The organism is Chryseobacterium sp. IT-36CA2, assembly GCF_949767875.1.
GTDB lineage: Bacteria > Bacteroidota > Bacteroidia > Flavobacteriales > Weeksellaceae > Chryseobacterium.
Map to the genome: position 1 here is coordinate 922,440 of NZ_CATKPG010000011.1, position 57,671 is coordinate 980,110.

General features: G+C 35.6%; 40 protein-coding genes (2 of these 40 cut by a window edge). 29 read left to right on the forward strand and 11 right to left on the reverse strand.

The annotated features are described in order from the left end of the window. On the reverse strand, positions 1-56 hold the 5' portion of the coding sequence (locus ACM6F9_RS05050; protein ID WP_414844690.1) for a hypothetical protein. Its footprint begins 1,354 nt before the window's first position; the window shows 56 of its 1,410 coding nt (coding positions 1-56); it begins with the start codon at positions 54-56; the stop codon falls past the left edge of the window. 42 nt (positions 57-98) lie between these two features. Then, positions 99-2,888, reverse strand: coding sequence for a TonB-dependent receptor domain-containing protein (locus ACM6F9_RS05055; protein WP_414844691.1), 2,790 nt, complete (start codon positions 2,886-2,888; stop codon positions 99-101). A 324-nt stretch (positions 2,889-3,212) separates the two neighbouring features. On the opposite strand from ACM6F9_RS05055, the gene ACM6F9_RS05060 reads away from it, so the two are divergent. The 13 genes from ACM6F9_RS05060 (at position 3,213) to ACM6F9_RS05120 (ending at position 22,689) form a co-directional block, all read left to right on the forward strand. Next, positions 3,213-3,887, forward strand: a complete 675-nt coding sequence (locus tag ACM6F9_RS05060; protein ID WP_076596113.1) for a response regulator — start codon at positions 3,213-3,215, stop codon at positions 3,885-3,887. A gap of 48 nt (positions 3,888-3,935) precedes the next feature. Continuing rightward, complete coding sequence (locus ACM6F9_RS05065; protein WP_105701743.1) at positions 3,936-4,967, forward strand: sensor histidine kinase; 1,032 nt, start codon at positions 3,936-3,938, stop codon at positions 4,965-4,967. Positions 4,968-5,101: 134 nt separating this feature from the next. Beyond that, positions 5,102-5,701 (forward strand): IS1096 element passenger TnpR family protein, encoded by a 600-nt coding sequence (locus ACM6F9_RS05070; protein ID WP_414844692.1) that lies wholly within the window; start codon positions 5,102-5,104, stop codon positions 5,699-5,701. A gap of 149 nt (positions 5,702-5,850) precedes the next feature. Next, on the forward strand, positions 5,851-7,200 hold the full coding sequence (locus tag ACM6F9_RS05075; RefSeq protein ID WP_414844693.1) for an alpha-amylase family glycosyl hydrolase: 1,350 nt from the start codon (positions 5,851-5,853) through the stop codon (positions 7,198-7,200). A 151-nt stretch (positions 7,201-7,351) separates the two neighbouring features. Further along, entirely contained in the window at positions 7,352-7,792 is a 441-nt protein-coding gene (locus tag ACM6F9_RS05080; protein WP_414844694.1) for a hypothetical protein, read from the forward strand. 356 nt (positions 7,793-8,148) lie between these two features. Further along, a complete protein-coding gene (locus ACM6F9_RS05085) occupies positions 8,149-10,929 on the forward strand; it encodes a M4 family metallopeptidase (RefSeq protein WP_414844695.1) in 2,781 nt (926 codons plus the stop codon). Positions 10,930-11,073: 144 nt separating this feature from the next. Next, positions 11,074-11,868: a thymidylate synthase gene (locus ACM6F9_RS05090; protein WP_414844696.1), complete on the forward strand. Its 795-nt coding sequence runs from the start codon at positions 11,074-11,076 to the stop codon at positions 11,866-11,868. Positions 11,869-11,958: 90 nt separating this feature from the next. After that, entirely contained in the window at positions 11,959-13,395 is a 1,437-nt protein-coding gene (locus ACM6F9_RS05095) for a hypothetical protein (RefSeq protein ID WP_414844697.1), read from the forward strand. Positions 13,396-13,545: 150 nt separating this feature from the next. Further along, positions 13,546-13,764: a hypothetical protein gene (locus tag ACM6F9_RS05100; protein ID WP_414844698.1), complete on the forward strand. Its 219-nt coding sequence runs from the start codon at positions 13,546-13,548 to the stop codon at positions 13,762-13,764. Positions 13,765-13,790: 26 nt separating this feature from the next. After that, a complete protein-coding gene (locus ACM6F9_RS05105) occupies positions 13,791-16,301 on the forward strand; it encodes a M1 family metallopeptidase (RefSeq protein WP_414844699.1) in 2,511 nt (836 codons plus the stop codon). 159 nt (positions 16,302-16,460) lie between these two features. Next, positions 16,461-17,786 (forward strand): hydroxymethylglutaryl-CoA synthase family protein, encoded by a 1,326-nt coding sequence (locus ACM6F9_RS05110; RefSeq protein WP_414844700.1) that lies wholly within the window; start codon positions 16,461-16,463, stop codon positions 17,784-17,786. A 626-nt stretch (positions 17,787-18,412) separates the two neighbouring features. After that, positions 18,413-21,211, forward strand: coding sequence for a SusC/RagA family TonB-linked outer membrane protein (locus ACM6F9_RS05115; RefSeq protein WP_414844701.1), 2,799 nt, complete (start codon positions 18,413-18,415; stop codon positions 21,209-21,211). Positions 21,212-21,225: 14 nt separating this feature from the next. Further along, positions 21,226-22,689, forward strand: coding sequence for a RagB/SusD family nutrient uptake outer membrane protein (locus tag ACM6F9_RS05120; protein ID WP_414844702.1), 1,464 nt, complete (start codon positions 21,226-21,228; stop codon positions 22,687-22,689). Positions 22,690-22,749: 60 nt separating this feature from the next. Here the strand turns inward: ACM6F9_RS05120 and ACM6F9_RS05125 are convergent, their stop codons facing one another. Beyond that, on the reverse strand, positions 22,750-23,673 hold the full coding sequence (locus ACM6F9_RS05125; protein ID WP_129039218.1) for a helix-turn-helix domain-containing protein: 924 nt from the start codon (positions 23,671-23,673) through the stop codon (positions 22,750-22,752). A 182-nt stretch (positions 23,674-23,855) separates the two neighbouring features. Between ACM6F9_RS05125 and ACM6F9_RS05130 the strand changes: the two genes are divergently transcribed. The 3 genes from ACM6F9_RS05130 (at position 23,856) to ACM6F9_RS05140 (ending at position 26,151) form a co-directional block, all read left to right on the forward strand. Further along, the gene (locus ACM6F9_RS05130; protein WP_414844703.1) at positions 23,856-25,385 is read left to right on the forward strand and encodes an aldehyde dehydrogenase family protein; all 1,530 of its coding nucleotides are present in this window, start codon (positions 23,856-23,858) and stop codon (positions 25,383-25,385) included. 143 nt (positions 25,386-25,528) lie between these two features. Continuing rightward, positions 25,529-25,678: a hypothetical protein gene (locus ACM6F9_RS05135; protein ID WP_414844704.1), complete on the forward strand. Its 150-nt coding sequence runs from the start codon at positions 25,529-25,531 to the stop codon at positions 25,676-25,678. Positions 25,679-25,767: 89 nt separating this feature from the next. Next, complete coding sequence (locus ACM6F9_RS05140; RefSeq protein ID WP_414844705.1) at positions 25,768-26,151, forward strand: DUF779 domain-containing protein; 384 nt, start codon at positions 25,768-25,770, stop codon at positions 26,149-26,151. An 18-nt stretch (positions 26,152-26,169) separates the two neighbouring features. Here the strand turns inward: ACM6F9_RS05140 and ACM6F9_RS05145 are convergent, their stop codons facing one another. Both ACM6F9_RS05145 and ACM6F9_RS05150 read right to left on the reverse strand, forming a co-directional pair. Beyond that, positions 26,170-26,682, reverse strand: a complete 513-nt coding sequence (locus ACM6F9_RS05145) for a hypothetical protein (protein ID WP_414844706.1) — start codon at positions 26,680-26,682, stop codon at positions 26,170-26,172. A gap of 29 nt (positions 26,683-26,711) precedes the next feature. Then, positions 26,712-27,911, reverse strand: coding sequence for a dicarboxylate/amino acid:cation symporter (locus tag ACM6F9_RS05150; protein ID WP_414844707.1), 1,200 nt, complete (start codon positions 27,909-27,911; stop codon positions 26,712-26,714). A 93-nt stretch (positions 27,912-28,004) separates the two neighbouring features. On the opposite strand from ACM6F9_RS05150, the gene ACM6F9_RS05155 reads away from it, so the two are divergent. The 3 genes from ACM6F9_RS05155 to ACM6F9_RS05165 are packed head-to-tail and all read left to right on the forward strand — an operon-like array spanning position 28,005 to position 29,793. Continuing rightward, positions 28,005-28,916, forward strand: a complete 912-nt coding sequence (locus tag ACM6F9_RS05155; RefSeq protein WP_414844708.1) for a DnaJ C-terminal domain-containing protein — start codon at positions 28,005-28,007, stop codon at positions 28,914-28,916. Between the two features lie 3 nt (positions 28,917-28,919). Continuing rightward, positions 28,920-29,222 (forward strand): chaperone modulator CbpM, encoded by a 303-nt coding sequence (locus tag ACM6F9_RS05160; protein ID WP_414844709.1) that lies wholly within the window; start codon positions 28,920-28,922, stop codon positions 29,220-29,222. 37 nt (positions 29,223-29,259) lie between these two features. After that, positions 29,260-29,793, forward strand: a complete 534-nt coding sequence (locus tag ACM6F9_RS05165) for a hypothetical protein (protein ID WP_414844710.1) — start codon at positions 29,260-29,262, stop codon at positions 29,791-29,793. A 57-nt stretch (positions 29,794-29,850) separates the two neighbouring features. Here ACM6F9_RS05165 and ACM6F9_RS05170 read toward each other — a convergent pair whose 3' ends face one another. Beyond that, positions 29,851-30,843 (reverse strand): PLP-dependent cysteine synthase family protein, encoded by a 993-nt coding sequence (locus ACM6F9_RS05170; RefSeq protein WP_414844711.1) that lies wholly within the window; start codon positions 30,841-30,843, stop codon positions 29,851-29,853. Between the two features lie 160 nt (positions 30,844-31,003). Continuing rightward, positions 31,004-32,233, reverse strand: coding sequence for an ABC transporter permease (locus ACM6F9_RS05175; RefSeq protein ID WP_414844712.1), 1,230 nt, complete (start codon positions 32,231-32,233; stop codon positions 31,004-31,006). Positions 32,234-32,237: 4 nt separating this feature from the next. Between ACM6F9_RS05175 and ACM6F9_RS05180 the strand changes: the two genes are divergently transcribed. Next, positions 32,238-33,434, forward strand: coding sequence for an exo-beta-N-acetylmuramidase NamZ domain-containing protein (locus tag ACM6F9_RS05180; RefSeq protein ID WP_414844713.1), 1,197 nt, complete (start codon positions 32,238-32,240; stop codon positions 33,432-33,434). On the opposite strand, the gene ACM6F9_RS05185 is transcribed toward ACM6F9_RS05180, so the two are convergent. Genes ACM6F9_RS05185 through ACM6F9_RS05195 form a run of 3 tightly spaced genes read right to left on the reverse strand, consistent with a single transcriptional unit; the run spans position 33,435 to position 35,468 of the window. Next, complete coding sequence (locus ACM6F9_RS05185) at positions 33,435-33,641, reverse strand: hypothetical protein (protein WP_414844714.1); 207 nt, start codon at positions 33,639-33,641, stop codon at positions 33,435-33,437. A gap of 4 nt (positions 33,642-33,645) precedes the next feature. After that, positions 33,646-34,278: a DUF3575 domain-containing protein gene (locus ACM6F9_RS05190; protein ID WP_414844715.1), complete on the reverse strand. Its 633-nt coding sequence runs from the start codon at positions 34,276-34,278 to the stop codon at positions 33,646-33,648. Between the two features lie 14 nt (positions 34,279-34,292). Next, positions 34,293-35,468, reverse strand: a complete 1,176-nt coding sequence (locus ACM6F9_RS05195; protein ID WP_414844716.1) for a thioredoxin family protein — start codon at positions 35,466-35,468, stop codon at positions 34,293-34,295. Positions 35,469-35,772: 304 nt separating this feature from the next. Here ACM6F9_RS05195 and ACM6F9_RS05200 point away from each other — a divergent pair, with 304 nt between their 5' ends. The 5 genes from ACM6F9_RS05200 to ACM6F9_RS05220 all read left to right on the forward strand — a co-directional run bounded on the left by ACM6F9_RS05200 (position 35,773) and on the right by ACM6F9_RS05220 (position 45,573). After that, positions 35,773-37,356 carry a histidine kinase gene (locus tag ACM6F9_RS05200; protein ID WP_414844717.1) on the forward strand — a complete coding sequence of 528 codons (1,584 nt, stop codon included), beginning with the start codon at positions 35,773-35,775 and terminating at the stop codon, positions 37,354-37,356. Positions 37,357-37,487: 131 nt separating this feature from the next. Then, positions 37,488-40,061 carry a zinc-dependent metalloprotease gene (locus ACM6F9_RS05205; protein ID WP_414844718.1) on the forward strand — a complete coding sequence of 858 codons (2,574 nt, stop codon included), beginning with the start codon at positions 37,488-37,490 and terminating at the stop codon, positions 40,059-40,061. Between the two features lie 6 nt (positions 40,062-40,067). Further along, positions 40,068-43,400 (forward strand): SusC/RagA family TonB-linked outer membrane protein, encoded by a 3,333-nt coding sequence (locus tag ACM6F9_RS05210; RefSeq protein ID WP_414844719.1) that lies wholly within the window; start codon positions 40,068-40,070, stop codon positions 43,398-43,400. A gap of 12 nt (positions 43,401-43,412) precedes the next feature. Continuing rightward, a complete protein-coding gene (locus tag ACM6F9_RS05215) occupies positions 43,413-44,732 on the forward strand; it encodes a RagB/SusD family nutrient uptake outer membrane protein (protein ID WP_414844720.1) in 1,320 nt (439 codons plus the stop codon). Between the two features lie 79 nt (positions 44,733-44,811). Continuing rightward, positions 44,812-45,573, forward strand: coding sequence for a LytR/AlgR family response regulator transcription factor (locus ACM6F9_RS05220; protein ID WP_414844721.1), 762 nt, complete (start codon positions 44,812-44,814; stop codon positions 45,571-45,573). Positions 45,574-45,771: 198 nt separating this feature from the next. On the opposite strand, the gene ACM6F9_RS05225 is transcribed toward ACM6F9_RS05220, so the two are convergent. Next, positions 45,772-48,891, reverse strand: a complete 3,120-nt coding sequence (locus ACM6F9_RS05225) for a M60 family metallopeptidase (RefSeq protein WP_414844722.1) — start codon at positions 48,889-48,891, stop codon at positions 45,772-45,774. A gap of 871 nt (positions 48,892-49,762) precedes the next feature. Here ACM6F9_RS05225 and ACM6F9_RS05230 point away from each other — a divergent pair. The 4 genes from ACM6F9_RS05230 to ACM6F9_RS05245 form a co-directional block, all read left to right on the forward strand. Beyond that, on the forward strand, positions 49,763-50,677 hold the full coding sequence (locus ACM6F9_RS05230; protein ID WP_414844723.1) for a nucleotidyltransferase family protein: 915 nt from the start codon (positions 49,763-49,765) through the stop codon (positions 50,675-50,677). Positions 50,678-50,787: 110 nt separating this feature from the next. Then, complete coding sequence (gene nagB, locus ACM6F9_RS05235; RefSeq protein ID WP_414845102.1) at positions 50,788-52,722, forward strand: glucosamine-6-phosphate deaminase; 1,935 nt, start codon at positions 50,788-50,790, stop codon at positions 52,720-52,722. A 1,220-nt stretch (positions 52,723-53,942) separates the two neighbouring features. Beyond that, positions 53,943-56,837 (forward strand): SusC/RagA family TonB-linked outer membrane protein, encoded by a 2,895-nt coding sequence (locus ACM6F9_RS05240; protein ID WP_414844724.1) that lies wholly within the window; start codon positions 53,943-53,945, stop codon positions 56,835-56,837. Positions 56,838-56,855: 18 nt separating this feature from the next. Next, on the forward strand, positions 56,856-57,671 hold the start of the coding sequence (locus tag ACM6F9_RS05245) for a RagB/SusD family nutrient uptake outer membrane protein (protein WP_414844725.1). It continues 837 nt past the right edge of the window; only the first 816 of its 1,653 coding nucleotides appear in the window; the start codon lies at positions 56,856-56,858; the stop codon falls past the right edge of the window.

Here is a 57,671-nt window from a genome sequence, read left to right on the forward strand (position 1 = left end):
GCGGTAGTTGATACTATAGCGCCAAGCATTAAAGAATATAAAACGAACTTTTTCATGTTATAAAGAATTAAATTATTTATTAGATTATTTTGAGTAAATTAAAAATTGTATCCCAGTGTTAAACTGATATTGGTTCCTGAAAGTCTTTCAATAGCAAGAGCATCTTTGCTGTCATACTTACCGTTGTCGTTCAGGTCATGGTAGAATTTGGCACGACGGTTCAGAATATCTGAAACATTCAGCTTGATCTCTCCTTTATTGCTCCAGATCTTTTTAGCAACCTGGAAGTCTAAAAGAGGTCTTGGTGCTTCCCAGATTGGTGGTACCTGATCATTTCCTACATAAAGGATTCTTCTTCCGATCATGTTGAATAATACTGTAGAAGACCATCCTGATTTTTCAGTATCATACTGAAGGCTTACGTTAACAGTATATGGAGATTGCCCCTGCATTGGTCTGTCAATCTTAGTAGCCTCGTCTGTTACTTTATTTTTAATTAAAGCTACGTTTCCACCCAGCGTAAAGTTTTTAAGAGCACTTACAAAATCCAGTTTTTTTCTTACTTCCAATTCTACCCCGTAAGCATCCGCTTTATCTACGTTAAGGTAGTTGAAGGTATTACTGGTTCCTACCCCAGACTGGTTGAAGTATAATTCGATAGGTTTTTTAAAGTTTTTATAGAAACCTGCTACGGATATGATTTCTCCGTTTCTTGGGTAATATTCCCAACGAACGTCGGCACTCGTGATTTTAGTTCTTTCAATAGATTTATTACCAATTACAGTGGCTCCAAGGTCAAAATCATAATATGCTAAAGGAGAAACCTCTCTGAATTCCGGTCTTACCACAGTTTGTGAACCTGCAACACGGATATTCATTTTAGGATTTACCTTGAATGTCAAGTTAACGGCTGGTAAAAAGTCTGTAACACGTGTGTTCACAAAACGGTCGTCACTTTTCTTTGTGCTTCCCACCAATTGGTCAAAGTTTTCAACTCTTAATCCCCAAACTGCTCTTAACCATGGTGTAAAGTTATTGTCAAACTGTAAATATCCTGCGTTAAGGATTGTATTGGCAATATATCTGTACTGGTTTCCTGCAATTTCATCAAATGTAAATCCACCATTACCTCCGAAATTCTCAGGATTGAAAATAGTTTCAAAAGGTTGGGAAAGTAATCCCTGGTTGAATTTTTCAAGTCTTACAGAGAATGGTCTTGAGTTGTATATTCTGTCTTTTACCTGGAATAAATAACCTCCTTTGATTGTTTGTTTCTGGCCAAACATTGTAAATGTTTTTGACACGTCACCTCCTGCATTGTATAGATAGTCACTTAAAGTAGAGTAGAATACACTTCCTGATTTTTGAGAAAGACCATTGGAAATCAATGCTAGATAAGGGCTTCCTGTCATGTTTGTGTATTGGTTATACTGCAAACGCTGAAGCAATGGAATATACTGATCCAGAATCCCGAAACTTCCGTACCAGTTTACGGTAAGTCCGCCAAGAACATCAATTTTGTGGTTACCGGTAAGGGTAGAGTTATAGAAAGTAGTTTCTTTAAATCCAATCTCCCTTGCCATAATGTTTGTTCCGTTGATCGGATCAAATTCAAAGTCCTTTCCTGTTCTGAAGGACATGTGGTTCACTGTATTATTCGTGATGATATTCTTTAGGGAAATTTTGTTGTTGCTGTTCAGCTTTAAAGCTAAGTTCAACATTCCTCCTAAAATAATATCATTGCTGTATTTTTCTGTAAAATAATCGAAGTTGGTATCAGCAAGCTGGTCGTTGATGGTAAAGAAACGGTTGGTAGATTCAGTTCTTCTTTTGTTGTTACTGTAGTTTAAAACTGCAATTACCCCTAAATCTTTTCCGAATACTTTGGTATTAAACCCTCCGTCTAACTGTAAACTGATATTTTCAGGATAACCGATACTGTTGTATCCCAAATTCTTTGTATATCCTTTGCCAATCTCTGTTTTTTGAGCTTCAGTCAAAATACTGAAAGCATTTTTTGCAGGCATATTGGTAGGAAGCTTTCTGTAACCGTCATCAATTCCTAAAAAGTCCCATTTTCCACCTTTCTGCATATGGAATTCCTGTCCCATAGTAGCCGTATTTCCTCCTACACCCACTTGTACATTGAAGAAATTCTTATTAGGAATATCTTTAGTATTTACCTGAATCAAAGCTCCTCCCCATTCTCCGGTATACTCAGGAATGAAGGTTTTATTGATAACAAGCGTTTCGATAACGTTAGCAGGGAAAAGATCAAAAGAGAAAGTCTTTCTGTCAGGCTCCGTACTGGATAACTGAATACCATTTAACATCGCTTGGTTGTAACGGTCTGACAAACCTCTTACTACGATATATTTTCCTTCAGATAAACTCACCCCGGAAACTCTTTTCAGAACTTCACCTGTGTTTCTGTCCGGACTTCTTTTAATAGCTTCAACACCGATAACCTGAGAAACTACACCAGCGTTTTTTTGTAAACCGATGGTAGAGGCTATGGTTTCTTTTCTTGCGTTAGATTTTATGACAACTCCCTCAATTTCTTTTTCTTTAGTAGAGGGCTTATCCAGAACGATATCAAGATGAGTATTACCTTCGTTTTTGATGATAACCTCGCTGATCTCTTTTCTGTTATACCCATTGGAGCTTACTGTTACAATGTAATTGGTACCAGGGGAAAGGTTGATAGAGTAGTATCCGGAAATGTCAGTCGTTACCTCCTGTCCATTTACTTTTACTTTTACCCCTTCTATAGGAGTGTTATCTTTCTCGTCCAATACCCTACCTTCCAAAATTTGGCTTTGTGCAAAAGCATAGCCAGCAGAAAACAAGGCAAGTAGCATAATGCTCTTGTGGAGTTGTTTTTTCATTTTACTTCTTTTACTTCTTTTTCAAGGGCAAAATAAAGGCTAAGTTTTTAGGAAAACTTTAGGATAATCTTAATTAATTGTGAAATTTGTATTAACGGATGAGCTGATTTTATAGTTATCAATGTTTTATTTATATAATTATAATTTTTGTTTTAATTTTAAATATTATTCCTTATATTTGATTTGTGTGTATTTATTTGTTAATTTTTTTATTGATTTTATAATTTTAAGTCAAAATGTGGTTTTTTAATAATTAGTTAACATTTGACGGATAGATGAAATCAATTGAAATAATTAATTTTGTGGGAATTCTTAAACTAGAAGATGAGCAAAAAAATTCTTTTAATAGACGATGAACTGGACATTTTAGAGATTCTGTCTTACAATTTGGAAAAGGAGGGGTATGATATCTATACAGCTACCAATGGTAATGAAGGTATAGAAAAAGCAAAGGAGATTGTTCCGGATCTTATCTTATTAGATGTCATGATGCCTGAGAAAGATGGTATAGAAACCTGTCAGGAACTTCGTAAAGTGAAAGAACTTCAAAAAACACTTATTGTGTTCCTTTCTGCAAGAAGCGAAGAGTTTTCTCAGTTAGCAGGTTTTCAGGCAGGCGCTAATGATTACGTCGTAAAACTGATTAAACCGAAAATCCTTATTTCTAAAGTAAATGCATTATTACAGCTAACCTCTCAGGTGTCTGATAATGCTAAACTAATCGAAATCGGAGACCTTGTTATCGATAAAGATAATTTCAGAGTTTCCAAAAGCGGACAGCAATTTCTTCTTCCCAAAAAAGAATTTGATTTGCTTTACCTTTTGGCTTCCAATACTGAAAAGGTTTTCAAGAGAGAAGAAATTCTGGAAAAAGTTTGGGGTAATGATGTGATTGTAGGAGAGAGAACTATTGATGTTCACATTAGAAGGCTTAGAGAAAAATTAGGAATCAATACGATTCAGACATTAAAAGGGATTGGATACAAACTGATCGTTTAATTCGCTAAAAATCTTAACTTTACGTTCAATCATTAAAACGTTGTAAAATTGAAATTTTACAGACTTACCCTCGTTGCCTCCTGTCTGTTGACACTGGTAATGTTCCTTTTAGTAGTCGTTTTCGATTCACTGAAAGATATCTATTATGAGACCCCTTTGTTTAAAACGGGTCTTTTCATCTGTATTGTCCTGATCTTTATGATCAACTGTGTCGTATTGGAACTCCTTTTCAATTACTACAGCAGAAAACAGGTAAAGGGACTTTCCGGTTTTCTTCCACAGGAAATAGTACAGAATCATGACGAAAATATCACCATTAAAGAATTAGGAGAAAGATTTTCAGATCTCAATCAGCAGCAGGTATCAGAAATTGATATGATGAAAGAGATGGAAAGCTACCGTAAAGAATATATCGGAAACGTTTCCCATGAGCTGAAAACTCCTCTGTTTTCTATCCAGGGATATGTAGAAACCTTAAGAGACGGTGGAGTAGATAATCTCACCATCAGAGATAAATATTTGGAAAGAATAGACATATCTGTAGAAAGACTGATTGCTATTGTGAAAGATCTGGATATGATCAACAGGCTGGAAGCCGGCGAAATTAATCTTACCGTTTCAAAATTTGATGTCAACCTTCTGATCAAAGAGATTTTTGATCTTCTTGATCTTGAAGCTGAAAAAAGAAATACAACATTACAGATTCAGACCCTGCATCCACAGATCTTTGTGGAAGCTGACAAACAGAAGATTTCCCAGGTTTTTATTAATCTTATTTCCAATGCTATTCATTATGCTAACAGACAGGAAGCAAAAGTAATCGTAAAAACCAGCGTCCTGAAAAATAAGGTGCTGATAGAAGTCATAGACAACGGAATGGGAATCAAATCTGAGATTCTTCCAAGAATCTTTGAAAGATTTTATCGTGTAGAAACAAGCAGAAGCAGAAGAGAAGGAGGCTCCGGGCTTGGATTGGCGATCGTAAAACACATCCTTGAAGCACATAACGAAAATATTACCGTAGAAAGTGTCTACCTTGAAGGGACCAAATTCAGTTTTATGCTTGAAAAAAGTAAATAATTCTGGCAAAATGTAAGAAAAAAAAATATTTTAAAAAATCCTGAAATATTTTTTTGTCACATGTCATTTATTATATATTTGCAACAGAGATTTATCATAATTATAAAGGCAAAAAAGTAATTTAAGAAACTGATATGGTTTACAAAATCCGCGTAATATTAGATGCGAAAGAGGATATTTTCCGTGATATCGAAGTTAAGGGAAAACAAACGTTATGGAACTTACATTTAGGAATTAAAAGTGCATTCAGTCTGCAGGGAGATGAGCTTTCTACTTTTAATCTGTTAGAAGATGACGGAACAATCGTAAAAAGTGTCCCATTAGAAGATATGAGTGATGATGGTGATGGTGAGATTATGTCAGATGTTTACATTGATGAAGCTTTTGCAAATGTAGGCGACAAAGCACAGTTCCAGTACGGACTTCTTGATCTTTGGGAATTCTTCTGTGAGCTTGTAGAAGTAATTGAAGAAACAAAAGGCGTTAATTATCCTATCACTGTATACAGGTTTGGAAACGTTCCATTGAAAGCTCCTAGCAAAAACGGAAGTGCAGGAGGATCTAAAAAGAAATCAGCAATGCCTTTGGCAGATGACGAGTTTGGTTTTGAAGATGATTTCGGAGCAGGAGGTAATTTTTCAGATGAAGATGATGACAGCTTTGATGATGAGGAAGAAGAAGACTATAATGACGATGTCTTTGATGATGAAGATGACAACGACGACGAAAGATAATCAACACAATATATGGCCCTGGATTCTGATCCGGGGCTTTTTTATGGCAAAAAGTAAAATAGTAAAAAAGGTAATTTACAAATAAGCTGATTTTATCATTTCTCCTTTCCACCCAAAAAACATTCCTTACTTTTGTTAAAAATATATTGATGAAAAAATTAATTTTATTAGCTGTAATTGGTCTGGGAATTGTTTCCTGTACCACTCAAAAAAATACAAAGAAGATGACAGAACTGCCAAAAGATTGGAAACACACTACAAATATTTATGAAGTAAACGTAAGACAATATACTCAGGAAGGAACTTTCAAAGCATTTGCAAAAGAAATGCCCCGCCTGAAATCTATGGGAGTAAAAACACTTTGGTTTATGCCCATTACCCCAATTGCCCAGCAGAATAAAAAAGGAAGCATGGGCAGTCCTTATGCAGCAGCAGATTATACTTCCATTAATCCCGAATTCGGAACGCTGCAGGATTTTAAAGATATGGTGAATGAGGCACACAGATTAGGATTCAAAGTAATCATAGACTGGGTGGCTAATCATACAGGATGGGATCATGTATGGACGAAAACACATCCCGAATTTTATCTGAAAGATCCCGATGGGAAATTTCATATTGCTTCCGGAATGGACGATATTATTGAGTTGGATTATAAAAATCCGGAAATGCGTCTGGCTATGATAGATGCTATGAAATTCTGGGTGAAAGAAACCAATATTGATGGTTTCCGATGTGACCTTGCTTCATGGGTAGAAGTAGATTTCTGGCAGCAGGCACGCCCCGAAGTAGAAAAAGTGAAACCTCTTTTCTGGCTGGGAGAATTCGATGAATTAGAAAGCCCGGAGTACGGAAAAGTTTTCGATGCCAGCTATTCCTGGAAATGGATGCATAAGACTGCTGACTATTACAAAAAAAATGAACCTCTTCAGGAATTAAAAGATCTTCTGAGACAGTATTCCAATATCGGAGATACTTCTATGAGAGCTTGGTTTACCGCAAACCATGACGAAAACTCATGGAACGGAACCGAATATGAAAAATATGGAGTCATCACAAAACCTATGGCTGTATTTTCTGCTACATGGAATGGTGTTCCGTTATTATACTCAGGGCAGGAGCTTCCGAATATGAAAAGACTGGAGTTTTTCGAGAAAGATGTCATCAAGTGGACCAATACTTATCAGCTGGCCGGTTTTTATAAAACATTATTAGATTTAAAAACTTCTAACCCTGCTTTAAAAGGAGGAGACCCTAATGTGACTACATACCTGCTGAATACAACGGCAAACGATAAGATTCTGGCTTATATAAGAAAAAACGGAAAAGACGAAGTATTAGTAGTGCTGAATATGTCAAAAGAACCTGTTAACTTTTCTATTGAAGACGAACATGTATCAGGAACATTCAGAAATGTTTTTGATAAAACAAAAAGAGATTTCAGTAATGGAAAGGACTTCAGCTTCAAGGTTTCTGATTATGCCGTATTTGAAAAATAAGCAGTAAAGCCCTTGAAATTCTGACTGAAATAATGGAATCTTAACGATTAATCTTTAAAAGTACTCAATTCCCCTCCGCTGGAGGGGTTTTCAAAATCTATGATTTTGACAAGATAGCTTTTACCGTTCACCATAAAACAATGATCACTCAATGAATAAACAGGAAATAATCAATATCATAAAAGCAAAAACTACCGACAAAATCAAGTATTTTGAAAACCTTATCGCAGAAACACGAGCTTCCAACAACGATACGAAAAGCTCAATGGGCGATAAATATGAAACAGGAAGAGAAATGCTTCAGCAGGAAATAAATAATCTGCAAAGACAGTTGAATGAAGTATTGAACCAGCAGGCTGTTTTGCAGAAAATAACGTCTGAGCCTTCAGGAAAAGTTCAGAACGGCGCATTGGTAAAGACTGATAAAGGATTGTTTTATGTTGCGGTTTCCATGGGAGAAGTTTTTCTCGGAGACAAGAAGATTATAACTGTCTCTGTAGATTCTCCTCTTGTAAAAAAAATGTTGGGTAAAAAAAATGAAGAGAAGTTTATAATTAATAATATTCATCACATTATTAAATGTATCTGGTAATAGTACGGTGTAATTAATACCATGTAATATATTTTTTCTGTTATTTTTTTTCTAAAAATATGATCATATATTCAATTAAAAAGGTAAATAGAATGAAAGTTTAGATAATTTTTTTATTGATTAATATTTGATTCTTAATAAAAAATATAAACGTGTTTTTATTTTTTATTGTATTGTATTTTTTATTTTAATTGTATTTTATTATATTTTTTATTGTTTAATGTTATTTTGGTTGATTTTTTGTGTGTTTATTTGGTGTTTTATTGATTATTTGATAAAGATATTTTATCATTTATGATTGTTAGATTGGTTTGTTTATTATATTTGGATTGTTAATCACCTAAATATAATTTATTATGAAAAACAAATTAATTTTTGCAATTTTTGTTCCGCTTTTGCTAAGTGGTGTTTCTTTACAGGCTCAAAGATATGTTGAGCAAAAAATTAATAGTGATGACGGCAGGTCATCATTAATTGTGTTCAGCCCAGGAACAGCTGCTAAAGATTTAGCTTTGTCTGACAATGAAAAGTTTTTCTCAGAAATTTTAGCCCTTCCAGCTGGATCCAGGATGATCAAGATCAAATCTGCAAAATTGTTCAGTGATTTTTCTGATGAGAAATACCAACTTTACCATAACGGGATTAAAGTTGAATCTGCTAATTATATGTTACATTATATAAAAGGCAGTCTGGTAAGCATGAATGGCGAGATGTATGATACTAGTGATGTAAATACAAAAGCAGATGTTTCGGAATCCACAGCACTTAACACCGCTATTAAATATATGGGTGCAAAAGTCTTAATGTCTGCCACGGAACATGGGAAAGATATAGGTTATCAGCCGAAAGGTGAACTTGTTTTACTTCCTGTTAGAGCTTCCGATGGTAAATACAGGCTTTTATTATCATATAAGTTTGATATTTTTTCTGCAGAACCTTTCTTAAGGTCTAATATTTATGTAGATGCAAAATCAGGCGCCATATTGCTTAATGATCCTATTATGAAGCATGCGGGAGAGAATACCCATGGAAAAGAATTAAAAAGCCTTGCTATTATCGGGCCGGAAAATAATCCACAACAGAGTTCCACATCATTTCTTGTTGCAGGGAATGCCCAGACAAGATATAGTGGAGCAAAATCTATTGAAACCACTCTGGTGAATGGTAAATATGTATTGAGAGATAATACAAGAGGTAGTGGTGTAAGTACATATAACAATAATAATAACACTTATGGTAATCTTGTAAACACAGATTTCACGGATACGGATAATAACTGGACAACCGCGGAACATTCTTCAACTGGAAACGATGTGGCATTGGATGTACATTGGGGAGTAGAGAAAACATATGATTATTTCAAAAGTACATTTAATAGAAATAGTTATAATGACCAGGGTGCTGCGCTTAAAAGTTATGTACATGTGCGAGATATTCAGGCTCCTAGTTCTTCTTGGGGAAATGCAGCCTGGACCGGAAGTGCAATGGTATATGGTGATGGGAATGCTACGTTTAAACCACTTGCTGCGTTTGATGTCACCGCCCATGAATTAGGGCATGCAGTATGTGATGCAGAAGCTGGTTTGGTGTATCAAAGGGAATCGGGGGCTATCAATGAGGGACTTTCCGATATTTGGGGAGCGGTGGTTGAAAATACCTATGCGCCTGAAAAACAAAATTTTATAATCGGAGAAGATATTGTTAAGGTTGCTCCTAATTACCTAAGATCAATGAGCAATCCAAACTCAGGCTTAAATCAGCAACCGGATACTTATAAAGGTACTTATTGGAAAGATGCAAGTAATTCGTGTACTCCTAATGGAAACACTAATGATTATTGTGGAGTTCATACAAATAGTGGTGTACTGAACCATTGGTTTTATCGTTTGGTAATGGGAGGCTCCGGAACAAATGATATCGGAAATAGTTTCAATGTTACTGGAATAGGATTTGAAAAAGCAGCAAAGATTGTATATAGGTTAGAAACCTCTTACCTTACAGCTAATTCTACTTATAATAATGCAATGACGTACGGAATCCAGTCGGCAATAGATCTTTATGGTACAGGTTCACCAGAACATATAGCTACGCAAAATGCATTTTATGCGGTAGGTTTAGGCCAGGCATATAATGGAGGTAGCACAGGAACAGATACCCAGGCACCTACTGCACCTCAGCTAGCAGCATCTTCTACAACCCAAAACTCTACGGTATTATCATGGAGTGGAGCCACGGATAATGTAGGAGTAGCGGGATATGATGTATATCAAGGATCAAGCCTTTTAGGTTCTACTTCTGTTGCAACTTATTCTGTAACAGGATTATCACCAGCTACTTCATATAGTTTTACAGTAAAAGCAAAAGATGCTGCCGGAAATATTTCACCAGCTAGTAATGCCGTGAATGTGACTACTCAATCTGGCGGGAGTACAACAACTTATTGCTCCTCTTCAGCTAATTCCACAGCAGACGAACGCATAAGCAATGTGACATTTGCAAATATCAATAATGCTTCAACAGGTACAGCTGGATATGAGAACTTTACTTCTGTTATTGGTGATGTAGTAAAAGGAAATACTTATTCTATTGCAATAACTCCATATTGGTCATCAATAAAATATAGTGAAGCATATGCTGTTTATGTTGACTTTAATGGAGATGGAGACTTTACAGATGCCGGAGAACTGGCTTGGTCAAAAGCTGCAAGTACTACCACTCCTGTTTCGGGGAATATAACAATCCCTACTACAGCAGTTACAGGAAATACAAGAATGAGAGTTGTGTTGAAATACAGTTCGTTACCTACTTCACCATGCGGAACGTTTAGCTATGGACAGGTTGAAGATTATACATTGAGAGTTGCTGCTCCAGGTTCTATTGCTTCATTGGTTGGTGAATCTTTAGGGGATAATAACACGATCAGTATTTATCCGAATCCGGTAAACGATATTATTAAGATCAAATCTTCTTCCCGTTCAGAGTTTAAGTACCAGCTTGCTGACGCCCTTGGAAAAGTGGTGCTTTCGGGAGAGACAAAATCTCAGACCATTAATGTAGAATCATTACTTAAAGGAGTATATATCTTGTCATTGGATAATGGTAAAGAGAAAAATACCCAGAAGATTATTAAAAATTAATTATTGATTTTTAACAGATCCTTTGGGATTAACAGATGAAAAAATAATATTAAACAGTTGTGGAAATAATTTCACAGCTGTTTTTTTATTAACTTTGACACTTATTATAATTTATCAAATAGCACATTAATTAAATTTTCAGAAATGCAGAATTACCTAGACCTTTTACAGCATATTTTAGACAACGGAACTGATAAAACCGACAGAACAGGCACTGGAACAAGAAGTGTATTCGGATATCAGCTGAGATATGATCTGTCTAAAGGATTTCCTTTGGTAACCACAAAAAAAGTGCACTTAAAATCCATTATCTATGAATTGCTTTGGTTTCTGAAAGGAGAAACCAATATCAAATATCTTAAAGATAACGGAGTAAGCATCTGGGATGAGTGGGCAGATGAAAATGGAGATCTGGGACCGGTATATGGAGCACAGTGGAGAAGCTGGAGTGGAGCGGGCGGAAAAGTAGTAGATCAGATCACAGAAGTAATTGACCAGATTAAAAAGAACCCCGATTCCAGAAGACTCATCGTATCAGCCTGGAATGTTGCGGAAATTCCTAACATGGCCTTGGCGCCTTGCCACGCTTTGTTTCAGTTTTATGTAGCAGATGGTAAACTTTCTTTGCAGCTTTATCAGAGAAGTGCAGACGTATTCCTTGGAGTACCGTTTAATATTGCAAGCTATGCTTTGCTGTTAATGATGGTAGCACAGGTTTGTGATCTGGAAGTAGGAGATTATGTTCACAGTTTTGGTGATGTTCATATTTATAATAATCACTTTGAGCAGGTGAACAGACAACTTGGAAGAGAGCCTAAGTCACTTCCTGTCATGAAGCTGAATCCAGACGTTAAAGATATCTTTGATTTCGATTTTGAAGACTTTACATTGGAAAACTATGATCCGTATCCAGGGATTAAAGCTCCTGTAGCGATCTAATATTCCGCTTTGGATATTTTGATATTTTTTTTATTCTGATATTTCCATTACTTTTGGTGTGGTTAAACAACTAAATTAACTGAAACACACATGAAAGAAAAAAGAAATAATTATCAGATATTACTGAATATTCTGATAGCTGTTTACTATTTGTATATTTTTATATCCATTTTTAAAGAAAAAGCAGCGCTTACAGATGACTTGGCCAATCTTTACAGGCTAGGGCATATTTCAGGCTCATATTTATCTTTTGTCCATTCCTCGCTGGATACTACAACCATGGCGGCACGGCCTGTGTCAGGTTTTGTAACAGCCACTTTATGCTTTTTAGCACAGAATAGCGAGTCTTTCTATTTTTTCGGACTGCTTTTTTTTCCGCTTGCATTAATAGCAATATACTGGGTTGCAAGAAAAATTCTTTCAAAAGAAGTAGCATCTCTTATTACTCTGTTATATTCATGTTCAATAATAGGAACAAGTATTCAGTTTTCTTCAATAATGCTTAACTCAAATCTGGCAACAATTTTCTTTGTCATAAGCATTTATTTTGCATACGCCAGGAAAAACATTGTATTGAGCGCAGTGTTCTTCATTGCTTCGGTATTGAGCTATGAAATATTTCTTCCTTTAATACTTCTGCCTATTTTTATTATTAAAGAAAATAAAAAAAGAATTCTGTTTGCCGTTCTTACATTAGGGGCAATTTTTATTTTCAGAAAAGTGATTCAGCCTAATATATTTGAACATTCCTATCAAAGAGATGAAGTCAATAGAGTATTTGAGATCAAAAGAGTCATGTTTGTAATAACTCTCTCTTTTAAAATGTTTTTGTATGACTTTTTCGTTGGAATTTATAAAGGCATATTGCATCTAATAAAAATGAATGTCTTAGAGTTGATTATATCAGTAATTATACCTTTGACGGTTTATAAACTATTCAATAATTATGATTTTAAAGATAAAGTCCGGGACTTCAAAAAACTGAGTATTATTTCTTTGATTTCTGTAGTACTGGGACTGAGTATTTATTTCTTTTCTTCCTACATTCCGTCACTTTTCGGGTTTGAAAACCGGAATTTGGGAGCGATAAGACTTTTTTATACCCTGTTTATTATTTCATGCGTCATTTGGCTGTCTATACAACTGAAATTACAACAGAAAACAATCCGTATTTTTCTGTCAGTAATAGCATTTTTGTTTATTATTACCAATATCAGCGTAAAAGATTCATGGATCTATGCCAGTAAGTTTAATAATGAGTTGTTTGGTAAATTGAATGCTGCACTCAAAGAAAATAAGATTGAAAACGGAGTTATCTGCCTGGAATACGGGATGTTTGAAGAACTTAAATCCAATCCTAATTTTACCCTCAGAGAACCTATTTTCTATAAAGCATGGGAAAGTCCCCAATTATGTAAAATGAATGGGATTGATCCCCTGAAAATTCGTGTTGATAATATCAATGATCAAAAAGACTGCAGGATAAAATTTTTTTACAAAAACGGGAAAATGACTCTTACAAAATAATCTTCTCCACAAATTATCACGAGATAAAAGCCTAATTAAGCTTCCTTTTAGTAATTGTTTCTTAAATTTGAAAAGCAACTATAGTATTCAATTTTTGAAAGAGATAGATGGCATAGTTGCAGACTAATTTCAAACGCTTAAAAATAAATCATGAAGTATTTAAAAATCAATATCGAAGAAAATGCAGACATTGAAGCCCTGAAAAATGCAGTACTTCAGTTAAAAGGTGTAGCCTCAGCCGAAATAATAGATGATGAAAATCCTGAAAGCGAACTGAAAAAAGCTTTTGCAAAAACCAAAGAACAGCTTAAAACGGGTGATTATGAAAACTTAGTCAATGATATATTTGATATCATCATTAAAAAATAATTCTAAAAAAATAATAAAGCAGACCAATGAGAAAGGCCATTTTGTCAATTGCTATACTCGGGATTTTATTTTCCGCAAATGTATCAGCACAGACTGAAACTTCAGGAAGGGATAAAGTATACAGAGCTACCCCAACCAAAGTAACAGAACTTAAACACACCAAACTGAAAGTAAATTTTGATTATCAGAAAGAACAGATGAATGGGGAAGAATGGCTTACTGCCTCACCTTATTTTTATGCTGCCAACGAACTTGTACTTGATGCAAAAGGAATGCTGATTCATGAAGTGGCTCTAGATAATAACGGTAAAAAATCTCCTTTAAAATACGATTACAATAATGATATCCTGAAAATTAGTCTGGATAAAACATATCAGAAAAATCAGGATTATACAGTTTATATCAAATATACCTCCCGCCCGAATGAAGTGAAACAGCAGGGAAGTATGGCAATCAACGATGCGAAAGGACTGTATTTCATCAACCCTCAGGGAACAGAATCGGATAAGCCGACACAAATCTGGACACAGGGAGAAACAGAATCTTCCTCCGCATGGTTTCCTACTATTGATAAGCCTAACCAAAAGACAACACAGGAAATCTATATGACGGTTCCTGATAAATATGTAACCCTTTCCAACGGTATTCTAAAAGAGTCCCAAAAAGAATCCAATGGCCTTAGAACCGATCACTGGGTGATGGATAAGAGACATTCTACCTACCTTTTCTTTATGGGAGTAGGAGAGTATGCCATTGTAAAGGACAAATGGAAAAATATTCCAGTTGATTATTATATTGAAAAAGAATACGAACCTTACGCTAAGCAGATTTACGGAAATACTCCGGAAATGATCGACTTTTTTTCCAAAAAACTGAACTACGACTATCCATGGGCAAAATATGCTCAGATTTCAGGAAGAGACTACGTAAGCGGAGCAATGGAAAATACCACTGCAACTCTTCACGGAAGTGATATTCTTCAGAAACCAGGACAGCTTATTGATGAAAATACATGGGAAGATACCATCGCTCACGAATTGTTTCATCATTGGTTTGGAGATCTGGTAACGGCAGAAAGCTGGAGTAATCTTACCGTTAACGAATCTTTTGCTAACTATTCCGAATACCTTTGGAATGAATATAAATATGGAAAAGATCAGGCAGATTATCACCTGATGACAGACGTGAATCAATATATTCACAATTCATCCGATTTTAATAAAAATCTGGTAAGGTTCAATTATGAATCCCGCGAAGATGTTTTTGACCTGGTAACCTATCAGAAAGGTGGCGGAATTTTAAATATGCTGAGAAACTACCTTGGAGACGATGCCTTCTTTGCCGGAATGAATGATTATCTGAAAACCAACGAATATCAGAATGCAGAAGCACACCAGCTAAGACTGTCTTTTGAAAAAGTATCTGGTAAAGACTTAAACTGGTTCTTTAATCAATGGTATTTCGGAAGTGGAAACCCGAAAATAAATTCCTCGTTTACATTTGAACCTGTAAAAAAGCAGGTGACAGTAACCATTAATCAAACTGAGGAAAAGCCATTTGAATTTCCTCTGGCTATAGACGTATATGACAATGGAAAACCTAAAAGATACAATGTCTGGGTAAATGCGGAAGCAAAAAATACCTTCAGTTTTGATGTTTCTAAAGCCCCGGATTTGGTCAATATCAATGCGGATGGAGTTTTATTGGCAGAAATTACTGATACAAAAACTCCGGAACAAAATCTGATGCAATTCACCAACTCAAAGGAGTTCAAAAGCAGATATCTGGCCTTAAACGGAATCAAAGATGAGGCTGGAAAAAGCCCCGCTGTAGTAAAATTGCTGGCCGCAGCATTAAAAGATCCTTTCTTCAGAGTAAGAATAAAAGCTTTAAATTTAATAGATCTTACCAACCCTGAACAAATGAAGACATTAGGTGCTGAGGTTGAAAAGTTAGCTTCCAATGATCCTAAAACATTGACTCAGGCAGCCGCTATTGCCGCTTTAGGAAAAACAAAAGACAAAAAATACCTTCCTTTATTTGAAAAAGGTGTAAGTGCAGTTTCTAATGCAGTGAAAGGTAGTTCAATGGGAGCACTTCTTTCTATTGATCCGTCAAGAGCCAATAACCTGGCAGATAAAATTGATATGAAAGGAGCTTCAGATGCGCTGCAGGCACAGCTACTCCCGATTATTGTAAAGAATAAGATCACATCCCAGATAGAAAACATTGCTCCTCTTGCCGCTTTTTATCCATTTATTAAATTCCAGAATCCGGAATTAGGAAAAGCAGCAGAAGATGGTTTCAACTGGATCATGACTTCTGATAACCTGAAAGCAACTGAAAGCATCACAAAAATAACAGGATATGCCAAAAATCAGATGGCAGACAACCCACAGGCTAAAATGATGATGGTTCAAATGCTGAAAGACGGTTTGAGTAAAAAAATGGAACTGCTCAAGCAGAATCCACAAAATGCTACAAGCATCAATAAGCAGATTGATGTTATCAATAAAGCAATTGAAAACTATAAATAAACAGACACAGCCGGCAGATTTGCCGGCTTTCTTTTTATCACCACATTGCAGGATTGTATTCTAAAATATATTGATTTTTAATGATGCTGTAAAAATCAGCACTTTTAACCATCGTTTTTTGCATTATCTTTCATAAATTCGTTTAAAATTTAGACAATTATGAGTTTTGGAATTGAAGCAGCGGGCTATTATGTGCCTGGTTTATATTTGGAGATTAAGGATTTAGCAGAAAAAAGAGGAATAGAACTGGCAAAATTGGAAAAAGGCTTAGGTCTTCATAAAATGGGACTTTCTGATGTTCACGAAGACGCTGCAACCTTTGCAGCAGAAGCATTACTGAAGCTTATAAAAGATTATGATATCAATCCTAAGGAAATAGCAAGAGTATATCTGGGAACAGAAAGTGCTGTAGATGCGGCAAAACCTACGGCTTCCTATGCTGTACAGATGGTGGAAAAGGTATTGGAAGAAGAATTTGGAACAAGATGTTTCAAAAACTGTGATGTACTTGATATGACTTTTGCCTGTGTAGGAGCAGTTGATGCACTCCATAACGCTTTAGATTTTGTAAGAGTGAATCCTGATAAAAAAGCAGTAGTGATTGCCAGTGACTATGCGAAATATGAATTAGCTTCTTCAGGAGAATATACACAGGGAGGAGGAGCTGTAGCTCTTTTGGTTTCATCAAAACCAGATCTTCTTGAAATCGAGAATAACTGGGGCGTTGCTTCAGAAAGTGTTTTTGATTTTTTTAAACCCAGAAGATCATATCTTAAAGAAGATCTGAAGGATGCTCCGGAAAACTATCCTGAGAAAATTGAAATTTTTACAGATGAACCTGTTTTTGACGGACAATATTCTAACCAGTGTTATCAGGATAGAATAAAAGAAGCTTATTATCATTATAAAGAAATAACCGGACAGGAAAAACCTTATAAAAACTGGAAGTATATTATTTTCCATCTTCCATATGCTTTCCATGGAAAAAGAGTGTTTACGGAAATTTATAGTCTTGAAAATAATCTTTCCTATGAAACAGCAGATGAACAAAAGGCGGTTGCAAAATCTGAAAACTATCTGAAATTAATCAATGATAAGATAGAAAAGACACAGAGAGCTTCTTCTGAGATAGGGAATATGTATACAGCTTCTGTTTTTATGGCATTTCTTTCTGCATTACAAACATCTTTTAACGAAAATGAAGAACTTTCAGGAGAAGAAATAGGATTTGTTGGGTATGGAAGTGGTTCGAAATCAAAGGTGTTTGCCGGAAAAATTTCTGGAAACTGGAAAAAAGTAGTAGAGAAATGGAATTTATTTGAAATTTTAAACCATAGAACTGCTGTTGACTTCAACACCTATGAGAAACTTCACAGAAAACAGTTGAAGGAATCTGTGAACAATAACTATAAAGGCTTTGGCCTTGTTTCTATTGAAGCTGAAAATCCGGTTTTGATTGGAGCCCGATATTACAGTTATCAATAGGAGAACTATTTTGCATATAAAATATAAAGCATCTCATATTTGTGGGGTGCTTTACTTTTTTACAGATGTTAAAAAAACGGTATCAGATTCTATCGTTTTTACAGTTGAGTTATTTTTAAATTAAATGACATAATAGTTAAAAAAATACAGTAAATATGAAGAGTGAATTTATTAGCTTTAACCTAATTATGGATATGGTGTATTAACTGTTTTTTAATTTTAATTTTAGCAGACTATCTTAAAATAAGGGGTTTCCGTCTTTTAAGGTGTGTTTTTTATATAAAATTTAAGAAAATATATCGTTTTTTTCTTCATTTTTCTCAAAATTCTAAAATGATTTACTGTAAATTTTATTAATTAAATTCATTTATGGTTAATTTTATTAATTAAATTTTTCAATTTGATGTAAATTGATTTTAATTTTAAAATTTATTAAAATTCCGTTAATGTTTAAATTGGCTTATTTTTCGTTAATTTTTTAAATACAATTAAAATGATTTTACATCATTTTTTAAGTATGAATGTGAATCTCTCCTTTCTGGAAGCCTGTTTTCAGCGTTTAATGAATTGATGGTATAGATATTTATCGACATATTTGTCCCTTGAATATATTAAAATCTGTTAATATGAATGTGAAGTTACATGTATTAAGTGCAGGAGCTTTGTTTTTTTTAGGACAAGCTGCTTTTGCGCAAAAATCTAAGAATGATTCTGTTCTGAAGGAGAATAAGATCGATGAAGTAATCGTTACTGGATACCAGAAGAAAAAAGCAGATGAAATTACCCAGGCTCAGGCTGTTGTTGGTGGTGATGAAATCAGAAGAAACTCTCCTACCACATCTATTGGTAACTCTTTACAGGGTAGAGCTTCAGGGGTATTTGTACAAAGTACTACGGGGCAGCCAGGTGCTGCTGCTACAATTCAGGTAAGAGGGGTTGCCGGTGTTGGTGGCTCTTCAGAACCTACTTATGTAGTAAATGGGATGTATATGACTGCAAGACAGTTTAGTGCCATTAACCCTGCAGACGTAGAGTCTATTTCAATTCTTAAAGATGCGGCTGCTACAGCACAATATGGTGCGAGAGGAGCAAATGGGGTAGTGGTAGTAACTACTAAAGCCGGAAAAGCCGGAAAAACTCATTACTCATTTGAGACCAAATTCGGTTTCAGTGAGAGATTGAAGGACAACAACTACACCATGATGAACTCTAGGGAGTTAATGAACTTTCAGAATCAGTTGGGATATCTAGGATTTAAGCCAAGATCTCAGCAGGAAATGGACAAACTTGCTGCCTATGATCACAATTGGCAAAAAGAACTGTTGAAGCCTTCAAGCATCCAATCTTACCTATTCAGTGCACAGGGAGGTTCCAGAGAAAGTACTTTCTATTACTCTTTAGGGTATGATTCTGATAACGGGATTATCCGAGATATCGACGGACTTAAGAGATACACAGGGAATTTTGGATTTACGAATAAGCTGAGTGAAAAACTGAACGTTGGGATCAATCTTGGAGTTCAGTATCAGGAAACTCAGAATTTTATGGACAGAAACAATACGCAGAACCCATTTGGAGCAATGTATAAATATGCTCCATATGAGCCGGTTTATAATGCTGATGGTAGCTATAATCAAACAATGAGGGCTGGTTCTAACGTTGTTGAGCAGATCCGTAATTACAGACTGGATGATCAGAGGTTAAGAATCCCGGTAACTTTATTCGCAGAATATAAAATTATTGATGGTCTGAAGTTTAAAACAAACTTTAACGGACTTTTTGATTGGTACATGGGAACTCAGTGGTTGAAGAAAGGTTCAAACCTTGATTTAACGTTAAACAACAAAATTCCTACAGGGTCATTGAACAAGAATTCGTTCTATACGTTTAACTATACTTGGAATAACTCCATTAACTATAAAAAATCATACGGAAGTCACAACTTTGATTTCTTAGGATTTATCGAATATAACGATAACTATAACGAAACAATGAATGGGGGGGCTTACGGATTGAAATCTCCGGTAATAAATGTTCCATCTATTACAACACCTTCTGACAGAAATACTTTTACCGGAGTTAAGGTAAGAAATACCTTATTCAGTTTAGCAGGTATACTCAACTATGACTATGAAGGTAAATATCTGGTAACAGGATCCCTGAGAAGAGATGCTTCATCAAGATTCGGTGCCAACAACCAAAGTGGTATTTTCTGGTCTGCAAGTGCTGCATGGAATATCGCGAAGGAAGACTTTATGAAAGGAGGTTTTATTAATGATTTAAAGCTTAGAGGATCGTACGGTACTACAGGTAATGATGGTACTTTACCTGATTATTATAATGTCAATAATATCAGCTACGGTTTATATGGTACTAATGGTACTTCTTACCCAGGAACAGTTTCAAAAGGTAATTATATTATTGGTAACAACAATCTTAAATGGGAGTCTAATGCGATTACCAACTTAGGTGTTGATTTTACGATGTGGAACAGAAGAGTTCGTGGATCCGTGGAAGTATATCAAAATAAGAGAAAAGACTTCGTACAGCTTGTACCTTTGGATAAACAGGAAGGAGGATACTACCAATATATCAATGCAGGAGATATGTCTCAGAAAGGCCTTGAAGTTGAACTTAGTGTAGATGTGATCAAGCAAAAAGATTTCCAATGGAATCTACATGCTAACATCTCTTTCCAGAAGTCTGTTCTTGACAGGCTAGCAGATGGCCAGACTGAAAGAAACTTAGGGGATACTTATCTAAAAGTAGGAGAAACTCCTTATGTATTCTATAATGTTAGATTTGCTGGAGTAGATTCAAGTAACGGAAAGGCTTTATACTATGATAAAGCAGGAAATATTACTGATGTTTACAGCGCATCTAATGCAGTCCCGCTTACTGATAAATCTCCATTCCCAAAAAGCTTCGGTGGATTTGGTACTACAGTTCAGTATAAAGGACTTGATTTCAGTGCAGATTTCGCATTCAAGCTAGGGGGATATACTTATAATAATATGTACTTAGCAGCTGTTGATCCAACGTTGGCTGTTGCAGGTAGAAACATGGCGCAGGCTGCTGCTCAAATTTGGCAGAACCCTGGTGATACAGGTGTATTCCAAAAAGTAGATTCAAATGGTATGCGTGATTCTGATCAGTGGATTGAAAAATCAGATTATTTGAGACTAAGATCACTTACATTAGGATATACATTTGATAAAGCGTTCCTTGGAGAAGGATCACCTATCAATAAACTTAGAGCATATGTACAGGGGCAGAATTTATTTACAGTGACTAAATTCCACGGAGAGCCTGAAGTTTCTTTAGGATCTGCTGACTCAACAGCATTATTTGTTCCTGGAGCATACAATCTTTATACTTACCCTGCTGTAAGAACAATCCTGGTAGGGCTGCAATTAGAATTTTAATATCGAATAGCTTTATGAAAAAGAATATAATAAAAATAAGTTTAGCTGCGTTAACTGCCTTTGTTTCGTTAACGTCTTGCGACAGAAATTTAGATCAAATCTCATCAATCAATGAAGATCAGGAGCAGGCAATGACCAGACCTGAGACCTTCAGACAGGCTATGGATGGTGCCTATACAGCTCTTAAAGGAGCTGGGTATTATACAAGTGATACAGGAAGTCAACTTATCATGGGTGATCTTACCACGGATAACCTGGTTCGTACAACTACAGGAAGAAATTCCAATTTTGCTGCATCAAACTTCGAATTCTCATCAGATAACTCACAGACAACAGGTTTGTTTAGTGCAGCTTATCTTGTAATCAGCAGAGCTAACTTTGTTTTGAAATATATCAATAACGGAGTATTATCTGGAACACAGAAAACAAACTTGGAAGCTGAGGCAAGAGCATTAAGAGCAATAGCTCATTTTGATATTGTAAGAGCATATTCTCAAATCCCAACTCAATCTGCCGGAGCTAAAAATATGATCGGAATTTATTATTCAGAAACATATTCTCCTTTAAATAATACTTCATCCAGAAATCTGACTGTTGATCAGGTATATGATAAAATTATAGCAGATCTGTTATTTGCTGCGGATAATATCACTCAGAATGATGCTGATAAAGGAAGATTAAGCAAAGCTGCTATATATGGATTATTATCAAGAATAGACCTTTACAGAGGAGACTATGCTAATACCATCAAATATGGTGAATTGGCATTAGGACTTTCTCCAAGTATCACAACATTGGATAACTTTACCAGAATCTGGAAAGAAAATGAAGGTATATCCAGAATTACTGACGGAGTTTTATTCCAGATATCGAATTCGCCAGCTGAACAGAATACAGTAGGAGTTGCTTACAATCAATCAGTTCCGGCTTTAAGATCAGAATTTGTTGTAGATTACGATTTATATACAGCTTATACATCAAATGATGTTAGAAAAGGAGCTTACTTTACTGTGGGTACATATAGCGGACAAAAATACAACCACGTTACAAAATATTCTGGTAATGGTGGTCCTTCTAATATTGTACCGGTTAAATATCTTAGATCTGCTGAAGTATTATTGAATGTAGCTGAAGCATATTACAGAACAGGTAATAGTGCACAGGCTTTAGTTCTATTAAATAAATTGAGAGCTGAAAGATATTCATCATTTACTCCTGGTACAGAAACAGGACAGGCTCTTTTTGATGCGATCCTGAAAGAAAGAAGGCTGGAGCTTGCATTTGAAAATGACAGATGGTATACATTGAAGAGATTAAACCTTCCAGTTCAGAGATCTGGTAAAGGAGACCTTTTTGACGGTACAGGTACACCAGCTGTAGCACAAAGCCTTCCTGTAGGAAGTGATAAGTGGCAGTGGCCAATTCCTATCACCGCTATTCAGGCTAACCCGAATATTGAACAAAACAAAGGTTACTAATTTTGTAATTATTGTTTTTTACGGAAGAGTCCCAGTAATGGGGCTCTTTTTTTGTAACTATTATCGGATAAACGTTCTGTCCTGATAACTTTTAGGGGTTACTCCCTCCAATTGTTTGAATACCCTTGTGAAATAGTTCGTATCTGAAAACCCAGTCTGAAAAGCTGTTTCCTTGATGCTGATCTGGCTGGAAAGTAATTCTTTTGCTCTATTGATTCTTTCTTGCAGAATAAAGTCATTCGGGGAAGTTCCCAGCTCGTCTTTGAACATTTTAAAGAAATTCGACTTGCTTACATAAGCCAGCTTTGCAATGCTGTCAATAGACAATTTCTGGTGTAGATTTCTTTTAATATAATCCACTACAAAGCCTATCCTGGATTTATTTTTAACAATATTCTTTTCCACCATACTCCTTGCCTGGGTCTGCATTAATCTGATCAGAAGTTCTTTCAATGCAAAATCTGCCATAATATCCTTCTGCGAATTATCATCCATAGCAATTCTCATGATATTGTTGGTCGCAGAAGCAAGGGCTTTATTATTAAACAGGAAATACTCATCCAGCTGAATATTCCATTGTGAAGTCTCATCCACTTTAGGAAGATTATAATTGAGGTAATTAAGAGAATCCTCAATGAAATCAGGATTAAGACTTAAAGAAATACACTGTGTAGGGGTTTCATCCGCTTCAGGAAAATCAATTACCATCGTTTCTCCCGGAGCAACCAGAATACTTTCTCCCGGATAATAATCAAAATAATTAGTTTTCTTATCCAGTTTCATATGTTTTTTTCCTCTGAGCATGGCCGTAAATGCAATATTTTCAAAATGAAGTTTTACGTCAAAAGCAGCCTTATGGGTCTCATAAATACTAAATTCACAATTGTTTAGATTGAACTTTGTCTGGTTTTCAACAAGACTCAATAGTTGGTTTTCCTTACGTAATTCAGGAGTATTTAATAATATCTTACTATTGTTATTCATTTCTAAAATTTTTTGAATCGGAAGTAACTCAAATATAGAAAATTTGAGAGTACGTTGCTGTTAATAAAATACTAAAATTGAACCCTCTGCACTATTTTACACTTTTTTTATACGATTGTGCTATACTCTTTTTGGCTTCTCAGTGTAATTTGGCAATATCGAAAAATAAAAGCAATATTAATATGAGCACTATTACAGAACCAAGATCAACAACGCTTTTACAGCGTCCAGAGTTTAAAAGTAGATATGATAACTATATTGATGGAAAATTCACTCCACCCATTAAAGGACAATATTTTGACGTAGTTTCTCCGGTAGACGGAAAAAACTTTACCCAGGTAGCACATTCCTCTAAAGAAGATTTAGAACTCGCTGTAGATGCCGCTGAAAAAGCTTTTCAAACATGGAAAAATACATCCTCCACAGAAAGAAGTATCATCCTGAATAAAATTGCAGACAGAATAGAACAGAATTTAGAGTATCTGGCAACGGTAGAAACAATAGATAACGGAAAAGCTGTAAGAGAAACCTTGGCTGCAGATTTACCTTTAGCAATAGATCATTTCAGATACTTTGCTTCCGTAATCCGTGCCGATGAAGGATCTCATAACGAACTGGACAAAGACACCGTATCTCTGATTGTTCACGAACCTCTTGGTGTTATCGCACAGATCATTCCTTGGAATTTCCCGATATTAATGGCAGTATGGAAACTGGCTCCGGCATTAGCTGCAGGAAACTGTGTCGTTTTGAAACCTGCAGAAAGTACTCCTGTTTCCATTATGGTTTTAATGGAGCTTATCGGTGACCTTTTACCGGCAGGAGTTATTAATATTGTCAACGGATTCGGAGCAGAACTTGGAAGAGCTCTCGTTACCAATCCGAAAGTTGCAAAGGCCGCATTTACAGGATCTACCGCTACAGGACGTCTTGTGATGCAGTATGCCACAGAAAACATCATTCCTGTAACCCTGGAACTGGGAGGGAAATCACCTAATGTGTTCTTCAATTCTGTAATGGATGCAGATGATGAGTTTTTAGATAAAGCAATAGAAGGAGCAGTGCTTTTTGCCCTTAATCAGGGAGAGATTTGTACATGCCCGTCAAGACTTCTTGTTCAGGAAGGTATTGCAGATGCCTTTATCGAAAGAGTCATTGAAAGAGTAAAAGCCATCAAAGTAGGAAATCCACTGGATAAAACCGTGATGATGGGAGCACAGGCTTCAAAGATTCAGAAAGACAAAATCCTCTCTTACATTCAACTTGGAAAAGAAGAAGGTGCAGAAGTACTTGTAGGAGGAGAAGTCAACCATTTAGGAGAAGACCTGGAAGAAGGATACTACATCCAGCCTACCATTTTCAAAGGAAACAACAGAATGAGAATTTTCCAGGAAGAAATTTTCGGTCCGGTGCTGGCATTTACTACTTTCAAAGATGAAGAAGATGCTGTCAAAATTGCCAATGATACCATTTACGGACTTGGGGCAGGAGTGTGGACAAGAGATGCTCACCAGCTGTACAATATTCCACGCCAGATTGAAGCAGGAAGAGTATGGGTAAACCAATATCACTCTTATCCTGCCGGAGCACCTTTCGGAGGCTACAAACAATCGGGAATCGGAAGAGAAAACCATAAAATGATGCTCGACCATTACCGTCAAACCAAAAACATGCTGATTTCTTATAACAAGAATAAGCTAGGTTTCTTTTAATATTATTTAGGACGTGCCCGCTTGCCTTGGCGTTGCCCAGGGCAAATCGGTCGGGCTATTCAGGGCTGCACTTCGTTTCGGTGCTCCATTGCATTCCGCACCGGCTCGTTCCTCGCCGCCCTTCCTATCCCTCACGTAGAGAAATGCAGGAAGCATTGGATTTTGCCAATGAAGGATTGGTAAAAGCTACAGTCACTTCCGTAAAATCAGAAGACATCAATGATGTTTTTGATAAAATAAAAAAAGGTCAAATTGACGGCAGAATCATTTTAGATATTGCCGGTTCAAATTAATTGATGATGTGTTGTGGGATCCCGGTTAGAATTTATTTTACCGGGATTTTTTATCAATACAAGGTTTGTATTAAGCTAAAATAAAAACAATGGAAACAAAAATATCAAGACTTTCCGCAACGGAACAGGCGCTTGAAGTAATACACAAGTTGGAAGACCAATACGGCCCTTTGATGTTTTATCAGGCAGGAGGATGTTGTGAAGGTACACAACCGCAATGTTTTGAAAAAGGAGGATTCTTTCCAAGAATGAATGATGCTATGATTGGCACCATTAATGGGTATGAGTTTTGGATAGACCGAGACCTTTTCGAATACTGGAAATATTCCCATTTTACCCTCGACGTTACAGAAGGCTTCGGACCTGGTGGTTTCTCGCTGGAAACTCCTTTAGGAAAGACTTTTAAAGTTCACTACAGGCTTTTTACTGCCGATGAATACGAAAACCTGGAACCTGTAAAACGAAGTGAATAGAATTTAAAGATTAAATATTTAGGGCTTTTGAGCGATATAAATCAGCTCTCTTTCAAATTCATATTTACCTCTTGAAATTCCCCTTTTTAAAATGAAATACTGAGTAACAGCAATTACTAAAGCGACTGCTGCAACCATGAAATTCTGTTGGTCACCCTTTATATTGACCAATATCATAATTAAACAAAAACACAAAACGAGAATCCAGTTAAAGATCTGAAACCATGATGGAAAAAATTCTATAGCCACAGATGATTTTCCATTTTTATCGGAAATAGTTCCGTGAAATACAGGACAGTTTCTATTCATGTCAAATAATCTTGCCCTTCTTTTGATTGTAAAACTGTTCGCATCAATCATTCCCCGATATTCAAACCGAGTGGGAATTGCAGAATCTCTTTCGAATGAGATAAAGGTTGTATTGGTTTTATAAGTCACCTTCCATAACCTCTCTATGAGTTCTGTACTATTGATATTGAGGTCAATAGTAAGATTATTATGTAAGCCAATGCTTTTGAAAAATGAGTTCATGGGTTAAAAGAAAAATGGTTAAATTATGGTCAGACCTTAACAAACCGATTGACAAACATGGCGGCGACGATATCTCCTACAGCATTTAGAACGGTAGCCAGAGGATCTACCAACGTCCCGATGATCATCACAGCAGGAATAGCTTCCTGAGGTAATTTGTAAACAGAGATCATCAGCATTTCACCAATATATCCACCATTAGGAATACCACCGGCTACAATACTCACAAAGACTGTAATTCCTAAAGCCAGAAGTAGGTTGGCAGGATCAAAAAAATCTTTCCCAATGATTAAGAACGCCACATAGATCTTAATAATAGAAGACATGGAAGATCCATTCTTATGCAATGTGGTTCCAATAGGAATGACCAGATTGGCAATAGAATTAGGAATTCCGATTTTTGAGGCAGCCTGTAAATTGGCTGGCATCGTTGCAAAACTACTGCAAGTACTTATGGCTGTTAAAGTAGGGTAAATGGCATTTGTCCAGAAACTTTTGACTCCTTTCTGTCCATTCGCCATAAAAGCATAAATAGAAAAGAAGACCAGAAAGTAAATAATTCCTGCAATATAATACAATCCTAAAGGCTTAGCATAAAACCCAAAAAGCTGTGGTCCTAAAGTGGCTACCTGAAAAGCAAAATACGCTCCCAAACCAATCGGTGCAAGTTTCATCACCAGCAAAAGAAGTTCTTTCATCACTTCATATCCAGAAGCAATAAAAACTCTGAAGGGCTTTCCCTGCTCACCCGTTTTTCTGGCTGCAAATCCTGTTAAAAAAGCAAATACCAAAAGTGCCAGCATATTTCTTCTTGAAAAAAGCTCCGTAAATTCTCCTACGGTAAAGAAACTTACAATTCTGTTGCCCCAGCTGTCCTCATTAGTGGCTTCCGTAATGATCTCGGAACTTCCGGAAACTCCTGAAACCGGGAAAAGGTATACTGCACAAATCGTAAAAATTGCTGCTGTGAGAATAAAGAATAAAAAGGTAAGTGCCATCACAAGAATGATTTTACCAAATTTAGATTGCTGCTCCAGAGAAGCAATAGAATTGGAAACTGCAAAAAATACCAAAGGAACTACACTCACAAAAAGAAGATTAAGAAAAATATCTCCCAAAGGCTTAATGTATTCCACAATACCTGGGGCGACAATTCCAATGATGCTTCCAATAGTGATTCCCAAAAGTAAAAATATGATTCCGGAGTAGTTTTTCAGTACCTCTTTCATGTGGTGCTTTTTATCAAAGATAGGTTTATTTTTAACATTCTGTTATACAATTTTCAGACCTAAAATTCATAAATTTGGGTAAATCTCATTTCTATGGCTTATATAGATTACTATAAAATTTTAGGCGTAGATAAAAACGCAACACAGGATGATATTAAAAAAGCTTACCGAAAACAGGCAAGAAAACATCATCCCGATCTCAATCCCGGAGACAAAGAGGCGGAAAAGAAATTCAAGGAATTGAACGAAGCTAATGAAGTGCTCAGCAATCCGGAAAACAGGTCAAAATATGACAAGTACGGAGAAAACTGGAAGCATAGCGAAGAATACGAAAAAGCCCAACAACAGCAAAGACAATATCAACAGCAAAGTACCAACAGAGGATATTCCGGAGCCGACTTTGGTGAGGGGGAAGATTTTTCAGATTTCTTCCAGGATATGTTCGGCGGCTCTGGTGGAGGATTTGGTAGAAGTTCGAGAGGAAGAGCTTCAGGAAAATTCAAAGGACAGGATATAAAAGCTGAACTGAATCTGAATTTAAGGGATGCCGCAACAACTCATCCACAAACCTTTGAAATCAATGGCAAGAAAGTAAGAATCACCATTCCTGCCGGAGTGTATGACGGGCAGCAGATCAAACTGAAAGGACATGGAAATCCGGGAGCAAACGAAGGTCCAAGCGGAGATTTATACATTACCTTCAATATTCCGGCCGATCCGGATTTTGAAAGAATTGGGGATGATCTTAAAACCAAAGTAGTGCTTGATCTGTACACTGCTGTTTTAGGGGGAGAAGTAAAAGTAAACACGCTGGAAGGAAGTGTAAACCTTAAAGTAAAACCGGAAACCCAAACAGGAATAACGGTAAGACTAAAAGGAAAAGGTTTTCCTGTCTATAAAAAAGAAGGAGAATACGGAGATCTTTTTGTAACCTACGAAGTGAAACTGCCTACTAATCTTACTGAAAAGCAGAAAGAACTTTTTGAACAACTAAAAAATTCCTAAGCTATGAGTGAAAGAATATCACGGGAAGAACTCGTAAAAATCTATAATATAGAAATCACTTTTTTTGATGAGCTTGTAGACTATGGGCTATTGAATATTCATACTGAAAATAATATTCATTATCTGATGTATGAAGATCTGCCTGATCTGGAAAAATTTGCCAACTGGCATTATGATCTTGAAATTAATCTACCCGGCCTCGAAGTGATTTATAATATGCTGAAAAAACTGGATGCTTTGAACCGCAGAAACAGAGAACTGATGAATAAACTTTCTGCAATAAGTGATCAATATGAGGATATTTAGTTTAGTTTTGTAGCTTTTTAAAGCAAACTCTATAATTATGAATGAAGAAAAGGTGATTACACTAAAACCAGACAGAAAGATTTTTGAAGATATTTATTTTAGCGGTAATCAGGGAAGTCTGCTTTTTTCACCTACTACGAAAAGTAAAACTATTGCCACTATTGTAGCAGCAGTGATTGTTTTCATTGTTTTTCTTTTAAAAGACCTTCTGAGTAAAGAAAATACGGGAGTTTTATACTTTCTGAGCTTTATATTGTTGCTTTGTGCTGTTTTTCTGTCGGTTAGTGTTAATAAAGTTTCAAGATGGAAAAAGCAGGTGAATCATTACCTGAGCACGCTTGAAAAATGTAAACTATACGAAATCAGATTTGATAATAACTTTTTCACAGTGAATATTGATGGCGAAAAAGAAACCAGCGAATGGAAAGATTTTGAATACTTTGACAGCAATCATGAATTTATTTCTCTTGAAGGAAAATACAGCTATATGTTTCCCAGGAAAGCAATGAGTGAGAAAGAATATAGTTTTCTCAAGAATACATTAAAAGAGAGAGTGAAAATAGATCAATAAAAATAAAAAACGGAGCAAAATTATTTTGCTCCGTTTTTTTATTATGTACAAATTAGTTTATTTGCTTTCTTCCAGCCAGCCCATTTCCTTCATCCACTCATCATTGTAGATTTTTCCTACATATCTTGAACCGTGGTCATGAAGTAAAACAACAATTACATCATCTTTAGTGAACTGATCTTTCATTTGAATCAAAGATGCAATAGCACTTCCGGCAGAATAGCCGCAGAAAATACCTTCTTCTTTTGCCAGTTTTCTAGCATAGATAGCGCCGTCTTTATCTGTTACTTTTTCAAAATAGTCAATCACGGACATATCATAGTTTTCAGGAATAATATCTTCCCCGATACCTTCTGTAATATAAGTGTAAGCATGATCGTAATGCAATTCACCCGTTTCGTGGAATTCCTTCAGAATAGAACCATAAGTATCAACCCCAATTACTTTGATGTCCTGATTTTTCTCTTTGAAGAACGTTCCACACCCTGTGATCGTACCTCCTGTTCCGGCTCCTACCACAAAATGAGTTAGTTTTCCTTCAGTTTGTTCCCAGATTTCGGGAGCTGTAGACTCGTAATGGGCAGCTCTGTTGGATAAGTTGTCATATTGATTTACATACCATCCGTTCTCCGTTTCTTTTGCCAGTCTTTTGGAAACCGAATAATAAGAACGTGGATCGGTAGGTTTCACATCAGTAGGACAAACGATTACTTCAGCACCTACCGCACGAAGAATATCACATTTTTCTTTTGACTGTTTTGAATTGGTCACAAAGATACACTTGTACCCCTTGATGATCGCAGCCAATGCCAGCCCCATTCCTGTATTTCCTGAAGTTCCTTCGATAATAGTTCCTCCTGGTTTTAATCTGCCGTCTTTTTCGGCATCTTCTATCATTTTAAGAGCCATTCTGTCCTTTACGGAGTTTCCGGGATTGAAGGTCTCTACTTTTGCTAATACTAATGCCGGAAAATCTTCACCTAATACTTTGTTAAGCTTTACCAGCGGTGTGTTACCTATAGTTTCAAGGATATTTTTTGCGTATTTCATAAATGTTTTATAAGCGGCGCAAAGATAAGGCTTTTAAAATTATCTGCGCTGTGGATAACATGTTGATAAGTTGTGGATAACTGTGAAATTAGCTCAAAAACAAGCTGTAACTTTCAATTATCAATTATCAATTATCAATTATCAATTATCAATTATCGGGTTAATTGTACTTAATGGCTTTCACTGGAGAAATCTTACTGATCAGGTAGCTAGGAATAATCAAAGCCAATCCTGAGATAATAAGGATTCCTACTGAAATAGAAATAATGGCAATTGGATTAAGATCTACCGGAACTGTACTTACATAATAGTTTTCCGGATTAAGTTTGATCACTCCAAAGAATTTCTGGATCAAAATAAGTCCTAAACCGATAGCATTTCCATATAAAAGTCCCGGAATCATAATAATCAGGGTATAATTGATGAAAGTAGCTCTTATCTGTGAATTGCTGGCTCCTAATGTTTTTAGAAGACCAATAGAATTTGTTCTTTCAATAATAAGGATCAGAAGAACCATAATAATATTGATTACCACTACAATCAGCATGATAATGATAATTAAAGCAATATTGGTATCAAAAATACTGATCCAGTCCGTAATCTGAGGAAATTTTTCTGTCGCTTTTTCAGCATAGTTTTTATAACCGATCAGTTTTTCAATATCAGGAAAATCTTTGTCGATGTCATTTACATTTTTCAGGAAGATATCAATTCCGCCAATTTCATCAGGTTTCATATCCTGAATTTTTCTTGCATGATTGATTCCTCCAATAACAAACTGTTCATCAATCAGTTTAATATCTGTTCTGTAAATACCAATCACTCTGAATTTACGATAAAGCGGTTTTTGATCTGCTTTTAAAAATACGGTAACAATACTGTCATTCAATTTAAGATGAAGATCTTTAGCTACTTTTTGTGAAATAGCAACATCATTGTTGAAGCCTTTTTCTGTTACTTTCGGGGTCGTTCCGGCAATAAGGAATTTTTTGAATCTTAAACTATCGAAATCTTTTCCAATCCCTTTAAATATAATTCCTGCGAAATTGTGCTCATTACGCATAATTCCGGTAACTGTCACATATTTTTGGATGCTTTCTACATCGGGAAGCTCTTTTATTTTGGCAATATTCAGTCCCTGATTATCGAGTACAGAGGTATTATAGGAAGAATTCGATCGGGTAGATCTTACCGTTATATGTCCGCTAAAATCTGCCAGCCTCTCTTTGATAGCTTTTTTGGAACCAAAACCAGTGGCAACGGTAATTAAGGAAACAATAATTCCTAATGCTACGGAAAGCCTGCCAATGAAGATGATAACCCTTGAAAGGTTATTTTTGTTATCTTTGGAAAATGCTATTTTTCTAGAGAAATATAAAGGAAATTTCAAGCTTATGAATTTAGATTTCAAAATTAAAAATTTACTTCTGATTTGCCTAATTTTTTTAGGAGTATTCAACCAATATTATTCTCAGACTCAAGTTCAGTCGGATTTTAAAACCGGTGCAGACCAGCCTGAAATCTATTTACCACTGTTAAAAGGTAAAACAATTGGTGTGGTAACCAATCAGACAGGTTTGATGAGTGACAGAACTTATTTGGTAGATTTTCTGGTAAAAAATGGGGTTAAGATCAAGTCGATTTTTGCTCCTGAACATGGTTTCAGAGGAGATGCTGATGCCGGTGCAAAAGTGAAAAACGGGGTAGATGTAAAAACTGGAATTCCTATTGTTTCTCTTTACGGCAATAATAAAAAACCCAAACCGGAACAGCTTTCGGGAATTGATATCGTCGTTTTTGATATTCAGGATGTGGGAGTGAGGTTCTATACTTATATTTCTACATTGTCTTACCTGATGGAAGCGGGTGCTGAAAATAATGTGGAGGTAATGGTATTAGATCGTCCCAATCCGCATGATGGGTATACTGATGGACCTGTTTTGAGAAAAAAATGGACAAGCTTTGTAGGATTGCATGAAGTTCCTGTTGTATATGGATTGACGATAGGAGAGTATGGAAAAATGGTAAATGGTGAAAAGTGGCTGAAAAATGGTATTCAGGCTAAATACACACTTATTCCGATGAAGAATTATCATAAAAAACAACGTTATCCGATGCTTGATAAACCTTCTCCTAATTTACCCAATGATAAAGCAATCAATTTATACCCAAGTCTGTGTTTTTTTGAAGGTACTCAGGTTTCCGTAGGAAGAGGAACAGATCTTCCTTTCCAGATCTATGGTTCCCCCTGGACAGAAAATCTCCCCTATCAGTTTACTCCGAAGCCAAGCTATGGTGCTAAAGACCCTTTTTTGAACGGGAAATTATGCTATGGTGAAAATCTTTCCAATTATCCTAATGATTTAAGAGAATTGAACCTTGAATGGGTTATTAAAGCCTATCAGAATTATAAAAATCCTCAGCAGGATTTTTTCCTGAAAAACCTTTGGTTCGATACCTTATCCGGGACTGATGAATTCAGAAAACAGATCATTGATGGAAAGTCAATTCCTGAAATTAAAGCTTCATGGAAAAAAGATCTGGAAAGTTTCGAAAAAATCAGAACCCGATATGTGGTATATGAAGATTAATTAATCAAAATTTTGGGGCGGATTTTTGTCATTTTTGCCCTTATTTAATATAAATAATCCTATCGTAAGACCCACGACTCCAGCAAAAGCAGTCATTAAGGCTCTTTGTAATTTATCAGGAAGATCATTCCCGATATAATTCATTAAAAAAAGGATCACAAAAGTGATCACAGAAATAATGATATGATTTCTTCCGAATGGCTTCATTGTATTATTTTAATTTGTAGGAAATCATTACACCACCTCTGTATGGAATAATTTCACCGCTTTTATTAAAATTTTCTGCAAAATCATATCGCTGTCCAGTTGATTTGTCATATCCTTTATAAAAACTCTGAGCAGTTCCCACTGTTGCGTATAGATCGAGATTCCATCGTTCGGATAACTGAAATTGATACCCACCAGTAATACCCAACATAATTGAATATCCTTTTTGGTAAAGATTAGATTGTATAAAGGTCTGGCCACGTTCATCCGTCATTGGCTCGTCTGACCAATAGTTCCATTTGGACGCATTGTAAGAAGCAACAGAAACGTTAGCTCCTACATACCAATGCTTGAAAGCTTCATTAAAATAATATCTTCCTTCTGCAGATATAGAATAGAACTGCAATTTGTGTCCTGCAAAAGACTTCCATGGTGAAATGAAAACATCTCCCTGGAGTGTATATTTAGGGCTTATCTGTTTTTCTATTCCAAGGTTTAAAATTCCTATCGGAGCAAATAAAGCATTTCCTTTTATGTATAAACTTTTATCCTGTCCTCCTTGTTCCTGTTCCTGGGCAGTCAATGTACTTGCTGACAGGAAGGCTAAAATGCCTGCTGCTAATAATTTATAATTCATCCTATATGTAATGTTTATTTTAATTGCTTTAATAGTTCATCTGCTAGTTGAGAATCCTTATTCCCCTGAGCTGCCATATTTTTAGACATTTCAGCATAGTTTTTTGCCATTTCTTTATTTCCTGTAAGATAATAGAGTTTGGCAAGTATATAAGTGTTTTCGGAAGTTTCACTTCTCATGACAGATTTTTCTGCCCATTCTGTGGCTTTCTTTAAAGAAACTGGTGTCTTCACATGGTCTGCAAATACCCATGCTGCTCTTAGAAGTTCATTAGGGTCAAATGTATCTGAATTTTTATAATATTCTAAAGCTGCCTTTTCGTACTCCGGAAAATTACTGTTTTGTTCGTAGTAGCTTAGTTTCGTCTGATTCAGTTTTTTTTGAGCAGCTTCTTTTCCTACTAATGGTTCAGCTGTTTTCATGAAATAGTCATCGTTGATTCTTTTATTTTTATCATCAATAGACTGTTCTACTATTTTTCCTAATTTCAGCTGCGCATCAAATTCGTTGTATGTTTCTTCGGGAAGAAATTTAACGATCTCTGCTTTTCTGGATGTAAATACATTATAATTTGTATCTTCTGATGATTTTACAAAATACAGTAGAAATCCTATCTCATCTTTAGTAAGTTCTTCAGTTTTCTTTTTATTTTGAAAATATCTTTCGGAAGCTTTTTTAGCGAAGTCATAATCTGTGTTAGCATTCAGCTTCATGATGTTGATCAGAAATTCAGGATCTTTTTCACCATTGGCAAAGCGATCTTTAAAAGATCCTTTTTTATTTCCGGGCGAATTGATATCCTGAGCCATTGCCACAAACATACTTTCTTCCATATATCCGGTATTTCTGGAAACAAGTTCACCTTCACCGTTTAGGAAAAGATAAGTAGGATAAGAACGTACTCCAAATTTAGAAGCAATGTCTCTACCTTCTCCTTTTTCCATATCAAATCTTGCATTAATGAAGTTGGTATTGTAATAATCACTCACTGATTTTTGTGTGAAAACATTTTTTTCCATCATTTTGCATGGGCCGCACCAGGAAGCATATGCATCAATAAAAACCAACTTCTTTTCCTTCTTGGCTTTTGCAATAATATCCTTGAAAGGCAGTTCCTGAAATTGGATCGCTTCCTGAGCTGAAATAGCGATGGCACAAAAAATAGATATCCCGGAGATGATCTTCTTCATTTTCAAATAAGATTTGTAGGCGAAGATAATTAATTTTCAAAATATAGAGAGCTGAATATGTTGTATGAATGACGATATTAACGAACTTTAAGACTTAATCTGGTTTTATAATTTTAGTTTTTTTGCTAAAAAGTAATGAATTTAATAAGGCTTTAAATGCCATTTTTAATGTATAAATGCGTGTTGTCTGGTGATTTTTAAAAAAAATAAAATCTAAATTTAATTCACTTTATAGTCCTGAGATCTTTGTTATATCTTTGCGAACGAATAATTTATATGTAGATTAACCTACAATTCATGGAATTTGATTATTAATTTTAAGCACGCTTTATCCAAAAAGTCCATTTATATAACTGCCTTATCTGCCTGCCTGATTGCTGTGGCAGCATTTGCCGTTTTGAGTCTTTTGATTACAGAAGACAGCCGAAAAAATACCGATGATTTTGCAAAGAAGACATTCTTCCGAAAATATGAATCTATAGAACACGAATTCAGAAATATTGAAGATTATCAATATCTGCTTCGTGCACTCATTCAGAAAGACGGGTTGAAGAATTATAAGGACTATTCTTTAGTTTTAAATGATTTAAACAAAAAAAGAAATTTGCTCCCTTACAGCTGGTATTACTATGAAAACAGGAGTTCAGGAAAGTCTGAGAGCAACAATCCTTTGTCTGATATTTTCAAGAATAAAGATAATAAGGAAAAATCCATTGTGATAAAAAATAATGGTCCAGGGCATTTCAAAGATCTTTTGATTACCAAAAAAGACAGTATGTACTGGATAAGCTATGATTCTTTGGTGTTGCCTGATAAAAACAAATTATATTATGGTTCTACAGTAAGTCTGGATGATCTCCACCAATATTTTATCAATGTTGACAAAAGTTCCAATACTTACGCCTATGTCTTTACCAAAGAAGGAATCTGCATTACCCATCCTGAGAAAAAATACATCGGAAAGAATATTTTTGATTTTACAGATATTAAGCCTGCTGATACTTTGGCTAGCAAAACTGAAACTGGCTATACTAAAGGAACATCTGTTTCAGAATATCTAGGAGTAGAAGTAACCCGATTTATAAAACCATTGAAAACCGATAATTTTGACGGATATACCGTGGTAAATCATGTGAATTTTATCATCGATGAAAACATCAGTAAGATAAAAACTTATACCGTTTATATTTTTCTGGCAGCCCTGTTTCTTATTGTAACAGTCTTTATATTGTTCCAGAGGGCAACCAATCTGGCTTATCAGGAAAAAGAAAAAATACAGTCTGAGAAGAATTTATTGTTGATAGAGAACGAAAAGATGCACAAAGCCGAAGTCATCAATCAGCTTCAGCAGCTCAAAAACAATATCAATCCGCATTTCCTTTTCAATTCATTGAATTCCCTTTATATGCTGATCGGGATCAATAAAGAAAATGCACAGAAGTTTACCATGAATCTTTCTAAGATCTACAGATATCTGATCGTACCTCCGAAAGAAAATATTGTTCAGGTTTCTCAGGAAATCAAATTTATACAACATTATATGGAACTTCTGAAAAGCAGGTTTGATGAAGAGATAAAGTTTGAGATAATTATTAATGATCCCAATAGTCTTGAAAAAAGAATTCCGTATTTATCATTGCAGATTGTCACAGAGAATGCTGTAAAGCACAATATTGCAACAATAGATCAGCCTTTGGAAATTATCATTATAGTAGATTCAGAAGGTATTACGGTAAAGAATACCTGGCAGCCCAAAACGGAACCGGTGCAGGGAGAGAAATTCGGAATTGATTATTTGAATCAGGTTTATGGGTATTTTAAGAATAATCTTCTTCATATTTCTGTAGATGGTGAATATTTCATATGTTTTTTACCATTAATGAAGTGAAAATAAAAAATCCATTCACTCCCAAAATATCACCATTCACTCCCTAATATTATATATATGATTCGCTATACCTATAGCTTTGCTTACTGAAACTAAGATATTTACTATTTGGAATGAATCGGACTATTTTAATGAAGAATTACAGACTCGCACTGTATTTAGGTCTTGCTATGGCCTCACCAATGGCAATAGCACAGAAAAAAGATAAAGATACAGTAAAGGTCAATAAGGAGAAAACAGACAAGACAGACACTTCCTCGTCAAAGAAAACAAAAAAAATTGAAGATCTGATCAAAAAAGGAACCTATAAAAAGGGACTTTTTAATACCATTCAGGTAAAAACGGATATTTATTTTGAAATTCCAGACAGCTTGATGGGGCGTCAGTTTTTGGTGGTCAACAAGCTATCTCAGGTACCAATGCAGGTGAATGAGGCTGGTTTGAATAAAGGAATGAATTATGAAAATAAGGTTATCTCCTTTCACCGAGATCGTATAGCTAAAAAAGTATGGGTAAAAACTGTGGTTCCTAAAGTGTCATCACCAAAAAATGATGCTATTACAAAATCTGTGAAAGACAACTTTTCAGAATCTGTTATTGAAGTCTTTGATATTGAAGCACAAAACAATGATTCTACAGCGGTAGCCATTAAAGTGAACAAAGTTTTTGATGGAAATCAAAAGAGCTTTAACGATGTTTTGGGGAATGTAGGGTTAGGAGGATCTGTGAAATCAAGCCTTTCTTATATAGAAGGAGTGAAAACATTTCCTAAAAACCTTGTAGTGAAGTCTCAATTGTCTACTTCTGTTAATGAAGGTGGAGTAGATCTTCCGGTAACATTAGGCGTTACAACCAATCTGGTTTTGCTTTCTAAAATACCGATGAAACCAAGAGTAGCCGATTCAAGAGTAGGATTTTTCTCCGAAAAACACTGGTCGTTTAATGACAATCAGCAGAAAATGGATGAAAAGTTTTTCATTACCAAATGGAATCTTGAGCCCAAAGACGAAGACAAAGAAAAATATTTAAGAGGTGAGCTGGTAGAGCCTAAGAAACCGATTGTTTATTATATCGATCCGGCAACACCAAAACAATGGCGTGAAAAAATCATTGCCGGAGTACATGACTGGCAGGCGGCGTTTGAGCAAGCAGGATTCAAAAATGCAGTGATTGCGAAAATGCCGGAGGAAAAAGATGAAGATTTTGATATTGATGATGTAAGATATTCTGTAATTACTTACGCCGCGTCGCCAAAGTCAAATGCAATGGGACCCTCTGTAGTAGATCCTAGAAGTGGAGAAATTATCGAAGCAGATATTATCTGGTGGCATAATGTAATGACTTCTCTTCATGACTGGATGAGAATTCAGACAGGACCTATCGACCCGAAAGCAAGAGGAAATAAATTCAGTGATGAACATATGGGTGAAGCCATCCGTTTTGTTTCATCTCATGAAGTAGGACACACTTTCGGACTGAAGCACAATATGGGAGCATCCTTTGCCTTCCCTGTAGAGTCGCTTCGTTCCAAAGAATTTACAGACAAAATGGGTGGTACGGCACCTTCCATTATGGATTATGCACGTTACAATTACGTAGCTCAGCCGGAAGATGGCGTTACAGCAATCACTCCGAAAATTGGTCTTTACGATAAATATGCCATTGAGTGGGGGTACCGTTGGTATCCGGATGAATTCGTAGAGAAAAAAGCGTTGAAAAACCTGATTGAAAAACATGGGGATGACCCGATGTATTTCTACGGTGAGCAGCAGAGCTACCTGGAAACCATTGACCCGCGTTCGCAGTCTGAAGATTTAGGTGATGATGCGATGAAAGCCAGCGAGTACGGAATGAAAAACCTGAAAGTTGTGATCAATAATCTTCTGAAATGGACGTATGATGACGGTAAAGAATACACGGATGCCGGAAAACTGTATCTGGGAGTAATTGGGCAGTGGGATCTGTATACTGGTCACGTGATGGCAAATGTAGGAGGAATTTACCTGAACAATACTGTTTTCGGTAATAAGAAGAAAGCGTATGAAGCCGTTCCTGCAGAAATTCAGAGAAGAGCGGTTGATTATCTTGTGAAAAATGCTATAAACCTTCCGGAATGGTTATTCTTTAATCCGATTACAGAAAAAACATACCCGGTTAAAGACTCACCAATGGGACCCTACGAGCAGACGCCGTATACCCTGGCAAGAGGAATGCAGTATGGGACTATCTATTCCCTATTGATGGATGACAGATTGCTGAGGTTGCTTGAAAACGAGATGAAACACCAGGTTTCAGGATCGAAAGAAGAGATCTACACCGTTGAAAATTTATTTGATCAGGTAAGAAAGGCAATTTTTAATAAAAAAGGAAGCCTTACAATGCTTGAGAAGATGACTCAGAAAAATTATGTGGACGCTTTGATTGTTTCAGTAAACAAATTATTTGAGAAAACAGCAGTGAAAGGATTGAAAGCAGATGATAATTTGAACATCCCGACCATCTGTAATTTCCATGAAGAAGATCATGGGTTGAGGAATATCAATTATTCATCCATGAAGAGAGTATCAGAAGTCACTACTTACAAGAGGGCAGAACTTCAGAAGGTTCTGGACTTACTGAACGGAACAAGATACAGAGGCGATGATGCCTCCAGAGCACATTACACAGATTTAATCATTCGTATTCAAGAGGCTTTAAACAAATAAACGGCAATGAAAAAAACTCTAATACTTTTACCTCTTTTAGCTGCTAACATGGCAATGGCTCAGCAAAAGAAAACCATTACTGGGAAAATAGAAGATGGAAATACATCTCATATCATTACCGGTGCTTCTATAAAAATTGAGACACAATCTATCTCTACAAAAACAGAATTAGAAGGAATTATCGAAAGTGTATCAGTAGGTACAGTAACCGATAAGGACGGAAAATTTATATTGGAAATTCCTGCCGATACAAAAACGGTATCAGTAAGCTATCCTGGTTATGAATCCAGAGTAATTCAGCTTAATGAAGGGCAGACCAACTATACCATCAGACTAACTTCTGAGGTAACAGATAAGAATAAAATCCAGGAAGTAATCATCACCGGTTACCAGAAAATTGAAAAGCGTAAGCAGACTTCAGCGGTTTCTACAGTAAAAATGGACAACATCAGCCAGGCTGGTGTTGCCAGTGTAGACCAAATGCTGGCAGGGCAGATTGCTGGTGTGGCAGTAACTCCCGAAACCGGTGCTCCTGGTAGTCCTGCGAAGGTCAGAATCAGAGGTACAGCTTCTCTTTCCGGTCCTCAGGATCCACTATGGGTAATTGACGGTCTTCCGTTGGAAGGAAACGATGTTCCGAACTTTACCGATAAAGATAATATTGACCAGCTTCAGAACTTCTCTATCGCAGGATTGAACCCTAATGATATTGAAGATATTACCATCCTTAAAGATGCCGCTGCAACAGCCATTTATGGAGCAAGAGCAGCAAACGGGGTAATTTCCATTACCACAAAAAAAGGAAAGAAAGGAAGTCTGAAACTGAACTTTTCAGCAGATACTTTTGTGACATCACGTCCTGATTTTGGTAAACTGAACCTTTTAAATGCTTCTGAAAAAGTAGACCTGGAACTGATGCTTGCAAAACGTGCAGATCTTACTTACCGTGCAGATAAAGGGGAAGTGATGAGAATTCTGACTCAGAACAGCCAGCTTGATGCTTTCAGAAACGGAGGTTTTGATGCATTGAATTCATTCACACGCCAGCAGATCAACGGTTTAAGAAGCAACGATACAGACTGGGGCAAACTGTTGTACAGAAATGCCATCAACAAACAATACGGATTAAGTGTTTCCGGAGGAAGTGATCGTGCAGATTATTATTTCTCCCTGGGATACTATGATGAAGAAGGAACAACTATCGGTACAGGTTTTAAACGTTATAACCTGACTTTAAAAAACAATTATAAATTAAGCGATAAGTTAAATGCAGGAATCTCTATTTTCGGAACACAGAGCGAACGTACATCTTTTGTAACGGATGCTGATGCTTCAATCAATCCTATTAATTATTCAAGAAATGCCAATCCTTACCTGAAGCCTTTTAATGCGGACGGAAGCTATAATTATGATAGAGATATAGACGGTTTTGAGGATTTATATGTTCCTTTCAACTTCCTTGAAGAAAGGGAAAATACGAGCTATTCTCTAAAAAATAACTCTCTGAAAGCCATTTTAGATTTAGAATATAAAGCTTCCAAAAGTTTAAGATTTACCTCTCAGTTAGGAATTCAGTATGATGCTAATAAAACTGAGAAATTTGCGGGACAGAACACTTATTCCACCCGAAAAATGAGAGAAGGTACCCGTTACTACAAAGACGGTAAGTACAATTACTTTTTACCTGCAGGTGCTGTAAAGCAAAACTGGGATAATGATTTCTTCCAGTACAACTGGAAATTGCAGGCAGCATACAGCACGAAAATCAATTCAAAACATGAAATCGATTTGATGGCAGGAACAGAAATCCGAAAAACAGAGGATAATACAACTATCACAAGAGCCTTTGGATATGATCCAACTTCAAGAAGAGGTACTGCTATTGTGTTCCCGAATTCAGATTTTGCATCCGATAAAAAATATGAAACCTATCGTGAAAACCCGCCAATAGAGAATGCTTACGCTTCTATGTTTGCTACAGCATCTTATACTTATGATCAGAAATATACTTTCTTCGGAAGTGTAAGATATGACGGAACGAACCTGTTCGGGGTGAATAAAAAGTATAAATACCTTCCAATATGGGCAGTTTCAGGATCATGGCTGGTAACGAAGGAGAACTTTATGAAAAATATTCCTGCCGTATCTAACCTTAGATTGAGAGCATCTTATGGTCTTCAAGGGAATATTGACAGAAATACTTCACCATTCTTTATTGGAGAATATAATGATGCAACAATTCTTCCAGGTGTAAAAGAAGGGGTTATTACTGTAATAAGTCCTCCAAACGATAAATTAAGATGGGAGAAAACTACCAACACGAATCTTGGCCTTGATTTAGGATTGTTCAATAATCGTGTGAGTCTTACCGCTGATGTCTACAGCAGAAAAGGTACCGATATGATCAGTATGAGAGAAACCCCTCTTGAAACAGGGTTTGAATATACTATGATGAACTGGGGAAGCCTGACCAATAAAGGATTTGAATTGGCATTATCTACCAGAAACATTAATCATGATAATTTCAAGTGGACTACTACCATCAACTTTGCACATAACAAGAGTAGAGTATTGAGTGAGCAGCCTCGTGATAACTCGTTTCTTCCTTCAAGAGAAGGTCTGCCTGTGAATGCTGTTTTTGCTTTGAAAACGGCCGGAATGGATGAGCACGGAAACCCATTATTCTGGAAAGGAGACCAAAAAATATCAGCAGCTGAATTCTTTAAATTATATGACGTATATGCTGATTTCCTTCCAGGGCAGCTTGTAGACACAAAACTTTCAAGCGCTGAACTGAGAAGCCTGTTTACTTATGTGGGAGACAGAGATCCGAAATTTACAGGAGGTATTATCAACACATTTAAGATAAGTAATTTTGATCTTACCATCTCTGCAACATTCAATCTGAAGCAAACTGTAATGAGAACACCATCTTACCGAGGTATGGATCTGGATAGAGGAAGAAACTATACAAGAGATATTTATCAGGCAGGAAGTTCACTTCCGGGTATCACAAGTCCGGATATGGAAGCTAATCCGGACGGATGGATGGCGAATAAATGGTTTGCCGGAAACAGTTCCAATGCATACAGCTTACTTGATATATGGGCAAAAGAGATCAGCTATATAAGAATCAGCAGCATCCGTTTAGGGTATACACTGCCTAAAGAATTTACAAATCCTATGGGGATTTCCAGTCTGAGACTGAGTGTTGAAGGACGTAACCTTTTTGTATTCAGTAACGGATATAGCGGGTACTTTGATCCGGAGACCTATGGTAATATTTATGCACAGCCTATCACCAAGTCCGTAACCGTAGGATTTAATGTTTCTTTTTAAAACTTGAGAACAATGAGAAAAATTACAACAATCATAGCACTTACAGCAATTAGCCTTATCAATATAGGATGTGACAGGTTTTTAGATATTCAGCCCGAAGGAAAAGTTATTCCTGTTACCGCTGAAGATTACAGACAAGTACTTACATCAGCGTATTCAAAATATCCGGTTCACAAATCGCTGGTAGCCCTTCGTACCGATGAGGTGAATATTGATGACAATGGAGTAGATTTTGTTTCTTATCGTGAAATGGCAATGTGGAAAGATTCAAATAACGACCCAACTTCTAATGAATTTCCCTGGCTAAGGTTTTATTCTGTTAATTTCTACCTGAACCAGATTATCAATGAAGGAAGCAAAACAATGCAGGATTCTCCAGAAAAGAATCAGATTTTAGCAGAAGCTTATGCTTTGCGTGCTTACCTGTATTTTGATTTGGTGAATTTATATGGAAAACCGTACAACAGTGCTACGGCTTCTACAGACAGAGGAGTTCCCATCAACTTGGAAATTGATCTTGAAGAGGTATTGAAGCCATCTTCTGTACAGGAAGTATATACACAGGTTCATTCAGATCTTAAAAAAGCTGAGGATCTGATGGTGGAGCAGAAGCAGGCACTGGGAGTCAATTATAGATTTTCAAAAACAGCATTGCTGGCATTTGAGGCAAGAGCTGCTTTATATGAAGGAGACTGGAATAAAGCTTTAAACTATGCAGATCAGGTATTGGCAGTAAAAGGAGATTTGAGCAATCTGAATACCACCAATACAGTACCGAACCATTATGCTTCCCCGGAATCTATCATGGCTTTGGATAATACATGGGATAATTCTATAAAAAACTTATGTTTTGCATCTCCGGAACTGATTTCTTCATACAATACTACCGCAGATAAAAGGTTTGGCATGTATTTTGAAAAGAATGGAAGTAAGTATAAAGTCACCAAAGGAGGAAGTTTAGAATTCAAAGTGTCTTTCAGAACAGCAGAGCAATACTTTATTAAATCTGAAGCATTATTAAAGTTGAATAAACTGGCGGAAGCTAAAGAAACACTTCTGAAAGTATTAAAAAACAGATATACTCCGGACGGATACACTTCAGTGCAAAGTGCAGTATCTTCAATGGATTCTACAGCATTTATGACTTTTATTCTGGATGAAAGATTCAGAGAATTTGCTTTGGAAGGACAAAGATGGTTCGACTTAAGAAGAGCAAATCAGAAAAAAATAAGCCATATAATCAGTGGCAAAGAGTATATTCTTCAGCAGAATGATCCGCGATATACCATTGAATATCCAATGAGTGCGAAGAAGAATAACCCTAATTTATAAAACTTCATATCAAATTCAATACAGAGGAAACCGCTTGAACTTAATTGTTTTAGCGGTTTTTTTGTACTTTTGCAGCGTTATGAAAATTGCCATTATAGAAGATGAGCTACTGGCTGTGAATTATCTGAAAAATCTTTTAGATATACAAAGCGTTGTCCCTGTTACAGAGACGGTTATTCTTCGTTCCAAAAAACAGGCAATCGATTTTTTTGAAAAAGATTCTGCAGATCTTATTTTTATGGATATCCATCTTGGTGATGGAATGAGCCTTGAAATCTTTGAGCATGTAGAACTTTTTACCCCAATCATTTTCATTACTGCATTTGACGAATATGCCATGAGAGTTTTCAGGCATTTCACCATTGATTATCTTCTGAAACCTTTTGAAGAAGAGGATTTACATAAAGCTTTACAGAAATTTATTTCTATAAGAAATAATTTTGATCCTGAACCGGTTCTTAAATCCATTTCCTCATTAAGACAGCCGGATGATGAGATGATGAAACGTTTTATGGTAAGAGAAGGGAATAAACTTAAATCAATAGACGAGCATAACACAGCTTATTTTTTTGCCTCAGGAAAATATCTTTTCCTGACTACAAAAGATCATCAGACCTATATTTATGATGATACCATTAAAGATATTATTCAGAAGCTGAATCCTGAGATCTTCTTTAAAATAAACCGCAAGTTTATCGTTAATAAAGAAGCCGTTTCTGAGATTATCAAACATTCCAGTCAAAAAGTAGAGCTAAGACTTTCTCCAGAACCGGAAGTGAATGCAGAAGTTTTTATCAGTAAAATACAGATTGCTGAATGCCTTAACTGGCTGAACAGTTAATTACGTCTTAAAAATCTTCATTTAAACTTTTCTAATTATATAAACGCAAAGGTTATTTTTACTCATTGTTATTGAAAAATAGCATGAAACTAAAAATAGACAAAAAAATCAGAGTAGGAATTTTCCTACTCTGATTAAAATATATTTGAATGATTGAACTAGTCAGCCTTTTTCAGGACTGGTCACACTTATAAAATATTATTCTTTAATAATCTTAGATTGATAGGTATTGGTTCCATCATGTATTGAAATAAGATAGATTCCGGTTTTCAAACCTTGAATTTTATCGTTAAGTTCCTTATTGATCTCACGTAAAGAGCCTTTTGCTGAAATAAGTGATTTCCCTGTCATATCATATAATTCTGCTTTCAGGTTTTCTCCTGAATTTTTAATATCAATCACTAATTTTTGGCCATTTTTTAAAGGATTCGGATAAACACTAAATTCATTATTATTTGTTTTAATATCCTTAGCTGCTAATGTAAATGCCGGATAAACCAGTATTTTTTGTCCATTGTATCCTACAGCATACACATTCAGTGCGTTGGCAGGATAATCTACATACGTATTTGCCAATGTAGTATCTCCTGTTCCTACAATAGAAACACTGATAAGCTGATTACTTGCATTATAGGTTTCAAAAGCAACAGCATTATTCCATTTAGAATTATCTACCAATAAAAACTGTCCTTGCGCATTGGTTGTAATCTGTGCACCCACACCTGTAACCCCCGAAACAGGCTGCATATTCTTGAATGCATTTACACTATTCGCTGAAATATAATTGATAACCGGAGATACAGGTTTAGCATATCCTTTTGCCAGAACATAGCTTTTCACATCATCAATCATGCTTTGCGTAATGGTCATTTGAGCATTGGTATAATCTGATATTGTTCCATTTATTGGCTTTAAAAAACCGGTGTTTGTGAAGAAATCCGTAAGGTCTTCCTGCACGGCATCACAGGTGTTTTTTACAAAATTCATTACCAGTTGCCCTTGTGTAAGCTGAGTTTCGTTTGTATTTCTTACTTTCTCAGCTACTGTAGCAAACCAATGTGCATAATCTACTCCCGGAACTGTAGGGGTAACTGTAGGAGTATCTTCATCAGACATATCTGAATCCAATGGAAGGGTTGAAGCGCCTTTTGAAGCACCCGCCAATTGATAATACAATTCTAATTGCCAAAACGGAACAAGGCTTCTGAAATTCGCATCAGCAGGATTCACATAATCAGTTCTGAACTGATCCATAACACTTTTCCCGTTAATTTGTGTCTGAATAATAATTTCTCCAAATCTGTTTCCTGCTACTTGAGGAAAGACAGTTTTATCGGCAACTTCACCTTCCAGCCTTGTAAACCTGTTGCTGCCTGTAGGTGAATACATATTATAATAGGCCCATGCAGAGTATAAATTGTTAGTGATTTCTGTTGTACCAACCCAATTTAATCCTGGTCTTACCTGATTGATATGACCTAATTCATGTGCCACACCCCAAATATCAAGTCCCGGTGCTGAGTTTGAATTAGACAATCCCCAAGTAAGATCTAAATGAACTCCCATACCTCCTGCAAACCATCCTCCTGTAGATTCCATATAAACAAGCTGTCTGTTTTTAACGTTTTTATTGAGTTTAAAGAAGCCCATCATTTCTCTTTCAGACTTGGCAATTGCATCGTACTTATCTATCAAAGGCTGAGCGGTTGTGAAATGGAAATTACTTACCACAGACTTATTGGTAACCAGTTTTGTATAATAGCCTTCAATATCAATTTTTGGATAGACATCATTAGTCAGCATTTCTGCCCATTCTGCAGACGTCGTACCTTTTTTATAAATACCATTTACAATACCTGCTGTGATATTTACAGTTACAGGGGCAGCGTTTGCATCATCGGTGTAATATGAAATATATCCCAATCCTTTATTAGTAATAGCGAGGATATTTATTCCATTTTTTAGTTCATATGTTTTTTCAGGAGACGCTCCTTCAGTAGCAAAATCTCTTACTTTTAAGTAAACTTTGTTTTCTGACGTAATATCTTTTGCAAAAACAATAGCAGTGGTATTAGGCTGAAATGCTATTCCTGTAGGGTTTTCATATCCATTATAATTTCCTATTTTGTATTGGGCATTTATTGATTCAATTGTTTTATATGCCATAAAAGTCTGCACTCTGTATTTTTTATTGTAGGTGTTATTGAATAAACACTGAGCTAATCCTTTCATGAAAGGTGAGGAAATTGCATTAATATCCTGCTGGGTTACAGTTGGTTTTAAAGTACTGAAAATAGCATCATTAAAAATGTTTGAATAGGCTGAAGGATTAAAACTATTAGAGTTGGTCTTAAAAAATTCCATTTCTGCACAGCTTGCAAAATTATTTTTACCATCAAGAACTTCAATTTTTATATTTAAAGGAGTAATTGCGGAAGGAAAGTTTACCGTTTTTATGGCAGATGTCTGCCCGAAATTTTGAGTAGAAATAGTAACGTAAGCAGGATTAGAAATTGTATTATAGCTTATTTTTACATTTCCAAAAAGTCCGTTTGGTCCGCCATCCTGTCTTGGTGTATACCTTAAATAATTCATAGCTGTCTGACCATCAAACTTATAAATCAAGGAAATAGGAAAAGTGGCTGCTGTTGCATTCCAGTCGCAATGATAAAGTGTGCTTACATCGCCATCAAAGGAATTTTCTATATTTTCTCCCGATTGGAAACTTGAAGCCGAAGATCCTGCCACCTGAGGCAATACAGGGATATCTGCATAAGCTGAAAATTCGTTGGTTGCCAGTGTACATTCTGTTTGTACAGGATCCATCTGTTCTGTAGAGTAAAATTCCATTTCGGCACAACTTGAAAAATTATTCTGAGCACTTAGAACATCAATTCTAATAACACCAGGCTGCACAATTGCTGTTGGTAAATCTATTGTTTTTGCCGTATTATCCGCTGCCCAGGAAATCACTCCGGTTGCTGTTGTAAAAACGGTAGGAGCGGATTGCGTGGAATAAGAAATCTTCACACTTGTCCAGATTCCGTTAGGACCTGTTGTTCTAGGTTTGTAAACTAACCTTTTTATACTTTTTACCCGATTGGAAAATGTGAAATTTAACTGATCGGGAAGTGCTGTACTCAAATTATACTGAGAATGATAAAGAGTATTTACATTATTATCAATAGACTGCCCGGCTTCCTGCCCGGATTGTGCAGGTTGTAATGAATTTACATACGCTACAGGCATCTTATACTGTTGTGCCAAAGCTGTCTGTAAAAAGAACAGAAATAAAAGAATAAAATAATTGTTTTTCATTTGATGTAAATTTTTGATTAAAAAATAATAAAATAACCAGATATTAATATCTTATAGGAGTATGGCTACTGTCTACCTTTCCACTAGATAAATCTAGCTTTGAATTATATTCAGTAATCTTCCCAAACATTCCTTATGCACTATTTGTGATAATGATAAAAAATACTTTACTCGCTCAAAACTATATTCTCAGAAATACTTTTTGCAGGTAAATACTCCCATTGCACTTCTGTTTTAAGTTGGTGGTACATTTATATTGAATACCGTTTTTCCAAAATTAATAATTAAAGTAATTCCATAATCTTACCCCTACCTGTTTTTGAATATTCACCACCAGTTGACTTTCATTGTTCCGAAATAGCTTTATTAAGCTACCAGAAATGAAAAAATATCAAAACAAACATCATGATTTTATGCAAAGGACTTCATAAAAGGTGAGAATAATCTGAAATTATCAGGATATTTAAAGGGGTATATCAGTAAACTTGGAGGCTGTAAAAAGTGTGATATCTTTATCATTCTCAATTTTTTTTGAGAAATAACCGGAAATTCCTTGTACTACACTTTTGCTGACATCAATAATGCTCTATTGTACGGGAGCTGAACTAAGCAAAACAGGTCAACTGGTGGTACATATATAAAAACAGGTAGGTACTAGTTTGTATAGCTATTTTAATTCTTAATTTTGGGAAAGAAGGGTTTCTGTATAGATATTTAAGTACTTGAGGAAGATATAATAGAAAATGAAATAGTCCCCAATCTTCCGGTCTAAAATGAGTATTTTTACCAAGAGGTCCTTTGGCGGAGGTCGTTAACTATAAATTCCTGGAATTTTATAAAACTAAAAAATTTTAAATAACATCATTAAAAAATGAATACAAATCACCAACCTACACTAGTAGTTTTAGCAGCTGGAATGGGCAGTAGATACGGAAGTCTCAAACAGATAGACACATTTACACCGCAAGGAGATACTATTATAGATTTTTCTTTATATGATGCATTGCAAGCAGGGTTTAAAAAAATTGTTTTCATCATTCGTAAGAATTTTGAAAAAGAATTTAAAGAGATCTTTGAGCAAAAACTAAAAAGTAAAGCCGAAATAGAATATGTATTTCAGGAAATAGATACTGTTCCGGCAAAATATCTTAATCCGGAGCGTACTAAACCATGGGGTACCGGGCAGGCATTATTACTTACTAAAGATGTGATACACGAAAATTTTGCCATTATTAATGCTGATGATTTTTATGGTAGAGATGCCTTTATGGCGATGTATGATTTTCTAAAAGAAACAGACCCCAGCTCTTATAATTTCAGCATGATAGGTTATTTGTTGGAAAATACGGTTTCAGACCATGGGTATGTTTCCCGAGGGGTATGTGAGGTAGATTGTAATGGAAACTTATTAAACGTTACTGAAAGAACCCACATAGAGAAAAATAAAGAAGAATTGAGGTATAAAGAAGAAGATGAGACCTTTACAGCAATTGATGAGGATGTAACAGTATCAATGAATTTTTGGGGATTCACCCCAAAGTGCTTTGAACTTATTGATGATTCTTTTACAAGATTTTTGGAAGAAAATAAAGGAAGTTTAAAAGCAGAATACTATTTACCAACTTTGGTTGCCGATAGTATAGCATCAGGAAAAGCTAACGTGAAATTACTGAAATCTAACGATAAATGGTTCGGAGTTACCTATCCTGAAGATAAAAAAAAGGTGCAAAAAGCTATTTCAGAATTAAAAATGAAGAAACTTTATCCAGAAAATTTATGGGAATAATCTAACTTTATAACAAGTAAATTAAAATGTAAGAATAGGAAATAGTTCATTGAAGATTTAGAAATACAAATTCTATATATAAATTTAATTTTAGCACATCACAAAACCAAATTAATATGTTAAAGAGCACAATAGATTCCTCTACGGGATTTGAAAAAAGATTTGAAAAAATAGAAACAGTTATTTTCTCGGATTCACTTTCAGCTTCGAAATCCGTGGCAAAAGAGATCTCAGATCTTATACGTGTAAAACAGTCTCAAAAACAACCTTGCATTCTAGGGCTGGCAACAGGCTCATCACCAAAGAGTTTATATGCCGAATTGGTACGCATGCATAGAGAAGAAGGCTTGAGTTTCAAAAATGTAGTCACTTTTAACCTTGACGAATATTATCCTATGGAACCAGATTCCATACATAGTTATGTCCGTTTTATGAAAGAATTATTGTTTGATAAAGTAGATATTCTTCCTGAAAACTATCACATTCCTGACGGAACATTATCTAAAGAAGAAATAGCAAACTATTGTACTGAATACGAACTTAAAATAGAAGCCTTAGGCGGAATCGATCTGCAGGTCCTAGGTATTGGTGGTAATGGTCATATAGGGTTTAATGAATCGGGTTCTTTACAAAATTCCAAAACCCGTCTTGTAGCGTTAGATCATATTACAAGAGTAGCTGCAAGCAATGAGTTTTTAGGACTATCAAATACCCCAAGAACAGCTATTACATTGGGTGTAAAGAAAATAATGGAAGCAAAAAGAGTCATCCTATTAGCATGGGGTGAATCTAAATCAAATATTATAAAAGAGTCTGTGGAAGGTCCTGTTACCAACCTGGTGCCAGCTTCCTATTTGCAAGAACACAAAAATGCTACTTTTGTATTGGATCAGGGAGCAGCTCATAAACTTACCCGAATTAATACTCCATGGTTGGTAGAAAAAATAGAATGGACTGATTTATTAATCCGAAAAGCAGTTTTGGGATTAGCACAAAAAATAGAAAAACCTATACTAAAGCTTACCGACTCTGATTATATAGAAAACGGAATGAGCGATTTATTGGCAGACAAAGGGCCAGCCTACGATATCAATATTCAAATTTTCAATAAATTACAACATACCATAACCGGCTGGCCAGGAGGTAAACCAGGAGCTGACGATACTAACAGACCAGAAAGAAAGACCCCGGCTAAGAAAAGAGTACTTATATTCAGCCCACATCCAGACGATGATATTATTAGTATGGGTGGAACTTTCATAAGATTGCATCAACAGGGGCATGAAGTTCATGTAGCTTATCAAACCTCTGGAAATATAGCAGTAGCAGATTCTGAAGCATTGCGATTTGCCAATTTTGTGTGTGATTACAACGAAATGTTTGGCATAGAAAATGGTCCGGCGAAAAAGATTTTTGATAAAGCAGTCAAATTTTTACAAAATAAAAAAAATAGCGATATAGACATTCCAGAAGTAAGACATATAAAGGGTTTAATAAGAAAAGGAGAAGCAAGATCTACTTGCTATTACGTGGGAATACCAGATAGCCAGATTCATTTTCTGGAAATGCCCTTCTATGAAACAGGCAGAATAGAAAAAAAACCACTGAGCAAAGAAGACATAGAAATTGTAACAGATATAATAGATAAAGTAAAACCACATCAGATATTTGCAGCTGGTGATTTAGCAGATCCTCATGGAACGCATAAAGTGTGTTTGGATGCTATTTTTGAATCTGTTAAAAATTTAAAACCGAAGGAATACATGAAAGATTGTTGGTTATGGCTATATAGAGGAGCATGGAAAGAGTGGTCTATAGAAGAAATAGAAATGGCAGTTCCACTAAGCCCGGACCAAATTTTGGAGAAGCGCTATGGGATTTTCAAACATCAATCTCAAAAAGATGGAGTAGTATTCCAAGGGACAGACATGAGAGAATTCTGGCAAAGAGCAGAAGAAAGAAACAGAGAAACAGCAGAAACTTATCATAAAATGGGACTTGCCACTTATGCTGCTATGGAAGCCTTTGTAAGGTGGGAATTCTAAAAAGATAGGCAATTTCCTTAATCAAAAAAGATATTTTGTCATAAGAAAAGATGACGTTGAAGTTTTATAAATCACACAAAAAAATAAGATTTTAACTTTGTTGAGGTGGATAATTAGGGGAAATTTGAAACCCAAACGAATACCTTTGATATTATATTCAGCCAATTCTATAGAAAAAATTTTACTTCCTAAAGGTTTGCGAAAGAGGTATTATGCCTGTATTTCAAAGATATATTGAGGATATTTTAAGGCTGTTGGCAAAGTTATCGTGTAATTGTGCTAGAAACTCTTTACATTCTGTTCTATACTGCGGTTGAGGTAATTCTTCACCAGTACAGATACAAAATCTATAAATCAAATTTAAAATATATTTAACTTCTTTACTGATATAACTTTTTAATCAGTATGTCCTGGGCGGATTTCTCCGCCCATTATTATTTTAACCTTTAGAAATTCGCCTTACTATTTGATTGGTGATCAATGAGTAACAAGGTGAAAATATTCTTATAGTTCAAAAAAATCTATAGGATAAATTTTTTTTCTCTTGGAAAATAGAGAAGCAAGAGGCGTGTCTGCCAACTATAATCAATCTCTATGAACTTCCTGATAAAGCATATTCAAATGATTTTCAACTGGTGGTAAAGGTACAAAAACTGGTGGCTACTAGTATGGAGCTATGATGTAAAACTATACATTTGAGTTACACAGGGTTAATATTATAGTAATAGTGAGTTCACACTTAGAAAAGGAAAATAAGAAGAGAGTATAATAAGTGTATTTGGGCATAATCGGGAGGTTTCATTTACCTGTTTTTCAATTGTGCCGGAACAGAGATTTATATTATAAAATATGGGAGATCATCATTTTTTTGTTCTTGCCTGAAAAAAATGGGAAATGGATATGGTTTTAGAATTCAACATTATCTGGAAAACTAAAATTAAATCTCAAACAAAATGTTTTGTTTAAAAAGACATTGTTAAAAAATAAGCTGCTCAATACAATGAAGAATATCCGGTAGTAAAGAGAGTGAAAAAATAGGAGCGATTGCATTTAAAAATGAAAACAATACTGAAATAGCCATTTGGTTCTGCATAATCTGAAGAGTAAAGAGTAAGACGAGACCTTTAGATTTTTCTTATTACATCTTATTTATAAAGAAAGATTGGTAAGAAGCGAACTACCCTTAGATAGAATAATATTGTTATAAAAGTTAATAAAATATGAAGAAAACTACAATTTGTATTTTGAGTGCAATTCTAATGTCATCTATAACATTTGTGGATGCACAAGAAACTAAAAACAAACCTTCTGACTCTCTCTCTAAAAAAGTAAAAGATGTGGAAGAAATAGTTTTAGTAGGATTTGGAAAACAGAAAAAAGGAACTGTTTCAGGATCTATAGCTTCTGTTGATAAAAAGATACTACAGGATCGCCCAACAACAAGCTTAACAGCGAGTATACAAGGTGCTTTACCCGGAGTTACCATTAAGTCTTCTTTAGGAGATGTAGGTTCTGTACCCACTTTAAATGTAAGGGGAAGAAGTGTTGCGGGGAATGCGCCTCTTTATATTATAGACGGTATTACCTCTAGTGCTGCAGATTTTTCCAGGTTAAGCCCAGCTGATATTGAAAATATAAGCATATTAAAAGATGCTTCAGCAGCTATCTATGGTACAAGAGCTGGTTATGGGGTGGTTCTTGTCGAGACCAAAAAAGGCGGTGGAGGTAAGATGAGTATAGGTTATAATATGTATAATGGCTATCAGACACCCACCTATTTACCTAAGTATGTAGATGCTGTTGAATATATGAAACTGAAAAATGAAGCATATTATAACGCTAATAATAATGTTGGTCATTTTTCTCAATATAAGCAAGATCAAATAGATCTTACAGCTGCAGGTACAGACCCAGATAGATACCCGAACACAGACTGGTATAAAGCCACTTATAGAAAAATGGCCAATGTGCTCAATAATGAGATTAATGTATCAGGAGGAGATAAAACCCGTTATTTCGCAAGTTTAGGGTATTTGAAACAGGAGTCTCTATCACCTACAAAAGGTATGGATAGATATTCTTTTAGAACCAATACATCCTCTAAATTAAGTGATAAATTGACCGTAAATTCTAATATATCATTTATCAAACAAATGATCAATGATCAGGGAGGAGATATTAATACTATAGAATTGGCAAGAATAACCCCTACTATGGCATTAAGGCAATCCAATGGATGGTGGGGATCCGTTAATGCTGGTAAAGTAGATAACACATTTGCGAATACTAATCCTGTAAGAAATAATATAGAGGGGGGAGATTCTAAGTCAAATGATCAAAAATTTATGGGGGCATTATCTGCAAACTACGCTCCTGTAAAAGGATTAAATATAGATGCTCTAATCAGCTATTCAAACTGGAACTATCGTTTAGGTACTTTTGTAAATACACTAAACCCTGTATACAACTTTTTAACTAATGCTCCTATTGGGGCAACCGCGAGAGCGATTAATAACTATTCTGAGTCCTGGAATTCTGATGAAACACTTAATACTCAGATCTTGATAAGTTATGAAAAAAACATATCATCACATTATTTTAAAGTATTGGGAGGTGCTTCCTATGAAGACTATACAACCAGATCTATATCTGGTAAAAAATCTAATATACCAAAAGATGGATTACATTCTTTAAGCGCTCTTTCTACCATTGATGGAACCTTAGATGAATTAAAATCTAATACCGGGCAATATGCTTTCCAGTCTGTTTTTGCCCGTATCAATTATAATTATCAGGAAAAATATTTTTTAGAAGGTATTATAAGGGCAGATGCATCTTCACGTTTTGCTAAAGAAAATAGGTGGGGTTATTTTCCTGCAGTTATGGCTTCCTGGAGGTTAGATAAGGAGAATTTTATTAAAAACTTAAATTTTATCAATACACTAAAATTAAGAGGTTCCTATGGCAGCACCGGATCTATCAATACAATTGGTAATTATGACAATCAGACTTATATGGATAGCTCTTCTTCAGTTCTGGGGAATGCTATAGTAGGGGCAATGGTACCAGGTAAGCTTGGTTTTTCAGGTATAGGCTGGGAAACAATTGTTACCAAAAATATAGGCTTGGAAGGATCTTTATTCAGTAATACTTTTACTTTCTCTGTAGACTTATATAACCGTCTTACAAAAGGTGCACTAATGAACAACCAATTAGCATATGAAACAGGTGTACTCATAGACAGTGATCCAAAGAAAAACCAAACACCGCCAATTAATGCGGGTAATGTAGAAAATAAAGGAATAGAAATTAGTTTGGGATATAATAAAAGTTTTGAAAATGGGGACTTTTACATCAATGCTAATTTTGCTAAAAACAAAAACAATATTCTTTCACTTGTAAATAACAAACCTTTATATGATAATAACTGGATAACGCAAGTAGGGGGTTCAATTGGTGATTTCTACGGATACAAAACTGCTGGTCTCTTAACCCAAGAGGATATTAATAATAATTATCCCAAATTATATAGCACCTCTCAATCTGGTGATATAAAGTATGTGGATGTTAATGGAGATGGAGTTGTTAATGAGAACGATAGAACAGTAATAGGAAATGATGTTCCAAGTTTTACCTATGGTATAAGCGTAGGAGGTAGATATAAAAATTTTGACCTTAGCGTAGTAGGGCAAGGGGTAGCTAATGTTCAGGTATATCTGGATAAAGAATCTTCTCAGGCATTTTTCAATGGTTCCGGTGCAAAACAATATGTTTCAGATAATAGATGGACTCCGGAGAATCCAAATCCTAATGCCTTGTATCCTAGGATATTGCCAGCTGGTGGAGGAACTCAAAATATAGGTGTTACTTCAGATTTTTGGCTTTTTGATGCAAGTTACTTTAGAATTAAGTCAATTACTTTGGGATATTCTATTCCTCAGGAAACAATTAGCCGCATAGGACTGAAAAAATTCAGAATATATGCAAACTTGGAGAACTACTTTACACTGAGAGGAGATAAACGAATGAAAGATTTTGATCCTGAACAGGCTACCGGTCGTTCAACATATCCATACTTAAAAACCATATCGTTTGGTATCAATGCAACTTTTTAATTTATTAAACCTCTGAAAATGAAAAAAATAAAAATTATATTACTATCAGTTTCCCTGACTATAGTGACTAGTTCTTGTAATTTAGATAGATTTCCGGAAGACAAAGTATCAGAAGAAACATTCTGGAAAACTGAAAAAGACGCTACTATGGCATTAAATGGTATTTATACATACTTGTCTAGTGCAGCTTATAGCAGTTTGTATAACGATAGTTTTACCGATAATTCATATGCTCAATATCCCTGGGAAACAACTGCAGTAGATGCTTCTGCAGGAAATATACTTCCTACAATAGATTTTGGATATGATTTTACTACAATTAGAAGAGCAAATACTTTTTTGGAAAAAATTGATGAAATTCCTATGGACAAAAATTTGGCTGGCAGATATAAAGCAGAAGCCAGGTTTATAAGAGCTTTTAATTATTTTGATTTATCACAACGTTTTGGAGCTCTTCCACTTGTGCAAAAATCAGGTGAATTGGATGGCTCCACCCTTACACCTATTTCTGAAACTCAAATTGATGATTTTGTAACCAGTGAATTAAATGCTATAGAAAATGATTTACCAACAGCTTACCCATCTAGCCCGGATAAGGGTAGAATAACAAAAGGTGCTGTATCAGCATTTAAGGCAAGAGTATATTTATACACAGGAAAATATAAAGAAGCTTATGAAGCTGCTCAATCAGTAATGAACTCCGGTACTTACGATCTTTTCAGTACAACTTCAGTAGACACAAGTACAAATTATGACAGCTTTGTTACCTTTACTTCTGCCACAGATAAAGATAATTTTTATAAAGGCTTAAGTAATTATCAAGCATTGTTCTGG

What these genes read in the sequence shown, in the direction of transcription:
- ACM6F9_RS05130 (WP_414844703.1), top strand. Translation starts at nt 23,856, where the DNA reads ATGAGCACTATTACAGAACCAAGATCAACAACGCTTTTACAGCGTCCA.
- ACM6F9_RS05095 (WP_414844697.1), top strand. Translation starts at nt 11,959, where the DNA reads ATGAAAGAAAAAAGAAATAATTATCAGATATTACTGAATATTCTGATA.
- ACM6F9_RS05160 (WP_414844709.1), top strand. Translation starts at nt 28,920, where the DNA reads ATGAGTGAAAGAATATCACGGGAAGAACTCGTAAAAATCTATAATATA.
- ACM6F9_RS05100 (WP_414844698.1), top strand. Translation starts at nt 13,546, where the DNA reads ATGAAGTATTTAAAAATCAATATCGAAGAAAATGCAGACATTGAAGCC.
- ACM6F9_RS05105 (WP_414844699.1), top strand. Translation starts at nt 13,791, where the DNA reads ATGAGAAAGGCCATTTTGTCAATTGCTATACTCGGGATTTTATTTTCC.
- ACM6F9_RS05145 (WP_414844706.1), bottom strand. Translation starts at nt 26,682, where the DNA reads ATGAACTCATTTTTCAAAAGCATTGGCTTACATAATAATCTTACTATT.
- ACM6F9_RS05165 (WP_414844710.1), top strand. Translation starts at nt 29,260, where the DNA reads ATGAATGAAGAAAAGGTGATTACACTAAAACCAGACAGAAAGATTTTT.
- ACM6F9_RS05170 (WP_414844711.1), bottom strand. Translation starts at nt 30,843, where the DNA reads ATGAAATACGCAAAAAATATCCTTGAAACTATAGGTAACACACCGCTG.
- ACM6F9_RS05190 (WP_414844715.1), bottom strand. Translation starts at nt 34,278, where the DNA reads ATGAATTATAAATTATTAGCAGCAGGCATTTTAGCCTTCCTGTCAGCA.
- ACM6F9_RS05215 (WP_414844720.1), top strand. Translation starts at nt 43,413, where the DNA reads ATGAGAAAAATTACAACAATCATAGCACTTACAGCAATTAGCCTTATC.
- ACM6F9_RS05120 (WP_414844702.1), top strand. Translation starts at nt 21,226, where the DNA reads ATGAAAAAGAATATAATAAAAATAAGTTTAGCTGCGTTAACTGCCTTT.
- ACM6F9_RS05090 (WP_414844696.1), top strand. Translation starts at nt 11,074, where the DNA reads ATGCAGAATTACCTAGACCTTTTACAGCATATTTTAGACAACGGAACT.
- ACM6F9_RS05155 (WP_414844708.1), top strand. Translation starts at nt 28,005, where the DNA reads ATGGCTTATATAGATTACTATAAAATTTTAGGCGTAGATAAAAACGCA.
- ACM6F9_RS05075 (WP_414844693.1), top strand. Translation starts at nt 5,851, where the DNA reads ATGAAAAAATTAATTTTATTAGCTGTAATTGGTCTGGGAATTGTTTCC.
- ACM6F9_RS05060 (WP_076596113.1), top strand. Translation starts at nt 3,213, where the DNA reads ATGAGCAAAAAAATTCTTTTAATAGACGATGAACTGGACATTTTAGAG.
- ACM6F9_RS05080 (WP_414844694.1), top strand. Translation starts at nt 7,352, where the DNA reads ATGAATAAACAGGAAATAATCAATATCATAAAAGCAAAAACTACCGAC.
- ACM6F9_RS05185 (WP_414844714.1), bottom strand. Translation starts at nt 33,641, where the DNA reads ATGAAGCCATTCGGAAGAAATCATATCATTATTTCTGTGATCACTTTT.
- ACM6F9_RS05070 (WP_414844692.1), top strand. Translation starts at nt 5,102, where the DNA reads ATGGTTTACAAAATCCGCGTAATATTAGATGCGAAAGAGGATATTTTC.
- ACM6F9_RS05135 (WP_414844704.1), top strand. Translation starts at nt 25,529, where the DNA reads ATGCAGGAAGCATTGGATTTTGCCAATGAAGGATTGGTAAAAGCTACA.
- ACM6F9_RS05205 (WP_414844718.1), top strand. Translation starts at nt 37,488, where the DNA reads ATGAAGAATTACAGACTCGCACTGTATTTAGGTCTTGCTATGGCCTCA.
- ACM6F9_RS05110 (WP_414844700.1), top strand. Translation starts at nt 16,461, where the DNA reads ATGAGTTTTGGAATTGAAGCAGCGGGCTATTATGTGCCTGGTTTATAT.
- ACM6F9_RS05225 (WP_414844722.1), bottom strand. Translation starts at nt 48,891, where the DNA reads ATGAAAAACAATTATTTTATTCTTTTATTTCTGTTCTTTTTACAGACA.
- ACM6F9_RS05180 (WP_414844713.1), top strand. Translation starts at nt 32,238, where the DNA reads ATGAATTTAGATTTCAAAATTAAAAATTTACTTCTGATTTGCCTAATT.
- ACM6F9_RS05150 (WP_414844707.1), bottom strand. Translation starts at nt 27,911, where the DNA reads ATGAAAGAGGTACTGAAAAACTACTCCGGAATCATATTTTTACTTTTG.
- ACM6F9_RS05125 (WP_129039218.1), bottom strand. Translation starts at nt 23,673, where the DNA reads ATGAATAACAATAGTAAGATATTATTAAATACTCCTGAATTACGTAAG.
- ACM6F9_RS05055 (WP_414844691.1), bottom strand. Translation starts at nt 2,888, where the DNA reads ATGAAAAAACAACTCCACAAGAGCATTATGCTACTTGCCTTGTTTTCT.
- ACM6F9_RS05115 (WP_414844701.1), top strand. Translation starts at nt 18,413, where the DNA reads ATGAATGTGAAGTTACATGTATTAAGTGCAGGAGCTTTGTTTTTTTTA.
- ACM6F9_RS05085 (WP_414844695.1), top strand. Translation starts at nt 8,149, where the DNA reads ATGAAAAACAAATTAATTTTTGCAATTTTTGTTCCGCTTTTGCTAAGT.
- ACM6F9_RS05220 (WP_414844721.1), top strand. Translation starts at nt 44,812, where the DNA reads ATGAAAATTGCCATTATAGAAGATGAGCTACTGGCTGTGAATTATCTG.
- ACM6F9_RS05140 (WP_414844705.1), top strand. Translation starts at nt 25,768, where the DNA reads ATGGAAACAAAAATATCAAGACTTTCCGCAACGGAACAGGCGCTTGAA.
- ACM6F9_RS05210 (WP_414844719.1), top strand. Translation starts at nt 40,068, where the DNA reads ATGAAAAAAACTCTAATACTTTTACCTCTTTTAGCTGCTAACATGGCA.
- ACM6F9_RS05230 (WP_414844723.1), top strand. Translation starts at nt 49,763, where the DNA reads ATGAATACAAATCACCAACCTACACTAGTAGTTTTAGCAGCTGGAATG.
- ACM6F9_RS05195 (WP_414844716.1), bottom strand. Translation starts at nt 35,468, where the DNA reads ATGAAGAAGATCATCTCCGGGATATCTATTTTTTGTGCCATCGCTATT.
- ACM6F9_RS05240 (WP_414844724.1), top strand. Translation starts at nt 53,943, where the DNA reads ATGAAGAAAACTACAATTTGTATTTTGAGTGCAATTCTAATGTCATCT.